Below are 57,671 nucleotides of genomic sequence, written 5' to 3'. Positions count from 1 at the left end.
CTAGAATGCCAATTCGTCTGTACGTTATGAAAATCATGTTTAAGAAGTATAAGGTTCTCCGGCCTATTCTGTACACAGTTCATAAATTCATGAAATTCGATTCCATAGGAGCAAAAATAATTCTTCTCATGCTCACCGCTCACATAAATTAAATCCCTAATTTTCTTACTTTTCTTCATTAAATTTACCCCTCAAAAGGAAAGAATGGTTCCTATTTCTATAGTACTACATCCTGCATAGGCGTTACTCAAAACAATGCAAAAACCCCGACCTCTTTTAAGGTCGGGGTTTCACATCACTTACTTTTACTCCTATGCCAATGCTATGAATTTAAAATATAATATCTCTTTATTTACTAGCCAAAAACTCATCCAACTGGCGCTGAATCTCAGCTACGTATTCATCAATCCCTGCTGCTTTTAGCTTCTTAATCGCTTTCGGATATTCCGTTTCAAAATCGACAAAGCCTGAACGTATAGCTGCTAAGTCCTTGCCTGCCACTTCTTTTAGGGCAGTCTCAATCAATTTTACTTTCTCATTATTAAATCGGAAGCCGAGTGAAGCGGAAGTTACTGCCTCGTCATCCCACGTCTTATAATGATCAATTGATTCTTGTGCTACGTCTGGTCCAAACAATTGATAATTCTGGTTTCTAAACATCCATTCATAGAAAAACTCATTTGCAGTCAGCTTTTTGATTCTTCCATCTACAATCTCGTAATCTTTGCCTTCAACGCCATAGAGCGCTAATTGATAATTTTCTTTGGATTTATAAATCCAATTCACGAATTTTATCGCACCCTCTGGATTAGGAGCCGTTACCGGAACGCCAAGAACTTCTCCTCCTGTTGCAGTAATATAACGAGGTTTCTCCGGTGCCAGAAGATAAGTTTTCACTCTAGCATCAGGTGCATTTGCTTTTATTGCATCTATAATTTCCAATTCTTTGCCTAGCGAGCCTTCAACCCATAAGTATAAACCTGTCTGCATGCGAGAATCCCGTTCATTGTATTTGATAGTCAGATCCTCTGAATAAAGCCCTGCATCATACATGCTGCGGTTAAATTTCGCTACTTTTTGGAAAGCTTCTGATTCATAATAGCTATGCGCTTTTTTGCTGTCTTCGCCAAATACGATTAAATCTTCTACTGCAATAAAGTTATACTGCTCTTCTGTAAAATATCTGGTGAGAGGTTTAAAGACAATATCAGCTGGCCCTTTCATTTCCGGAAACTGTTTTTTCGCTTTGGTAGCAAAATCTTTTAAATCTTCAGCTGTTTTTATTTCGTTCATACCAACAGCCTCTAGTATATCCTGACGAACAGCTACCAGTTGATACATGGCTGATGACGGAGCATACGCCGATGGAATACCATGAATTTTGCCGTCAATTACCGCACCCTGAAACTGTTCCATCGGCAGCACTTTGAGCATATCCTGGCCATACTGCTTAATTAGATCATCCAATGGCATGCTTTGCTTCTTATTCACAATGGTAGAAAGGTCGGGAAGGCCATCCCAATAAAGATCAATCGGTTCATTTGCAGCGAGCATAATATCTTTTTGCTCCCAGTACTGAGACCATGGCACAAAAATAACTTTCAACTTTAATCCAAGATCGGCTGCCATCTTCTCTGAAAACTCTTTTTCAAGAAATTCAGTCATACGATCACTTTCGTCCCCCGGGTACAAGATGGTAAGTGTTTCGAGCTTCCCCTTTCCTCCAACCTCTTCCTTGTTGCTACACGCTGCTAGTATTGAAGTAGTAACTAGCATTAAAACCAAAAAGATAAGCATTTTACTGGATTTCATTGATAACCCTCCCTATTTAATGGTTAATGTATGTTAGGCCTAGATAGGCTACAAACCATGTATCGCTTATTCCTTTACTGCGCCCGCCATAATGCCATGAACGAAATACTTTTGAATAAAAGGAAATAGGAAAATAATAGGACCAATTGTAATTACGGTAATTGCCATCTTTACGGTTTCTGCGGGCAGCGTTATGTTGCCGGAAGCCCCTGAGGGAATACGGCCAGAGCTGATCGCATTAACGTTGGACAGGATATTGTAGAGATAATATTGCAGTGGAAATAGATCTTTATCGTTGATGAAGATGAGTGCATTCCACCAATCATTCCAATAATTCAGCGCATACATTAATCCCACTGTGAGAAGAGCAGTCTTGCTTAAAGGAAGAGCTACTTTCAAATAAATGGTGAAATAATTAGCTCCATCCATCTCCGCCGCTTCGTATAAAGACGGTGAAATGCTAGAAAAATACGTTCGCAATAAAAACATATTCCATACGCTAAAAATAGAAGGAAGGATTAACGCTAAAATACTATTTTTCAAACCGTAATAATTCACGCTAACCATATACCACGGAATCAAGCCGGCCGAGAAAATAATCGTAAAGTTGCTAATGAATGCGATAATATTGCGGTATCTCAGCTTTTTTATAGAAATCGAGAATGCTATCATACTTGTAATCAGCAATGCGCTTACCGTACCAATTACAGTTACAAAGATGGTTACGCCATAAGATTTCAATATCTTCATGCCACTATTCACATAGATATATTTATACGTATCCAAACTTGGACTCAGCGGGATAATGGAATAACCATTTTTGACAATGGCCTGCTCAGATGAGAAGGAAACACTTAAAGTCAATACAAGCGGGTATAAACATACGAGTGCAAATAAGCCAATAAAACAGTACGCCAAGCTCTTTACGAGTCTATCTCCAAGCAATCGATTAGTTTCCATTATTAAAATAGACCCTCTCCATCGTTTATTTTCTTAGCCGATTTGTTAGCTGCAGAGATTAGAATTAATCCCATTAGAGACTGAAATAATCCGATTGCAGTCGAATAAGAAAAGCCCAACGTACGCATAGACTGGTAAACATAGGTATCTATTACGGTAACCTCGTCAATGAGTACCGGGTTATTACCGACAATGCCGTATATCATACCAAAGTCACCATAAAAGATCCGTCCAACACTTAGTAATGTCAAGACAATGATCGTTGGTTTTAGCATAGGAATCGTTAAGAAAACAATGCGCTGAAGCTTATTCGCGCCATCTACTTTCGCTGCTTCATACAAGCTCCCATCAAAGTTAGCCATTGCAGCCATGTAAAGAATAGAGCTATACCCGCTCCACTTCCAAACACTTGATAGAATAATGATCCATTTCCAATACTTCGGTTCTGAATACCATCTAATCGGATCTGCCCCAAAAAATTCCAAAATATTGTTGGCAACACCTACATCCGTTGAGAAGATTCCATAAAGAATAGCGCCCACTACAACCCACGATATAAAATAGGGAAAAAACATCATGCTTTGAGCAATCCGTTTAAACGATTTATTCCGTATCTCGTTTAAGAAAACAGCGATACTGACTGGAACAATAATGCCTAATATGAGGCTGAAAAAGTTAATGTATAAGGTGTTATAGGTAACCTTCCAGCCCATGCTATTTTTAGAGAAAAAGTAAGTGAAATTATCAAGACCAACAAATTTACTGCCAAATATGCCGTCAACTACATTAAAGTCGGTAAATGCCATCCATATTCCTGCAAAAGGGATGTAGCTGAACATCATTAATACAACAAGCGCAGGCACGCACATGAGATACAATATTCTGTTTTTCTTTATCTCATATAAGAAACCTTTCACAACTGAACTCATTACATCACTACCTTTGCATCGTTATCGAGCGGCTATCGCGTAATGTTTCATGCAGCTCTTCCTTTAAATGATCGATATCAATTACCGTACCTGTAACCCTTGCTCTCTCAGCTGCATAGGCCATAATGTGACTTTCTACTGATCTATCAATGGAAGATCTGCTGTTGCTGTCCTCATTTTCTAAATTGTCCAAGAAATCAATCATCAGTCCTGTATCCCCGCCATTATGTCCGCCATTCATGGCAGCTGGCCGGATCACGGTGTGCTCATATTGTTCAGACATATTGGATGTGAACCGCGTTACTTCAATGATATTTAAGCTGTCATCACCTCTAATTTCTCCATGCTCGCACATAATTTTAAGCGTACGATACATCTTATTGGTAAAACCACTTAAATTAAAGGTGACCGTTATGCCGTTTTTGAACTCAATAATGGATGCTTGATGGTCACAAACATTATTATCAGACCGATAAACACAGCGTCCATAAGGGCTTGTTTCCAAAGCTTTCAATAATCCCTCTTCGGTCTGATCCACCGAAATCGTTGTAGCCGGCCATTGGCCTCTGATTGGAAGATAAGCTTTCCTGGCATCGAAGCGGCAATCTGCGGCAACTTTACAGTCTAGGCATCGATCAGCGCTATTAGCTGGTGCATTCTCTTCTTTAAAATAAGTCAGGTCCCCATAGGAAGAAATCCGCTTCGCATCGCTGTCCACAAGCCACGCCAATATATCCATATCATGACAGGATTTCTGCATAATAATTGGACTCGCTAGGTCGCTGTTTCTCCAATTCCCCCTTACAAAAGAATGAGCCATATGATAATTTCCGACGTTTTCATTATGCTGAATGGTTATGATCTTTCCCAGTTCATTGCTATCAATGATTTTTTTTATTTCTGCGAAGAAATTTGTATATCGGAGCACATGACAAACGATAACTTTGCGACCTTTTTCATTCGCTTTTTGTTGTATTCTTAAACATTCCTCCGGACTTGGCGAAATTGGTTTTTCCAACAGAATGTCATAACCAAGATCAAGCGCTTCCATCGTTTGCGTATAATGGTCTCTGTCCATCGAAGAAATAATAAGAGCGTCGCAAATTTTTCCCAATCGATAAAATTCATCTACAGATTGAAATTGATTCTCCAGCGGGATGCCAAACTGATCAGCTGCAACCTTTCTTCTATTCTCATTTGGTTCAACTACCGCAACAATTTCTACTGTTTTGCTTGCGTATTCTGAATAAATCATGCCTCTTTGCCCTGCTCCGATTAATGCAAGTTTCAAATCAACTACCTCCAGCGTATGAGTTTTTATCCAAGATGCTCTCTATTACTATTCCGGCAATTTAGGATCTTCCAATGGATAATATCCTTCGGGATAATAGGTATCCCATATATTCAAAAGAGGATCTTCACTTGTGATTTCAACGTTCACAGTACCTGCCTCGTAATAACCGTCCTGCACGTTGCTTTGTATATTCAGATCGATGAATGTTCGGTCTTTGAAAAATAAGCCAAAGCTTAATGTATAATTTCCAGGCGGCATATCCGGCAATTGTATAATCTCGTTATGGACAAGATCCCCCGTTAACCATGACTCCGTTGCAGCATGGATGGGAATTTCATACGATACATCCCCTTGCACTAATTTCACCCACAAACGAAATTCACGGTAAATTTTTGAAGTCCCTGTGTTAACAAACCAGAATCGAAGCGGCAAGCTGCCCCCACTAGAAACGTTCTCTGGATATGTCAATCTTCGTAGAGTAAGGTTATATCCAAGCTCTATTTCCAGATTAGAAAGGCTTGCATGCCAGCGATGCGCCTCACGCCTACTATTAGGACCGCATACATTATCGGTAAAATGAATGACAACCGGATAACTCTTCCATACCTGCTGCAGCTTCTGTTTGGCAAATGCTTCACAGCATGTTATCCAGTTAATTTCACAACACTTTACGATCAAGCCAAACCCGCGGCCACGTCCCCTTAAGTATTGAATCAGTTTTGCATTGTGCAGATCAGCAAGAAGCGTCGTGGCTTCAAATGAATCCGTATAGGCATTCCATTCTTCCTTACCGTCAGCGAGTGTCGATATTACGACTCCTGCAAGTCGACTATCTGAATCTATATAACTGCCAACTTTTCTTATAAAAGCCGCAAAACAATCATCAGCATGGCCTTTCACCCATAAAGGTAAGTCCGGTTTGATCCTAAGTATTGGATTTGTTGCTGTGTTAAGTGCTGCCTTCAACTGTTCGAGTTTGTATTCCCCTCTAGTCGGCTCTAGTTCATTCCATGAATAAGAAACATATTGAAAAGCACCATTTCTTGATTGAGCGTCATTACTCGGTAATGGATAAGGCCGGAATTTTACGGTTTTATACTTCTCGTAGTTTTCAAGCGAATATTTACCCATCCCATTACCTCCTCTGTAAATGGCAGTCAACGGTATTAAAGAATTGATCAATATCCGCATCTGAAATATAGGGCTTGTTTCCAATCTGTTCAATTTCTTCCTTCAAAACAATCATACTTAAAGTGTTAAATCGCGCTCCCGTCTTCATATAAGCTGCAGCAGCTCTTTGCAACGAGGTTTTGTATTGGACATCGTTCTGGACAGGATCTGCCTCCCGATCTCCAAAGGCTTCATAACGCAGCATGCTGTCCCCTTCAAATGTGGGATAATTATAAAACTGCCTTTGAACCAATACGATATTGCTTTTTTCATTGTCCAATATCAGCGATAATCTCGTATCATAAAGCCAGCTTGCGCTCCAGAAGCCTTTTATAGCTAACTCCGGAAAATAGTTACCATATAATTCAATTGCGAGTGACATCGAATGTTTCAGCCTTTCGGGTGTATAGCCAGGTCCAGATGGAATATGCAGCGCTAATAGGGTATCTCCTCTCTGAAGAACCGGTTCCCATTCCTTCTTTACTATCGAAGTTGGTTCTCTTTCAACGTAGCCCATTGGATTAATCCGATTAGCGATAATGTGATCAGCATTTTCCTCCCATTTCGATGTGAAATGTCCCCCAGGATCAAATACACCATTGATTCCATTCCTTTGCCCATCGCTGCGAAACTCTTCTCCCGCATGACGAAGTGCAATAACCTCTTGCGTGTGAACATGACGATACATGGTAAAAGGATCTTCAAATCGATAAGGTATAAAGAGAAATCGATCTAATCGAAATATTGAACAAGTATAAAAATTCAAATCCCACGGAAAGTCACTGACTTTAGAATCACCGTATGCCACTAATTTTTCCAACTGAGCTTTAAGTGGCTGATGAGGAATATTCTCGTAATATGGTTTAGGAATTCCGCGCTTTTCCACCATTTCCATAGAAGGGACAACACAAGCAAGCAGCAAAAGAAAGGAATATAGATCACTATATTGCTTCATACATCCCGGAGTCATATTCGTATAAAAATCTTCATCACAGCGATTGCGCAACGAGCACATGTCATCTACTAAAAAGGCCGTGAATAGAAATAATATTTCATCCTTTTCTATCGCTTCAATTCCGCCAACCAGCCACTGTTTGGTATGCTCGGGAAGTTGATATTGCTCAAAAATTTCATTTAAAAACTTACGTGGAATGAGTATAGTCTTGTTACTCGGTTCGTAGCTTTTATATTTGCCTTCTAAACCTTCTGGAAGATAATCAAATTTGCAGTACGCAGCAGCCGTTTTAAAATCCAACCGTATCGACATTCGTTACTGATCCCCTTTTATCAAAAGTTTTCCCATCTCGTAATAGCCGTCCGTATTTCCTTCAATCGCCAGCTTAACATTTCCAATCTCTTGCACACCTGTTTCTATACCAATTTCTAAACGATACTCTCCTGCTGGCACATCGCTCGGAATCGAAAAACTCTCTTCCCAAGCAATATCTTCGTCCGGCAGCCATTCTCTTATATCTTCTTTGCTATAAAGTGTATAAGTCTGATTATTGCTTGTTAGCTTCAATACAAGCGGATAGCGATTATAAATAGGTGCGACCCCAACATTAGCCCACAAAGCAGCAACATCTAGATTCCCGCCTGCCTCAACTTCAGCATCATAAGTGAACTTTCTTAATTCAAAGCGGTAGCCCATCTTGTTTAGCCACTGCTTCACATGATCTTTCCAAGGCTCCGGTACGATTGTCCCTTTGTTGTTGAAGGAAGAAATATGCCATTTGAGCGTTTCTTGAATAATGTAATCAATATCCCAGCCCTGAATATACCAGTCATTCATATGCCAGCATGCTTCAAATAAAATCGGAGCTTTCTCCCATGCATTTTCCATTTTAAAGTTCTGTATATTCTGAGGGTAAAAGTCGGTCATATGTGACCATCGTTTGCCATGAAAACCGCCCATATCGCCTAGACAATCGACACGAAAGCCTACTTTGGCTTTGCGATCCGTTATGATCTTCATTGAAAGTGGATCATGTAAAAGCGCTTGCAAAGGTGTAATTTTAAAACCATCCAAATAAGCATCTGTAATACATTGAATGGCCTCTGGCTCTAAAAACTCCGTGCCTCCGCCTTCCCCCCATGCTCCTACAATCGTCAAATCTATAGAGCTTATAACGGGATGCCCGTCATACTTCTTTGCAAAAGCTTTTATAAAATCAGACCAATACTCCACATACCTCGTTGTCTCAGGATCTACTCTCCAAAAAGGAAAATCGGGCTCCTCCGGACTTTCCGCTCGAAACCATTCCGGTATATCATCTTCTTCACTTAGTGCATATGGCGAACAACGTACCACCGCAGTACATCCCATGGATTTGGCATACTCTAGCTTCTCCTCAAGCACTTCCCACCTGAAAACACCTTTTGCAATTTCTATATCCCTCCAGCGAGCACTGCAGAAATAGACTTTGCTATCCGGATGATTGTATGTCCTGCTGTCTTGCGTAAATTTATATTTCTCTTTCTTTTCCCCTCTATTGTCAAACACATCGCCGATGTCATCCATTAAACCAGGTGCTGAAGTAAAACCAATGCCAGGATTGCTTAGTAAGCTATCCACGATTATCGGATACACGGTCATCGCTTTATTCATGTCTCATCATCTCCTCACTAGGTATTCTCTTTAAATAAACAACATTTGCTTTTTTGTTACGTTGTGTGTTACGTTATATATGCAGTTTGTTTAGTAATCTTATTGTGCAATTATAACATTTCTAACCAATCCTGCAAGAGGAAATTACATCGTTCTCAAATAAAATTTAATGTGAGACTACGCATCATTCGTATGTTACTATATAGTTTAGTAGGCATACATACTGATAAATCGGTATGAACGTAATTTTCACGCAACAAAACATAAAAGCGCTAATGACGAATCACAACGTAACGTAACGATCATTAGCATTTTCAAAAGGAGACTATGCATAGCTATGAGTACGATTAGGGATGTTGCTAAATTAGCGAATGTGTCCACGGCTACCGTATCTAGAGTTTTAAATAATGATACGAAGTATAAAATCACAGATGAAACACGAGAAAGAGTCTGGCAGGCCGTTACACAGCTTAACTATAAAATTACTGATAGCCCCAAGCATCAAGCAGCAACGAAGGATCATTCAGCAAACAAAGCTCAAGTCAAAATAGGGTGCGTATTAAGTGTGACAAAAAACAAGTATAACGATCCGTATTTCATGTCTATATTATCCGGTGTAGAAAAGAGATTGCTTCAATCAGGTTACAATATTGCCTTTATTCGAACGGGTCCTGAATTAGATGACAAGAAGATTTTGTTTAACACGTTTAGTGAATCGATTACAGGGCTTATCCTAATGGAATCCTTAAATAGCGAAACATATGAATATGTTCGCAAGCAGGTACCTCATATTGTTGGCATCGATACAGAACGCTGGGATATTGATAATGTAGGTTATGACCATTACAATGTTGCTTCTCTAGCCGTCAGCCATCTTATTGAAAAAGGACATACGAATATTGGCTATATAGGTGGAAGCGGCTTAAAAAGCAACTTAAAAGAAAGCCGGCGCTATCAAGGTTACTATTCCACCATGCATGCTGCTGGAATGAGTGTTAATCCCGAATGGCTTATTGATTGCATGTGGGATGAGGCTGTCTGTATCGATAAAGTCAATCATTTATGCCAAACAAACAACTTGCCTACTGCCTTCTTTGCTGCCAGTGATTTGATGGCTATGGCAACCCTTAACAGCTTATATAACAACGGGATCTCTGTGCCTGATGAAGTGGCTGTTATCGGCCTATCCAACATTGAAGTATCCAAATACTCCAATCCGCCTCTATCAACCATTGATGTGCCGACCGAGGAAATTGGGATGGTCGCCGTTGACTTATTATTAGAACGAATGAATGGGAATAGCTTGCTGCCGAAGAAGGTTATTTTACCTACACATTTGGTCGTTCGCAGCTCTACTTAATTCACATTAGAAAGAACAAAAGCAGCCCCTCCTCTAACGAGGAAGAGCTGCTTTTTGGCGTTTTCACAATTGCTGCATCAATACTAAAAAAGTCTAATACGATGCATACCAATATGGCTGTATTTATTTAAATGCTCATTAATTGGACGGAATGATCCGAATATCCTTATCCAAATTGGCTAGCATCATGTAATTGTGATTGAAAGTAAAGATACGTTTTACCTGATAATAGGACATAGTCACAGCGGTTAATGCTTCGCTGAGAGAGAATCGGAGCTCAGGCCTGTCGATAAGCAATCTGCGCGATTCCCCCTCAAATTCAGGGCCGCTGGAGATGACCGCCAGCTTGCCTTTACTGACTGCCTTATCAATTGCATTTAGAAAATATTCTGCCTGCTGATAGCTGTATTCATTACGAAGCCATTCGTGAAGATCAAATAAAATAGAGTTGGTCGTTACATAATTACGTTCAAGATCATGCAAATCCAAAAACAGGGAACGAGCTTTCACATAATGAGGGTCCTCCGGGTTCATCAATGCAGCAAAAGCTGTTTCATCCAAAAATATTGTATCTTGTACATTTAAGTGGTTATCCATCTGTCAGCACTCCTTAATCCTCTAATTTGCAAATACCATCCAAATACAAAAGCGGGTTATCTTCCTTCTGGCCCGTCGTGATCGGGGCTATTTCGTATGGAGCGCTTGCCAAGTATTGGACTAAGATTCCATCGATAATCGCTTGCACGGTCGTATGCTGCTTATCGGCGATTGCTTTCAGCTCAACATAATTTTGTGGATTGAGTTCTATGATAGCTTTTTCTTCTTCTTCATTTCTTGAAGAAATAAGCTCGGAAGCGGTAGACTTCGCTTTTTCGAATTGATTTTGAATGAAGCGTTTGTAATTATTCACCATCGTTATTCACTCCTTATGTATTGCTTTTATAAGGTTTCGTCGCGTTTTATTGATTTCAGGGGGGCGTGTAAATGAGAAAATCTTAACAAGATTATCCTATTCATGCTGTGCTAGAATAAACGCTCAATGCCATCCAATCATTACCTATCATTCGCATCAGGAGGGATTTATTCATCATGAACAGATTTTTGACTCTATTTGTCCTACTCGTACTAGTTACCGCAGCCGTATCAAATCACAAAGTTGATGCTTCACCCGTGTTGAAACTTGGCAGCAAGGGACAGGACATTACAGATCTGCAATTTCGGCTTCAAACAATGGGTTATTACAATTTGCCCATCGATAACAGTTTTGGAAAGGCTACCCGCACTGCGGTTCAATCCTTTCAAAAAAAGAGCGGTCTCCAGGGTGACGGCGTTGTAGGTCCAAAAACATGGGCGAAGCTCAAAAAATTGTCGGTCAACAAAAAGGAACTTTCCATGCTCGCACGTGTCATCTATGCCGAGGCTAGAGGAGAAGAGTATAAAGGCCAAGTGGCGGTTGGGGCAGTTGTCATGAATCGGCTTCAGTCTTCAAAATTCCCGAACACAGTAAAAGAAGTCATTATGGAGCCCAATGCGTTCTCTGCCGTAAAGGACGGTCAGTACTGGCTTATTCCGAACCAAACGGCATTCAAAGCCGCTAAAGCTGCTGTAAAAGGGAATGATCCCACTGGCAATGCGCTGTTCTTCTTTAATCCGATAATTACCAATTCGGCTTGGTTCAAGACGCGTACAGCCACTAAGAAAATAGGCAGTCATCAGTTTACACTTTAGGTTTTGCCGATATTGAAGAACGCCTATCGAGAACAGGAGAATATAGGAATGCGCATGGATACGAAGGAAAGGCATCAGGCTAGGGTTGAATTGGTCATTGATATTATTAAAGGAATATTTGAAAAAGAGACGATTTCGGAAGCTCTCAAAGAGAAATTAAATCAAATGAGTTATGATGATTTAGGAGATTTTGTTTTGGATATCGCCAAAAACCGATCTCTTGATAAAATTGAGTAATGTAAGGCTACATCAATAAAAAGAGCAAACGCTGCAGCAGCGTTTGCTCTTTTTATCTTTACAACGCACAAAAAATGATGACTGTGGTTCCCCCATTATTTAGACTGCGAATTGTCACCATACCATTTCCTAAGCAAATTAATATGAGCTTGATGATAGCGGCTATGGTCAGCCATATGCCACAAACCCCAACGTATCGTTGCACGCTTTTCATTTTCATGTCCAAAAGTAACAATTTTATCTAGATCAGCCTCTGTTAATTGTGCACATGAATCATTTAACATTTTTAATACATCATCATATTTGGTCATTAGTGTATTCAAAGATATCCCTTTGACCATAGGAAGTCTATTATTTTCATCTATCATGGGGCCATATAATTCCTTTAATGACAGTGGAAGTGGTTGCCCCTTTAATCTATAAACCCAATTCAGATCAACATACATGATGTGTTTGATTAACTGAGCAGTACTATTAAAACTGTGATCAGGCCCCTTAAAATCCACTTCTTCTTGTGACATGCCGCCAGTAATTAATTGCAGCCGTTGATTATTCTCTTTTACAGCGGAAAATAACATTCCCACAATAGGTGTCATATTCGCTTCACCCTTTAAATCGTAAAGCATTCTAGTTCATCCTCCCTAGCTTAATAAGAACTGCGAACGGTTTGATGTGAAAATTAACATTGCCGATAAGCATAGAGTATAATAAAACTACTAAACAACTATGAAAACTAATAAGGCTCATCATCATGAACATCCGGCATTACACCCTGACATTCGGATAACGTACACGTTAGTCATAGCGAGAGGAGATTGTATGCCACAAATTAAGAGAGTTCTCAGAAGCAAATGGCTATTATGGACGACCGGCATTGTTTTAATTATGATTATTGCTTTCTCTACGGTGTCCTTTCTGTTGGTGAACTCCGTTTCTGCTGCTTTTGAGACGGGCAGCGTGGAAGAGAAATATGCATCATCTGGAGAATACGATGTAGAGACGAGCGAGATCTTAGACGAACATGGTGAAAAGCTGTATAAAGTCTACTCCCCAAAATCACAAGATTCGATGCATCCTCTCATTGCTTGGGGCAACGGAACAGGAGCGCTGCCTGAGCAATACGATGAACTTTTTAACCATTTAGCTAGTTGGGGATTTGTAGTTATTGATACTTTTAGTACAACAACTGGGACAGGAAAAGAAATTGTTGCCTCTATTGATTATATGTTAGCACAAAACGATATGCCCGGCAGCCCATTCTATCAACGAATTCAAAAAGATCAAATAGGTGCTGCAGGTCATTCTCAAGGCTCCACAGGTGTAATAAACGCCCACACCAACTTTGAACATGGCGCTCTCATCAAGACGGTTGTCTCAATTGCGCTCCCGAAGCTGAAATATTGTGATCCAGAGGATGTTTACGACACATCCGCAATAAAGGTACCTTTTTTTGTAATGAGTGGAACGCGTGATTTTATTATCTCCCCTTCATCCTCCAACAAAGTAGAGATTAGTAAGTCAAATCCACATATTCCGGCAATGATGGCGATGGCAAAAGGTGCGGCACATACGGCGATTGAACAAGATGGCGGTCAACATAGAGGATATCTGACCGCATGGATGAGATATCGGTTAATGGACGATTCACAGGCTATGGCCGCCTTTATGGGCAAAGACGCTGAGATTTTAAAGAACCAACGCTGGAAAGATGTTTATTCAGCAAACATGCAGCAATAATAGCTGTCATAGCGAATGAGCGTTCATACACCGTTCAAATAAAAAGGCTGCCTCAAATCGTAGTTAAACCTACTTGACTTGAGAGCAGCCTTTTTCTATTTATATGGGGACGTTTACTTAAGAAATAATTATGAACGGATCGCTTGAATATATACAGATTCTCCGTTAAATGAGGTAAGTCTGCCAGGTTCATCAGTTTGGATAGAGAAAAAATCTTTCATCTCCTTTGGGGTTTGCAGCATTTTTGTCTCAAGTAAAGCCTGCTCCGCTTCTGGAAGATCAGACCGTTCACACCAATCTTGGAATTTAAACGGTTTGGGAAAACAAACCATTATTTCAAGGCGAAACCCGCTATTCTCCAGCAGGTTAATCCATTCAGACTTTTTCCAGGCACGAACATGGCTAGGGTCCCTTTTCTTTTCAACCTGATTGTAAAATTCATCAAACTTATCATTCTCAGGAGCAACATTGTCAATTAGAAGCAGCTTGCCGCCCGGCTTAATGACGCGGAATGCTTCTGAAGCGAAAGCAGGCACATTTGGAAAATGATGCGCTGCAATACGGCAAGCTACCAAGTCAAAGGAAGCATCGGCAAATGGAAGCAGCTCGGCATCCCCCTGTACGAAGTCGACGTTAGAATGTCCATTACCATGAATAAATTCCGCTGCCTTCTCTAACATCTGTTCTGTCAGATCATAAGCAATCACATGGCGGACGAGCGGTGCAAGCGCATTGGCCACATGCCCGCCTCCTGTTGCAACGTCAAGTACCTCCATCTCCTTGTTGGCTTGGGATGACGAAACAAGAAAAGCCAAATCTTCGCCTTTGGCATGGCGGCTGCTTGTTACATATTTTGCAGCATTTTTTCCAAATTGCTTCTGTACTTGATCTTTTATTGATTCTCCCATTGCTGCTCCTCCTCTTATAAAAAGAGTATTTTGTTTCATTGTACGAAACACCATTTCATAATGTGAAACTACTTTCAATTTATCATAAGTTCCTGAGGTTGTAAATGCTGCTTTTCCCGTCCATAATGTCAGAAGAAAATAAAGTGTTAGACAGGGCTTGGCCATTATGAACGGATAGCATAGTTGTTAAATAACTATGGATAATTATTATATTAAGGAACGTCAAATAGCCCTCACATTATCATCAAGTTGAGGGCTGCTCTATGTACCTAAAGGAAGGATTCCTGACCTTTTTTTGTACTTGTTCCTGGCGGGAGCAAGTTTCCTTTCCATTTCTGACATTTATCTCATAAATAGCTTCATCGTCTTAACATAAAACGGATTAACCATGTAGCCGGTCGGGTTTACTGAATGCCTTTTGCCCGTGTTTAATTGATTGATTTTTTCCATTTCTTCCACGGTTAATTCAAAGTCGAATATCTCGCTGTTTTCTTTTATCCTTATGGGGTTTGAAGATTTAGGGATCACAATAATCCCCCGCTGCAGATGCCAGCGCAAAATGACTTGCGCCGTCGACTTTTTGTGATGTTGGGCGATTTCGACTAACTCCGGACGCTCCAGTAGTGCTTTATTGCCTTGCCCCAACGGTCCCCAGGCCTCATGCGAAATTCGATTCTGGACAAGATAATCGTGCAAATCGTTTTGTGAAAATTCCGGATGGGTTTCGATTTGGTTAATCATTGGCGAAATGCTGGAATGCTTCATGAGATATTCAAGATGATTGATCTCAAAATTCGCAACGCCAATAACTTTGATTTTGCCTTCGGAGTATAATTCCTCCATCGCCTTCCATGCTTCCACATAATGAGGACCGGCAAAATGAATCAGGTACATATCAAGATACGCCACATTCAGTTTTTTGCAGGTTTGTTCAAATGCTATTTTCGTCGCTTTATAACCGAGATCCGTCGTCCACACTTTTGAGGTGATAAAAAATTGTTCCCGGGGGATTCCACTTTTTTGAATCTCTAGGCCGAGTGCTTCTTCGTTCCCATAAATTTTAGCCGTATCAAAATGACGATAGCCGGCACGGATCGCCTCACGAATAGCCCTTTCAAATTGTTCCCCTTTTTTTATTTTATACACTCCAAAACCCAATTGGGGAATTTTGATACCGTTCACTGCTTCGATTACCATGTTCATTCTGGGGTTCGCCCTCCTTGCTTTATAAAAAGTAATCCTCATGTGTCATTCGCATTGCGAAAGCAGCATCTCGATTTCATCCACAAGATTTTTCAGCAGCTTGAGCTTGCTTGTGACGTTCAGACGATAATAATTCATGGTCCCTTCTTTACGAACACTAATAATTTGCGCATCCTTCAATAATCTTAAATGATGGGACACAGCCGGACGGGATAGATGGGTTTTCTCCTTAATCTCTCCCACACGCATGCCAGGATCTTGTTGTCCTTGAATCAGGGTCATAAGAATGGCTTGTCTGGTTTCATCTCCGATTGCGGTCAGTACCTTTTGATTATTTTTAAATTCGTTTGCGAGATTAGCTGTGATTTCTTGGTTCACATCCACCCCCCCTTTCGAGATTCAAATGTTTAATTCTTTGAACAGATAAAGAGTATCACACCTTCCTTTTCCGACGCTACATCGGGAAAGAAAATCGAGACGCTTGATTCAACAAATTCAGTCCAAGACTTTATTTTCTTCGAACACATAAAGCAGCTCTATTTTCTGCCATGTACTCGTAGAAAAAACAAATGCCAACCAAGAACATCTGGTTGGCATTTGTTTCCCTTATAATCCCGTATTTGACTTCTACAATCTACATACTAGAGAGCTTATACGAGTTAAGTCCGCTTCTTATATCTGTTTCTAACGAGAAAGATCACCAAAATGGCTAACAAACAAATAATGATCACATTTCTCACTAAACCTGAGTAATCAGTATTCTCTCCTTTGAATTTACCATCCCTGTTTGCTTTTATAAACTTCCCATCTTTATGTTGAACTGCGATCGCTTCATCTGTACTAATACCTTTAATTGAATAATATTTAGTCCCCTTCTTATATGAGTTAGAGTAATTGCCAGTATAGGTTGCCATATCTGAATATACAGTGACATGCCCAATCTTTTTATGTATATCCGTTACATACTCATCACTTATTACATAAACATAACCATGCCAAACAACAAATTCATTTGCCCATGAAGTTGCTGATAAATTGCCTGGAAATAATAATGAAGTGATCAAAATAAAGAAAATTAAATGATTTCTCCTCATACAATACCTCCCTTTTAAAAAATCAATCGTTTCAAATTGATTACTTTAATTTCACGGCTGTCCTCCAAAAAGGGCAGCAATTAAGTATCCAATAAACATAAAAATAAAAACACTGATGGTCATTAGTGCATTGGAGATCATTCCCCATTTACTTCTTCCAAGCAGCCCAAATAAAAATCCTATAGGATTTATTAGAAAGGTGAGCAACCACAATTTGTACATATGCTCAAATAAAATATCAGTCAACCAAGCTGACAGTCCTAAAAGTACACAGATAAATGATAAGACAATCCAATTTTTCTTCTTGATAATTGCTCCCCTCCAATACTCCCACTACGAATGAATTGACAACAAAGTTGTTTTGTACCATATTATACCTTATCTTAGACAATTACTTCCTCCTATTTCTATATTCCCGTTGAAACATGAAAAAAAAGCGTAAGCACATTTGTGCCTACGCTCTTGCTCGTGTCATTTATTTTAGTTTATTAAACACTGGTTTTCCAATTAATAAATATATTTCATTTCTGTTTTGATAACCCTGAATATCCCGAGTGCGAATAAGCTATTTTCATGTTAGGCTTTATACTAGCGCCAAAAAGTCGAACAGTCTGCCTTATCCAAAATATTAAACTCGATTATTTTCTCAAGTAATAAGAAATCGACCGGACTAGCCCATGGGATACGTATCAACTCCTTGGTGTTGTCATAACCTGATTGCACAATCTCCTCAGAAAAATGATTAATGCCTGCTTTTTCAGGAGCAACAGCCATATGTTGTTTGGCTACGCTAAAGCCAATAATAAATGTGTCGTGATCGGTAAACATAGGCTGCTTCCAGGCGATTTTTGGCTTTAAATTTGGAAATTTCTTAGTTACCCAAGTTAAAACTTCTTCCGCTCGGCTCCGATGTTGTGGATTTACGATAGTTGCTAAATACTCTTCAAAAACTTCCATGTTGTGCCCTCCTAAAAATAATAAGTTATCTTTCAGAGAAGTCTTTCAACCCCATTCGTCGATAAAACTCCTCATAGAACCTCTTGACTTATTGAACAAGAAACTGTCTATCTCTTACATTCTGGTCCATGATAAGGTCGATTTTTTCACCTTACTTAGATAAATGGCCAATTGCTTTTAGATTCCATAATGATTAATTAATTGATTTTAGTCTGAGACTTACAATAAGCTAGTTATGTTTATTCTTCTACAATTGTATATGTATAATCGGAAAATATTTTTTTGAGGTCTTTCAGGTTTTTCATTTTATGCTCCTTGCCTACAGATTTCTGATTGCGCTAATAATTTCGTATATTTTCCATACTTGAAATATTCGCGAAGAAGTTAAACTATCCTGCATATTCGTTTTATGCAGTCGTCAGAACTCCATTACTGGACTTTGTCCATCTGTAGGGTTTCAAGCAATCGGACAATATCATTATCCTGTCATGTACTCTCTATAAATGCTTAAAGAGGATGCATTTTTGCATCCTCCCTATTGACCATCAATATTTTAAACCTTATTTTTCAAGAAAACCTGTAGAAGGGTTCGTTATGAAGAAACCTTCTTCCGGCACATAAAAATATTGAACCCAAACCCCGTCCAATAGCGGTTCACGTTTATCTAATACAATTTCAATGTCTTTGTCTGTTTTTACAATTTCATCATGTTCAGTAGGTGTATCCAGCTTAATATCATAATGACCATGATCTCCATGATTCTGAGTTATAAAAACACGAATCATCTTCCCTTCTGCTTCATTACTGCTCAACATCTTTTTTAAAACATTTGCTGCATTTCGATTAATTTTGCATTTCATGCTTTATGTCCTCTATTCTTTTTTGACTTACTGTAATAATATTAGTTACAGAATGGGATGTCAAGTTTTGAGTAATCGAAAATTGAAAGAGAGCAATGCCATCATTACAAATGGCATTGCTCTCTTTCTAATGTAGCATTTTAATCCTCGTTATATATCTTATCGTGGCTTCGGCATCAGCCAAGCGTGATCCGGATCGTTATAAAACTTCCAAATACGAACTGGCCCCGCCATTACGTTCAAATAATATACATCATAACCTGGAGGAGCAGATACAGGATGGTAGCCCTTAGGTACAAGGACAACTTCACCGTTGCCTACAGTCAACGTCTCGTCCAGTGAACGGTCGTCGGTATAGACACGCTGTACTGCAAATCCTTGCTCTGGCTGAACTTGATAAAAATAGGTTTCTTCCAGAAGTGATTCCTCAGGCAAAAAATCACGGTCATGCTTATGCGGAGGAAAACTGGACCAATGACCGGCAGGCGTAAACACTTCTACGACAAGCAGACTGTCTGCATCTGCGGTTTCTGGCAAAATATTATGAACGAGCCTCTGCGTACTGCCCTCGCCACGATTTTCAACCCCAACATGACCAGGTTCGATCAATCTTGCTGCGTGCGTACCGATGCCGGGTGCCCAGCATACAGCAATTTGCAGGTCAGTTAATGCGGTAATCGTGAACTTATCATCAAATGGAACATACACGGAATAAGGAGGAATTTTCTCAAAAACATTCATCCGGCGACCAATGCTCTTCCAGTCTGACTTCTCTGTGGAAACGTCAGCCTTTCCTCTAAGCAGGACAACGCAAGCTTCCCGCTCCTCTGTCAGACGGCTAAGTGATTGTCCGGCACCTAACGTAAACACTTCAAAACCAACATATTTCCACCTTGCAGATTCTGGAGTAATCCGAAGCGTATTACCTTCCTGATCCGGAGTTTGGTTCGGTTTTACAATTAGTTCACTCATTTTCAAATGCCTCCCTTCGGGTATTTTGATCCATTGTCCATACATTTTAACAGGAGGATCAGAATCAACCGATCCTCCTGCTAACGAGCCGCTTACCAGCGGGAAGTGACCATTTTCTTCCTCGTAAAAAACTCGACACCGTCTGAACCGTTAGCATGCAAGTCACCGTAGAACGATTTCTTCCAGCCAGAGAAAGGGAAAAATGCCATTGGGGCAGGTACGCCCAAATTCACACCCAGCATACCAGCGTCGATCGTTTCACGGAATTGACGAACATGACTGCCATTTTGAGTGAAAATGCACGCTCCATTTGCTAGTTCTGAACGATTGGCAAGTTCAATCGCCTCTTCCAGCGTATCCACGCGGACAATCGACAGAACGGGAGCAAATATTTCGTCCTTCCAAATTTTCATCTCACTCGTCACATGATCAAAAATTGTCGGGCCGACGAAATACCCTTCGCCATTTGATGCCGCATCCGTACGTCCATCACGGAGCAGTACCGCTCCCTCTTCTGTACCTGTCGCAATATAGCCCAGCGTACGTTCCTTGTGCGGACCGCGGATGACCGGCCCTAGAAAAACATCTTTATCCATGCCATTACCAATGATTAGCTTATCAGCTGCCGCGACCAATTTATCAATCAACGTTTCGGACGCTTTCCCAACGGAAACGACGACAGCGCATGCCATACAGCGCTCGCCCGCAGAGCCAAATGCCGCGTTGATGATTTGAGTCACCGCTCCGTCCATATCGGCATCCGGCATGACGATGGTATGGTTCTTAGCGCCGGCAAGCGCCTGAACCCGTTTCCCTTGCGCCGTTGCGGTTTTATACACATATTCCGCGACGGGCTGGGAGCCAACAAACGAAATCGCAATGACGTCCGGGTGCTCAATCAGACCATTTACGACATCATGTGAGCCATGTACAAGATTCAGCACGCCATCCGGCAAACCCGCTTCCTTAAACAGCTCCACCAGACGATTCGCAAGAAGCGGCGTCCGCTCGGAGGGCTTCAGGACAAACGTATTGCCGCAAGCAATTGCAAGCGGGAACATCCAGCAGGGTACCATCATTGGGAAGTTAAACGGTGTAATTCCGCCCACAACCCCAATCGGATATCGGAACATGCCCGACTCCACATTTGTAGCGATGTCTGGAAGTTGTTTTCCCATCATGAGCGTTGGCGCCCCTGCAGCGAATTCAACACATTCAATCCCGCGCATCACTTCCCCGTGAGCATCTTGATAGTTTTTCCCGTTCTCCAAGGTAATGATCTGCGCAAGCTCTTCCCAATGTTCAACTAACAGCTGTTGGTATTTGAAAAGAATTCGAGCACGGCGTGGTACCGGCGTTTTACTCCATGTTTTAAACGCTTCTTTCGCATTTCGGACAGCTTGATCAACTTCATCCTTAGACGACAGCGGAACGTAAGCCAAAATTTCTTCGGTTGCTGGATTAAACACAGCTTCTGTCTTGCCTGAAGTCGAGGCGATCCATTCGCCTCCAATAAAATTCGATAAAGGTATAAGTGCTTGCATTTGGGTCATCATTGTCGTTCTCCTCTCCAACTACGCTTGTTTGGAAGAAAGCATATATTGTTCAATCTGCCCCACTGTCGGCATGGCGTCCGAGCAGCTATGACTGGAAATAACAATGGAAGCTGACGCGCTGCCGAATGTCATACTGCGGCTGACATCCCATCCTTGCATAAGTCCATAGATGAAACCAGCTGCATACGAGTCGCCGGCTCCGAATGTCTTGATAACCTTAGCCGGGAAAATAGAACCCCGCTGTGAGCTGCCGTTTTTGCCATAAGTAATCGATCCTTCTTTGCCGTGCTTGATGACGACGATCTCGGCGTGGTAACCGAACCATTGCGCCGCAGTTACTTCGTCGCTGCGTTCGGTGTTGCCGTCGAACCGCTCCAGCATATCGAATTCCTCGCGTGTCCCAATAATAATATCGCTCTTTTCCGCTGCCAAATGATAATAAATGGCCGTTTCCTCGGGAGATGCCCACGAATATGGCCGATAATCGATATCGAATATCACCTTCGTTCCGTGTTTACGTGCGTAACGAAGTGCAAGAAGCACCGCCTCGCGGGATGGACTCTGTGCCAGCGCCGTACCGGATACGAGCAGCACCTTGCTTCGCTTGATCAACGATTCGTCAACTTCTTCAGGCGCGAGCAACAAATCTGCCACATTGCTGCGGTACATCAGTATGCTGCAATCCTCTGGGCTTTTGATCTCTGTAAAAGCAAGTCCGGTAACCGCTCCGGTCCGATCCGTTGTGACACCTGAAGTGTCTATGCCGTTATTACGCAGGTATTGATCAATAAATCGGCCCATCTGATCATCAGCAACCTTGCCGATAAACGCTGTTTTCATGCCTAATCGCGACATACCGATGCAGATGTTGGCCGGTGAACCGCCCACATATTTGGTGAAAGTCATCGTTTCTTCCATAGGACGATTGATTTCATTGGCATTCAAATCAATGCATATGCGGCCGATTGCTACAAAATCCAAATCCTTATCACCCGCAAAAATAATCGTATCCATCATATCCCTTCTTCCCAATTAATAAGGGCGCGCCGCACTGATGTTTTGCTGCATCTGCTCATGCGCCTTCCTCACTTTGTCGCTCACAGACACCTCAGGTACGCCGACATTCCACCATGAGTCATAACCATCCGTATTCGTTCCCGGAAGCACCTTAATTTCCACCAGCACAGGTCCTTGTTCCGCTTTCGCGTCGTGCAGCGCTTGCTCCAGTTCTTTCGCTGAGGTAGCTTTATATGAGGCAGCGCCTAAGCCGCGGGCAAGCAAAGAGAAATCAATAGGCATAAACGGTCCATCTAACCTTCCTGTCTCTTTGGATCGGAAGCGGAATTCATTGCCGAAGCCGTCGCTGCCGTGACCGCGCTGCAAGTTATGAATGCATTGAAACCCGTTGTTGTCGAATAGTAAAATGGTCAGCTTCACGCCTTCTTGGATTGCCGTAATCAGCTCAGAGTGAAGCATGAGGTAGCTCCCATCACCAACTAACGCATACACTTCACGATCCGGTTCCGCAAGCGCCACGCCAAAAGCACCGCTTATTTCATACCCCATGCAGGAAAAGCCATATTCCAAGTGATAAGTGTTCGGTTCAGTTATACGCCAGACACGGTGCAGATCGCCCGGAAGGCTTCCAGCGGCGCCAACGATAACGTCCTTCGATTCAATGAATCCATTAATAATACCGAGTGCTCTAGTCTGGGTTAATCCATCGGCGCTCTCCAAGGCGTAGAGACGATCAACTTCACTGTCCCACTCCGCTTTCAAATCATGGATATAACCGTCAGCATAACTGGATCTGAATCTGCGATTCGTTAATTCCATCTGCAGTGCGACAATCGCCAACTTTGCGTCTGCTGTGATCGAATCCGCTTCCATCTTAACCGCATCAAATGAACTAACATTCAAGTTCAGAAATGCAGCATCGGAGCTGCGAAAAGCGGATTTGGATGCCGTCGTGAAATCAGAAAATCGTGTACCTACTCCGATGATCAAGTCTGCTTCTGCAGCTACCCGATTCGCTGCCAGTGTGCCGGTTGTACCAACTCCGCCGAGGCCAAGCGGATGATTCCACGGCACCGCGCTTTTGCCCGACTGCGTCTCAGCTATCGGAATGCCGAATGCTTCTGCAAATGCGAGAAGCTCTTTCGTCGCATTCGCATAGTGAACGCCTCCCCCTGCGATGATCAAAGGTTTCTTCTTGCGCATGATCAAATCTGCGGCACGTAAAATGGCATCCTGTTCCGCTGGACGGCGCTGCAGGAAATGGATTCGCTTCTCAAAGAAGCGTACTGGATAATCATAAGCCTCTGTTTGAACGTCCTGCGGCAGCGCTAACGTAACCGCTCCGGTGTCAACTGGATCAGTCAGCACGCGCATCGCCTGTAGAAGTGACGACATCAGCTGTTCCGGGCGGACGATGCGATCCCAAAACTTGCTGACTGCCTTGAACGGATCGTTTGCAGATATGGAGTAGTCACTCGGAACCTCCAATTGCTGCAGTACGGGGTCAGGCTGTCGGGAAGCAAAGTTATCGCCTGGCAGAAGCAGCACAGGTATGCGGTTAACCGTTGCGGTTGCGGCGCCAGTCATCATATTAAGTGCTCCTGGGCCGATTGAAGTCGTGCAGGCAAAGATCTGACGGCGGTTCTTCTGTTTAGCGTAAGCTGTAGCCGCGTGAACCATACCTTGTTCGTTCTTGCCCTGCACGAACAATAACTCAGTAGTTTCTCGCTCTAGAGCTTCGCCGATACCTGTGACGTTACCATGTCCGAAGATACCCATAACACCACGAACGAACTTTATCTCTTCTCCGTCTACAGACAAATACTGTTGATCCAAAAATCGCAGCAAAGCCTGCGCCATAGTAAGGCGAATCGTTTTCATCAGCAAAACCTCGATTCATTATAGATTGGATAAGGAAAAGCCCGCTGTTCCGGTTATTCAGATGCGGGCTTCAAGGTTAAACGAGCGTTTTTTCCAATTTCAATAAGTATTCCAAGCTAGCAGCCAGACTGTCCAACGGACTTCCTGTGCAGTAATCCTGCTCTACCGCAAACCACTCAACGCCGCTTCGCAATCCCCATTGCAGGATTGGAGAAAAATCAATAACTCCTGATCCGATCTCAGCAAAAGTCTCTCTGCTGTCCGCAGTCATGTCCTTCAAATGAAGAATCGGCATACGATTGGCATAGTTCTGGATGAAGGACAAAGGATCTTGGCCAGCTTTGCGAACCCAGTACGTATCAATCTCAGCGTAAATGGCTGGATCATCAAGCAAGTACTCCAGTGCAAATTTACCATCTATGGATGTATGAAATTCAAAATCATGATTATGATAGCCAACGCGATATTTCGTGTCCCTAACTTTAGCAGCAACTTCAAGCAAGTCTTTCTTCACGCTTGCATACCCTTCTGGATTTTGCAGCCCATCCGGCAGGGAGTGACAGATAAAGTCTTTCGTATCGAATAAGCGTGCCTCTTCCAGCACAGCATCTAAATCAAACTTCATTCGTTCCAGCCCTACATGCATGCCAGCGGTACGTAATCCGAGTTCCTTCATCACCGCAGCAATTTCTCGTGCTTCATATCCGTGCAGCCCGTCGATTTGAACGGCCGCCCATCCCATTTCACTCAAATGCTTCAGCACCGCTGGAAAATCCTTCTTTACTTCGTTTCTTAAAGTGTAGAGCTGAGCCGCCAATTGGTGTTTGATCATTCCGCAATCTCCTCCTTTTTCAAATCCAGCCATTCGACTTCCCCAGCAGTTAATGGTAGATTCATAGCCATAACCGAATCATGAAGCTCATCAAGATTTCGAGGTCCGATGATTGCGCATGTTGGGAAAGGCTGATGAAGAACAAAAGATAATGAGATTTGAATCGGTGTTACCTGTTTCAGCTCCGCTAGCTTCACTGCACGTCGGTATCGCTCCCAGTTGTTGTCGTTGTAATACACTCTCACCATTTCCGAATCAGAGAGATTGTCTGGTGTAAAATGACCTGAGAAAAACCCGCCTGCCTGCGAAGACCAAGACAATAGCGGCAGTTGGTTACGCTCATGCCAATTGCAGGTTTCCTCATCAGCAGACACACAGCCCTCCCACCTCGGCTCCTTCGCTTTGGCAAGACTCAGGTTCGTACTGCTAAACGTAAAACCTACTAGCTGATGCGCCGCCGCGTATTCATTCGCTTCCTGTATGCGCTGATGCGACCAATTCGATGCGCCAATCGCACGAATCTTCTTCTTCTCAAGCTGCTCATTCAGCTCTTCTATGATCGGTCCAACCTCGACGTTCGGATCATCTCTATGAAGCGCATATAGATCGATATAATCTGTTCCCAGCCTCTCCAAGCTTTCATCTAGATCCTTTCGGATGGCTTGTGGATTCACCCGTGGGCCTGGACTCCCATCATCGTGGTGAGCGCCTTTGTTCATAATGACTACTTTTTCCCTGATCTTCTTCTCCGCCAGCCATTGTCCCAAAATCTTCTCTTTCCCTCTGTACTGATGGGCAGTATCAAACATATTGCCGCCTGCTTCAATGTAAGCATCAAGCATCAACCGTTTTGCATCGTCCAATACTCTCAGGTCTCCCGTTCCCATAATCAACCGGGACATCGGCTTGTTCACACCTTGCATCTCCATCATTTCCATATGAACACTCCTTTCATGCTGCACTTATTCTGTTCTTCCTCTTTCAATAGAGGCATCAATCGAAGTTCGAAAATGTCTCCAACAAAACGTTTTAAACAGCTCATCATTTTTGTTCAACAATCTGTATGGTAGCGATACCATAAAAGGACAATCACGTTTTCTGGAATCGCTACCATACGGTAATTGAAGTCAGTATAATAGATTCTACCCCGTTTTACAATAGCCTCTAAAAATTACTTTCCTCAACTAAACCGAAAATGTTGAAAACCCTTTCATTTAACATGAAGTACTGTGCATATTCAGTCATTGCAAAAAAGGAATAGCCGCCCTGTTGAGCTCGAGCGGCACTCCCCCATTCATTATTTATTGATCATGTTATACAAGATTACAGCCGATTCTGCTCTTGATAGTGGAGCCAGCGGAAGAATGGAATTCCCATTTCCTTTGACAATTCCATTTTCAATCAACGAAGTCAAGCTTTCCATCGCATAGCTCGCAACTTTTGCTTTGTCGTTAAAACGATCCAGCCCAGCTGACGTGCCTTCGTTTAGCTTCATACCAGCAGCCTTCATCGCTTTATGGAGTAGAGCGAACGCGTCCTGTCTCGTAATCGGTTGAAGCGGATTAAATTTATTGTCTCCGCTGCCATTAGTAATGCCAAGCTTTTTGGCGATCATCACTTCATTATAATAATAGGAAGAAAAACTGACGTCGTCGAAATTCGTATCGATTGGAGCTGTTAATTCAAGCGCCTTAACAAGCAGGACGATAAAGTCCGCCCTTGTTATTGTGGTTGAAGGAAAGTATTTTATTACAGACGTGCCATTAATAATTCCTTTGGATGCCAGCACTTCGATTTGCTTTTTAGCCCATTTCACGTTCTCGAGATCATCGAATGTTTTATGAACAAACATGATCGCATATTTGCTGAAATGAGTTGTCGTAAAAGCAACCGTTTTTGTAGATGGCTCATATTTGCTATTCGGTACTGTGCTCGGTTTACCAATATTATTAATGTACCCTGCTACAATATGCTCCGAATCGGCTAACTCGGCATCCGATGCTGTATATGGAACTGAAATTTTCACTCGAGCCTGTGGATTGCTCCAAGCAACCTTAGCTCCATCGATATACACATCAACCTCAATAATAGGTCTATCGCCAATCTGTTCCTGTAAAGCTGGATCAAGCGATGTTTTATCTACGCTCGCAATAACTAGCGCAACCGTCTTCGCTCCGGACAAATCCTGCCCGCTTAGCATATTGGCAGGTACCGTTATTGTTCCAATTGCAGTCGTTATCTCGATCAAATGCGTCGCTTGATCAGAATGAAGTGCTGCTTTCGGAAGCTCAACGACATACGCTTTTGCTTTATCCGCTTTCTGTACCTCGACTTTAACCGTTTTCACACCATCGTCATCAGCTGAAGATGTGCTAAGCGCTTTGTTCCAGTCTCGCTCTTCAACCACGGCCTTTGCTTCTCCCGTTCTAGCATCAACTTTAGGCACTAAGTTAATTAAACCTTTGTCGTTTGTCACGTCGGGAGTGACGACATCAACGACATCATTTTTTGCAAAACGAAATCTGCTGCTGAAATCAAATGGAATGTTGTACATATCTCCGGGACCAATCAAGAATTTCGTGTCCAGGTATGAACGCTCCCCTACCGGAATGCTATCAACATATGGCGAGAACGTCTTCACACGAATCTCCTTTGACTTTTCATCAAATTCAAAAAAAGATGTCCAACCGTTGCCGCCAGCGATATCCGATTGATAGTCAGTTAACACTTGCAAGACTTCATTTCCATTAGCCTTCTTCTTCACATTCAGACCAGCACCGCTATTATGTCCGCCTACCATCATGAATACTTGATCATAATTCTCGACAAGGTCTCTCCAAAATAAGCTGCCCTGACCGCCTTCGCTCACTTGACCATTGTCATCGATTTTCATAATATTATGCGAGAAAATGACGGTTGGCATTTTCGGGTTCTCATTAAGCACCGTTTTTGCCCAGTCTCTTTCTTTTGTATTACTCGAATTGTTCCCCACTGAGTCTACCGCAAGGAACATATACTTGTAGCTGCCGGCTGTTATGATCGAGTATGTGCTTAATCCCGAAGGCGAAGCGCCCTTGAAATGTTCCGTACCAGCAAATCTATTGGGACCCATAGTGTCCAGATAGCCAGAGCCATTCAAATCGTGATTGCCGCGAGTAACAATATAAGGCACATTAGCTTGATCTAAAATCTTATAGGCCTTATCGGCAGAAGCCCATTCCTTGGCTGCGCTGCTTTGCGTCGTGTCGCCAACATTTACCGTCATCGCGATATTCTTGCTAACATAATTGTCTGCAATAAACTGTAGCTGCTTCTCAAGAATTTCCGGTTTGGATTGCACCACATACTGTGGATCTGGAATGATCGCAAACGTATACGTATCTTGTGCAAACATCGGAAGATCATTATTAGTCCCATAATTTACCTTGTATTTGAACTCCGTTTTAATGAATTGGTCCTTCTCCAATGCTTTACTGGATACTCGGATATGTTTGATTTTTCCTAAAAAGAGGCTGTCTGGCGCTCTATCCCATTCATAAGCTCCGACATTCCACCCCATGCCCGCTTCGGCTGCGATTCCATTAATGATTTCGTCCGTTTGAGGATTGCGAATGGATTCTACACCATTTACGAATAAAATTGTCTTCGAGCCATCATTCACAATCGCAACGTGTGTGTATTCATCTGACTGAGCCCATGCTTTAATAGCTGAAAGTGAGTTCGACCAGTTCGATTGGAGTTCGTTCGAGCTCGAGTTCCCATGCGTACTCGCCCATTGAACTTCGCGAATGCTTGAAATGGATAGCGTTGATAGCGGCTCCTGTTCCCCTGGATCAAATGTGTTATTCCCTTGGCGAGTCAATATCCCCATCCAGTCATTAATATTGGTGCCAAGCTTAAATTCTGCTTCAATCGTAAAACCTTTATCGAAAGTTTTCGTATTGATTGGGGCGCCTTCTACTGTAGTCAAATATTGGCCATTTATTTTCTCATTTGCAAAATCAAGAGCACCGTCTTCAGTAAATGACAGCCTATTGTCTCCCGGAGTTCCAGCAACGGCCATTTTAAGATCATTGCCCATGCCGCTCCTATCTTTTATAACCAAATTGCCTGCTTCGATAGATGTTCCGGGCTGCACATTTGCTTGGGAAAATACCCAATCAGCAATTACGGAATTCTCAGGATCAGTGCCAGGTATTTCGCCTAAAGTCAGTTCAACAGGCTCTGCTGCATCCTGCTCATTGTAAAGCTCAAACTCGCTGATCGCATATTTATGATCGGCATTTAAATTCGCTGCCCATAGCAGCAAATAAATGCCTTTCAACCCCTTATAACCTTCACCGTAATATTCCTTATAATTGGGAAGATCAATGGTTACACTCTCGTAAATGTCTGGACTATCTGTCTGCCATGTCGGTTTATAGGCTTTAGCATTAAGCTCCTGCCATGTGGTGCCATTTACAGAAGTTTCAGTATCGATGACGGTTATACCTTGCTGCTGTGCATTATTGACGACAAGAACTAGTTTATTAAAATCTTGAAGATTGTCGTCGTCCCATTGCAGCATAATCCGATGCGCAGGATTAAACTCTCCTTTTGGGTTCAGGTTTGTAATAGCAGCACTTTGGAAATACGTCTCCTCATCCCCGTCAGCAAACTTGAGCGGAGAATGCTCACTTGAGTTATCGTAATCATTTCTAATTAAGTTAACTGGCTCTCCATCTTTATTCAAATATGTCGCACTTACAACCGTAGCTTCAAGCGCTACATTTTTGTTTCGTTTTACCGTTAGCGTATAGGTCTTTGTTGTCATGCCATCCGCTGCTTTGGTAACGAATACGATCTTACTATTGCCCATCGGCAGCTTCGCTGTAATCTTCTGTCCGCTGACGACAGGAATATCGTTAACTGTCATCGTGCCTTTTTTGTTTTTCAGCCGTGGCTGAATCGTAATGGCATCTACTTTTGTATTAACCCTTGTTGTATATTCGTATATTTCGCTATTAAAAACAATGTTCTCTTTTCCTCCACTAACGACTAACTCCGACAATGACGCTTCGCTGTTTGCGTCCAACACCGTTATTGTACTTTTAGCGTCAAATCGTCCATCCAATGTTCTGGCCGAAATCTCAGCCGAGCCCGGTAATTTCGCAAATACCTTACCGCTCTGATCCACGGCAGCTACATCAGCGTTGCTGCTGAACCATTCATATGCTTTGTTCGTTGCATTGCTTGGTAAGATCTCAGCAGTCAACTTCATCGTTTCATTCGTATAGAGCATTCCGGTTGAGGGGGAAACCTTAATGCCAGTTATAGGAACAACGTCACTAGTAACCGTGATGCTAGTGGTTGCCTTTTTGTTGCCATCAACACTAATTGCCGTAATAACTGCTTTCCCTCCAGCTATCGCAGTTACTTTTCCATTGCTGTCTACGGTCGCGATCTGCTCATTCGATGTGTACCAATCTACACTCTTCTCGGTCGCTCCTGCTGGTAAAACAACCGCTTCTATTGCTTCCGTTTCTCCTGCATCCATTGTAAGTGTATCTGGAAGGCTTAAAGCATTCACAGCAATGTAGTCAAGATTTACTTTTGTTTTATCCAATTGGAATAAATCCGCTACTCCACCGTTAAGGACGACTTCTAGTTGATAGAGGTTTCCGCCAATTGGCGTCAATACAACAGGCTCCAGATCTCCTGTAAGTCTACTTACTTTCTTAATCGCATCCTTATTGTATTTTGCTAGATTTAATTGCACCGTAATCGTCTGTTCCGTCTCTGCACCCTCTCCATGCTGCTCCACCGTTTTACCGTTCCCTGAGGTCAGTCCGTTCATGACCATAAAATATTCCATGTCTGTGGAGTTGAAAAACGACTCTGTATCTGGCAGAGGTTCAAAAAAACCAAGCATTACATCGCCATTAAGTCCTCCTTGAACGCTGGAGTTTTTCGAAACTACGCTCCTTAAATAAGGATGCTTTAGCTGAGTATTCTTATCGAATATTGGTGTTTCTCTAGGCGTTAGGTTTTTAACGATTCTTCCGTTTGAATCCTTATGTTGCCCCGGCAAAATAGAGACATCTGTGCTATTGAGCCGTACGAGATGTGGTCCAAGGTTGTTTATTTGCCTTGCCATTTCGGCATATTGCTCATATTGCTTTGTAGGTTTACCGTCCTTGTCAAAAAACAAGAAAGTGTTGCTGTCATACTCCCAGCGGAACATGCTGAGCCATTTGCCGCCCATCGTCAATGTGGCGAACGGAACGCCAAATATTTGAGATTCAGTTATAATATATGGACCTACATCTGCAGGAATCTCACCTGTCTTGAAGCCAAGCAAATATTGCCCGAAAGCGATCGGACTTTGCCCGGTTCCGTCATAGCCCTTAAGTGCAATCGTTCTTTGGTCATTAATGTTATTGACGATTGTTGTAAATAGATTGTTGTCCGAGCCTCTCGTTGAGAATAAATAATCGTCGAAAGTGAGCAGGTCAGGTTCGGCCGTACGAATGTACGTTTCATAATCGTCCCTTTGCCATTGACGCGATTGTTGGTTGCTGTGAGCGAGGACATCCGGATAAAGTTTGTGGCTTAGCTTGAACCACTCCGTAAAGGTTTTCAAGATCCCTTCGTTGTAGTTTTCTTCATCTCCAAATGATATCGTAATCAGCTTATCTACATTAGTTTTTTGCGCATCACTCAAAAATCCCGTCATATCTTTTTCTTTCGGACCGCCTCCCAAGCCATCTCCGAATGCCCCTTTTACAAACGACCATTGTGCTTCTGGCACCTGGTTATGGAACATTTGGTTATAGCCCGGATATTCGTAATAGGTAGCCGTAGTAAAATGACTGTTTTTCCATTCCTCTGCACTAGCGTATTTCCGACCTGATTGATCCGTTGTCATCCACGTCTGCATTTGCAGCCCTTTATCAATCAAAACTCTGCTCGCGCGAGATAACGTTTTTGGTGGAATAACAGTTACAGTCCTCACTTTGGTAACCGAATCTCCTGCTTGGTTAGATACCGTATAGTTCACTTTGTAGATGCCGCCTTTACTCGTATCGACAAGACCAGTCGTTTGAATATCGGCCGTAATATCTCCGTCCTTTGAATCGGATGCTTGTGCTCCGTTCTCCACATAGGTATCGTTCAAAGATAAACTCAATTCCGAATGACCGTTTAACGAAATAATAGGCCAATTAAAACCCGGAACCTGTTTCATTTCCTCATCTGTCAGAGCTTTGTCATAAATTTTGAGTTCGTCGATGAGCCCCGGCCACGCATTTGTCACTTCCGGCTCTCGGTCAGCTCCAATCCGAAAGTCACCACTATTCGATACTAATAACGTATCGTCCGTAGCAGCTTCGAACGCACCATTGACATAAAGCTTAACCTGGTCACCCTCTCTGCTAAGGGCAACATGGTACCACTTTTTAGGCTCAATTAATGTTGCTCCGATAGTCGTTTTTCCGCCAAGTGAGGATTGTAATCTACCATCTGCTCTGCGTGATAACAGCGTTTCTCCGCCCTCACCTTGCTGCTGAACAATGACAACGTCTCTGTTTGTATAGTTTGAATTGAAATGGACAAGCAAGCTCATGGAGAAATCGCTGCCTGTATTTATTAAATTCTGATTCGGCACAGTGGCGTAACTAAGATAACCATTTAACAATAAGGCTTTTCCTACCTTGCCGCTTCCTATTGCAGCATCGGTAAGGATAGCATTATTCCGCTTCAACGTGTCCGGAGATATGCCATCCTTCGACACTTCATCAAATTTCCATTCACCAACTAAACCGGAAATCGTCGTAGGTTGACTGCTATCATCAGCATAAGCAATAGCATGAGGAAAACCGATACTGATACAGCTAATCCATAAACTCATAACCAAAATCATGCTAACCAATCTCTTATTTCTCATAAGCAACATAAATAACCTCCTACATTAATTGGATAGAATAATAAATTCAACGCTCACCCACTTGTTGTTTAATGTTATATATGTATTTGTTTGCGTTTACAAAAAAAATAAATAAAGAGGAGGATTACCCTCCTTTTTATCTCGACATCACAAACGAAGCCAACATTCTCGCGCCGAAGCCGGTCGCACCGATAGCCAGCTGGCCACTTGCGGAGGATGAATCTTTGGGACCATTCATGTCGATATGTGCCCATTTCAATGAAGGATGGACAAACTTGCGTAAGAACAGTGCCGCTGAAATCGCACCTCCGCCATCACCGCTGCTAATGTTGCAGACATCGGCATATGTGCTATCCAAATACGATTCGTATTCATCTACCAATGGCAGCTGCCATACTTTCTCGCCAAACGGCTCACCTGCATTTTTACACAACCCCACCAACTCGTCGTCGCCGAGGATACCTGCAATCTTCGTTCCTAGTGCGCCGACGACAGCGTAAGTTAACGTCGCCATATCGATCGCTTCCACTGCCCCTATTCGATGAGCATGGATCAACGCATCAGCCAGTATGAGTCGGCCTTCCGAATCGGTATTGCCTACTTGAACGGTTAGGCCATTCGCATATCGGATTACATCACTCGGTAGTAAGCTGTTCCCTGATATAACATTCTCTGCAGTCGGCACCAACACCGCTATGTTGGCGGACGCACCGCACTTAACGACGATATCCAGCGCCCCAAGCACACCTGCCGCACCGGCCATATCCATCCTCATACTGCTAATATCGTAATCTTTTTTAAGGCTGATTCCCCCGGTGTCGAACGTAATTCCTTTGCCAATTAGAGCTGTAAGCGGCTTTGACTCATCCGTACAATAGCGAAGTTCGATAAAAGCAGGCGCATATACGCTTCCTTTACCAACCGCTATTACGCCGGCAAAACCTTGCCTCTCCAACTCCTCGCCAGTGTAGACATTAATCTCCACACCAGTTCCGGCAAAACGCTCCATCACTTTGTCCGTTAGTACTAACGGGCGCAAATAGTTGGCTGGCTCATTCGCAAGATCGCGCGCCCAGATCGTACCTTCAGCATGAATTTCGCCTTGGCGAATAGCCTCCTGGATCTGCAAACCGGTCTGATCATCGAAAGAAAGGATCGGGATTTCCAGCTTATCTGACTTCGTCTTATATTTATCGAAGGAATACGTACCCAGTTTCCAACCTTCCACCCATGCCGAGATAGCTTCTGCTTCTTGATCGGATGCTATATTGGCATCCCACAGCGCTTGAAAAGAAACATGCACACTGCCACATTTCTCTTTGGCTGCTGCTCTTCCCGTGTTGCCGGCTGCTTCCCTAATCCGAACAGGGTGAATTAGCGAGGCATCACCCATACCTACGATAACAACATCCGGTTGTCCTAGACGACCATAGAACCACGTTATTGCATCTTTGGCGCCCATATGTGGTCTCAATACTGACACATCGAACAGATGCCGGACTCGCGGCAGATCCAGAATCCGTTCTACATTTTGTTCATAAACCGGATAAATTAAGGTTTGTGTAGTCTTTTCTGCTTGCTGATCGATACTCACCGGACAACCCTCCTATTGTTCAAATTCAATACATAGGCTCGCGACGCCAAAAGCCATAACCTCAAAACCTATTTGTGATTCATTAATGAATACTTCCCCCTCAACTAGAGGACATTCTAACGTATCGACAAAATAAGCTTTGCTCACTTTGCGGCATAACTCCAGCTTTACCGAGGATGTGTTTCCTTCGGTTTCATACACGCGAATAATCCATCGATTAACAGCTTGATTGTCCTCAGGCATCTTGATCGCAGAGATTGCAATCGTTCCTTCAATTAATTGCAAGAAGCTTTGTGTTGTCGGCCAATCTCCATTACTCGCAGCCGCTGAGATGTATTGGAGCGGAAGATGATAATGGGAGGATTGTTCAATCAATTGCTGGTTATTAGAAGCATCAACTACACAAATACTTAAACGAATGCGATGAACCCCTGTATTCGGATAAGCATCCGGGCCATAAGAGCCCCGCAGCAGTGTGACGGAAAGGGCTCGATCCATACCTCGGAATCCATATTTACAATCCGATAGAAGCATAATTGCTCTACCCTTCTCATGGTTCGAAGGAACACCGAGTGCCCAACTGTTCGCAGGTACGTCTAAGTCGAGGGAAGGACGTTCAATCGTACCGAAAGCCATATTGTATCGATAGGATTCGCTTTCATAACCAAAAGGCGCATAAAACTGTAACTGCGGTGTAAATTCCTTTTCATTGCCGTATTCATGCCAATCACATTCCACATTGTAATCGATCCTGCTGCTGCCCTGATCCAGAGATACCGTAACTTGCAATTTCGATCTTCGAAACGGGACGCTGAACGTAATGGATTGCCTCAGCAGCTTGCTGCCTAATTCACTGCTTTCGATTTTGATGCCTTCAGTGAGTTCTTCAATTTTGCGGTATCGGCCTACCAGCCATGCATTGCCACCTCCTTTAAAAGTATCCTCCTCGATAAATCGGAATACGCCTACGGGTCGGCTGCTATCGATGAGCTGCTGTCCGTTCTCTTTATTGATTAATGAAATAATCGTAAGCTTTCGCACATCTAGGACTGCCTTTAAAAGCTCGTTCTCCAACACAAACGTATACAGTTCCACAGGCGGAAGGTTTTGACCCGTGAGATAGAAATCATTTGCCGTAAGCTCTGCCATATCCCCTGCTTTTTCCGTCATGATATAGGTGCTGTATCCTAATGCTGGAACATTTACGGGCAGTAATACACGCAAGAAAAAGTGCCCCCAATGCTCGGCAAATCCACGATCCACAAATTGAAAATCAAGTGGATTTCCCTCGTCGTCTTCGAAACCGATGCTTTGGATATTTCCATCCCAATCCCAAATCGTAATCTCGGCTAATTCTTTACGTGCGGTAGTAGCACTGTTGAACACATTAAATATCCGTGTTTTCCCGCGTCCGCGGTCACTTTCGCCCGTTCGAAATTGATGCTTTATGCTGACACCAACTCCAGCGCCTGCTCCTTCGGAAAAGCTTTCTTTCAGGTCCTCGCCCTCAACAAGAAAACGTGAGGTATCGATGCGCGCAGCAAGACTACGCATAGAAGCACTTCGTTTGCTATTAGCCATGGCGGATATTTCTTGGAACGCTCCAAGTGCATGATCACGCGTTTCTGGAATGCCTGTTCCCGGCAAAATATCATGAAATTGATTAAATAAAGTTTTTCTCCAAGCTTCTTCTAATTGCTTGCCATAATACTTGGACGAAGTCCACAACGCGGACACACTAGACAATGCTTCCGCTTCATACAGCAGGTTTTCCGAAACTCGGTTCGCTTGTTTCAAACGTGCTTCCGAGCTGTAGCACCCTGTAAAAATAAAGTTCAGCTCGTTTTGCACAATCGGGAGTTGATCGGCTATTTGCTCTGTTAACGCGAAGTATTCTGCATACTTTCCGAAGCGAATGGTCGGAAAAATCGGCCATTCCTTCATATCAAGTATGCGCTCTATGTCACGCCGCGTCGGACCGCCGCCATGATCACCTACCCCATATACTTTCATCATCGTGTTCAAGCCTGTTTTCTGGCAAAACTCCGGCACCGTAAGCACCATTTCACCTTCAATGCGGGAATCGTACCAATGCGGCTCTTTATATGCGATAACCGATCTCCCTGAGGGCGCCATCCAGCGATAGAGGTGATGTCCCTCATGGTTATGACCACGGCAATAGTAATAATATTTGATGCCCGCGTGATGCAATGTTTCCGGCACATTAAGCGCATGACCGAAAGTGTCCGGCTCAAAATCGATTTGCAAATCATCCAACTGCAATCCGAACAAATGTGTAAGATAGTTTTTGGCATATAAGAACTGCCGAGTCATACTTTCACCGTTTGGCATGTTCTTATCCGCTTCAACCCAAGTTGATGCCGTTACTTCCCATCGTCCTTCTTGTACACGAAGTTTGATTTCTTCTAGCATTTCAGGATCATAGGTTTCAACAATATGATAGGCAGCTGCTTGAGAATGGGAAAAGCAAAAATCAGGATACTCCTGCAGCAGATCCAGCATTGTCCGGAACGTGTTAAGAGTCGCAGATACCGTCTCATCCCAGCCCCAAAGAAAATTCATATCTAAGTGGGCATGAGCAGCACAAATCAAATGGTACGACTTCGCTGCTGCTGCCATTTCAGACAACCGCTGCTCTGCACTCCGAACCGGTTGCTCCCCGATGATGCCTTCTTGATCTAATGTATTCAGCAGATCAATAACAACGGGATCGATCAGATCATCATACTGACCTCCCATCACCTTTGAAACCCGATTAGCATATTCCAATTCCGCAACGATGCGTTTGCCCCATTGCCCTTCCGACACACGAGTTTTCAGCTTTACGAGATTTGCGTTCAGTTTCTCGACTTGTATGATGTCCACTCTCCTAAAACCCGCTTATAGTCTCGTACATAAACCATCACTATGAATCCTTAGATTCATAGTGTGGTTTCCAGCGTTTCTTTTGTTTCACCAATTCGATCTGCGATAAATTTCTCTAGCAGCTGTATGTTTGTCGTCCCTGTATTTCCACCGTATTCGCTTACAGACATTGCGCCGCAAGCATTTCCATATATCAAGCATTCCTCTGGATTTTTCCCTGCCAAATAACCATAAATATAACCGGCATTAAAAGAATCACCCGCTCCAGTCGTATCGACGACTCGCACGGAGAAGCTCGAACGATAGGACTGCTGCCCGCCTACCGATGTCACCGCACCTTTCGAACCCAATTTGAGCACGATATGGCTGCTGTGTTTAGAAAGAACTTCAAGACTTTCCTCTACCGTTGTACAACCGGTATAGTGTATAGCTTCGGTTTCGTTCATTAAGAAAACGTCGATATGCTTCATTAATTCAAAAATGCCAGGATACCATTCCCCTGTGTCATCCCACCCCATATCAATAGAGGTCGTTACGCCTAGTGCTTTAAGTTTTTTTACGGTTTCCAAAAATTCAGCATGATTGCGGCTTCCCTTATAACAAGTCAAATGAACATGACGTCCTAATAAAACACTATTCATGTCAAGCTGCTGCAAGCTTAGCTCGGCGTTTGAACCAGCATACGTAATAAAAGAACGATCATTTTCCGGATTAATTGCAATGGATATTCCTGTATTGCTGCTGCTCTTTTTAATATATCTGGTATCGATTCCATACCGAGAAAATTGATCTTTTATAAGCTGACCAAATCCGTCATCACCTAGAACTCCGTTAAAGGCAACCTTCAAACCTAGCTTGGCTGTTGCCAAACTAAACAAAGCTGCCCCTCCGCCGACGTGGATGGTCATATTTTGAACAAATACCTCTTGTCCGGGTGCTGGCAGCTCGTTGCAGCCCTCAACAACTAAATCAATATTCGCGTCTCCAATCACGATGACATCGTAATTTTTCAATGGTGCCTCATCTCCATCTATTTCCGATATGCACTGATGTGCTGTGCTCTCTAATCCTTATGAATCTCTTCTTATACAGCTTTCACGGACAACTAGTTTATGCTCCAAGATAATATCCTCGGTTGACGTTTCCTTATTCGTAATCTGTTTCAACAGCGCTGCCATCGTCACTTTGCCCATGTCTTGAATAGGCTGCTCCATTGAGGTTAACCTCGGACGGGCAAGCTCGGTCAGTTGACTTCCGTCAAAGCCCATAATGGAAATATCCTCTGGAACTCGAAGGTTATGATCCCAAATGCAGTTCATCGCTCCAACAGCCATATCATCACTTACGGCAAATACAGCCGTAGGCGTTTGTTTATTGCGAAGAATATCCTTCATTTGCTCGTATCCGCTTTTCACTTTATAATCACCGAACCGGATATTTTCATATATGATTTTAATGGAATGGTCTGACAATGCATTTCGATATCCGCTATACCGGTTTTGTCCCGATGTAATATCACGCATGTCGCCGCCGATAAACCCGATTTCCTCATGGCCAAGCTCAATCAAATATTTTGTCGCATCGTAAGCAGCTTTGTAGTCATCAATAATTACAGAAGCGAACTCCTGGTCCATCGGTTTAACACTAGAAAAAATAACGGGAATGTTCATCTTATGAATCAAAGCACGAATTTCCTCATTAATTTTCTCATGCATAATAATGATGCCTTCTACTCGCATTTCCTGAAACACATTGATATACTTTAATTCTTTATCTATATCCTCGATGATATTGCATACCAAAAGGTTATAATCATTAGTGCTAGCCGCTTCTTCGATGCTGCTTAAAATTGTCGAATAGAAGCTTGAGGTAAGATCTGGCACAATTACCCCAATGAGATTCGTTTTGTTGCGTACCAAGCTTCGGGCGATATGGCTCGGAGCGTATCCCAATTGATCGATGGCTTGATTCACCTTTTCCTTGAGATCGTCTTTCACATACCTCTCGCCATTTAGCACTCTGGACACAGTCGTAACCGAAACTCCTGCTACCCGGGCCACATCTTTGATTTTTGGTTGCACATTATTCACCCTTCGTGGAAGTATATTTCGTTCATATATTAGAATTATATAAGATATACTTCGACTTCGACAAACTTTCTCATCATTTATTCTTTAATATCATTCAGCCGCGAGACTAATCCTTATCAGCTTAGTTCAATTTCGCTATTTCTATCCGTGTATCGAACTCCCGTTTTCCTTCGAATAACGTAATGATTCTTGCTCCGCGCTCAAGCTCTCCGTATGTGTTGAAGCCCGTGGCACGTCCATAACACAATCGGATGCCATGAAGCTCTCCTACGTAATCATTATCATGATCATGTCCGGCAAAAGTCCCCATGACATCACCCTGCTCCAGCATTGCCGTGAATAAACCGCTGTTCAACTTCGGACAGCAGACCTCCTCGCCTTTATTGCCTATACTTTTGCCTTCCTGCCAGACTTGCTCATATTCCGGTATTGGAATATGGAAAAAAGCGAGTCCAGGCAATGCGCTGCCATTCTTCTGAGCAAGCTTTTTCGATTCGCTGCAGTACCAGTGAACCTGATCTGGATGTATCCATTCATATCCACCAACGGACTCAGGTGCTGAATCTCCGGAATCAAAAAAGTACAGAACAGCCGTATCTTCTTCACTCGCAGAACCCGCTACAGTAAAAGCATAATTCCCAACTCCATGGATGTCCTTAGGACCATCCTCAGATAAGTTATTACTATATTCCTTTAAAACTTCATTCAATCGCTGACGAGTAATACCTGTCTCTGAATCATGATTGCCATAAATGACAGCGAACGGAATGGCAGACTGGACAACATCCGCAATCGCACGGCGAAATGCTGCTTCTTGATCCTCTGTATCATAGCTGGATATGACATCGCCAGTAAGGACGATCAAATCGGGCTTCTGCGACGCAATCAGCTGCTGAATAACAGCTAACGTTTGAACATCCTTTTCAGGTTCAATTCCATTCTTGATATGCATATCGGTAAATTGAATGATCGTAAATGTCCCGTCTGATCGGAATCTTAACTTGTTGTGCTCCACCATAACTCCTCCTTGACCTAAAACCTGATTAATCTTCAATAAATAATGGCTGAGAAAAAGCGGAATACCCGCCTTCCAAATAAACGGCTATACGGACGTATTTTTCGTCTCCATTACACTCATATTCAGCTTGCTTGATTCGTCCTGTTGTTTCTTTAAGCACCTGTCCGTCTTTACCGAAAAACGTGACATATTTGTACATTTTATCAAGCAAATCATTAGAGCGAAGATCAACAACAACCTTGTTGCCTTCTACACTGATCGCATCAAACCCATACCCCGTTGATACATAAAAGTTACCTTCTTTAATCGCATCAATGATAGCATCGTTCGTATTTGCCTTAGCTCTAACCACGTTCCAAGCGCGTTTTTCTTGTCCATATACGTGCGAGTCGTCATTTCCGAAGCCCCACACTTTACGACCGGCGGATAAAAGAGCATCCCACTTGTCAAACGCGATATCATACTCTGGATTGCCGTCCCCGTTATAGACTTCAACCCCAAGATAACGTTCCATCTTAAACATATCTTCTAGTTCCCAAAAATTCGAGAAATACCGATTCGGATGCACAAGCACTGCAAATCCATCGTTCGTCGTTGTTAGATCCACAAAGCGTTGATAGTTCTCAATCGTAAATGCATTGCTGTAGTTTTCCATAATCATTTGCGGCGGTTTCACGAGCAGCATATGTGTTTGCCGACTGCTGACTTCTATGGCTTCGAAAACAGTCGGTATCTCTCTTTTGCCTTCGTGTTTTGTAATTTTATCGTGGTCAGAAATACCGAGAAAATCGTATCCACCGTACATTTTGTAAACCGTTTCGAGCGAAAACCAACCATCGCTGTTCGTCGTGTGGTTATGAAAGCTTCCTTTAAACCAAGTTCCCGACTCTACGTATGGATTCACTATTTTCATTTTGTTCCCATCCTCTCCTAGGCTGATTTACTCTTTAATAGATCCGATCATAATGCCCTTGGTAAAATAGCGCTGAACAAATGGATAGATAAGAATAATCGGCGTGACGACGATAATGATCGTTGCCATTTTAAGCGAGTTCCCTGTAACCTGCATTTTTTCGATCAAATCGTATCTAAGTCCGGCAGCCTGATTGAGCGTATCCCGCATCGCTTCCGCACTCATCAACATTTCTTGTAGAAGCGTGGACAGCGGGCGCAAAGACGATTTTCGAATATAAAATGCACCAGTGAACCAATCGTTCCAATGACCAACGGCGTTAAACAAACCAATAACCGCTATAACCGGCCGACTGAGCGGCATAATGACGCGCAAGAAGATCGAAAAATCGTTATACCCATCAATTCGTGCCGATTCTTCCAAACTCGGATGAATTTGTTGAAAAAATGTTCGCATTATGATGATGTTCCACACGCTATATAAGCTTGGAATGACGTAAACCCAAATATTATTCGTCAAATGAATGGACTTAAGCAGCATGTAATAGGGAATGATTCCCCCTCCAAACAACATGGTGAAGAAAATGATCATCATGATGTATTTCCCGCCAGGCAACGTTTTGCTCTTTAATGCATAAGCTGCTGCTGCAGTCAGAAAAACACTTGAGATCGTTCCTACGACCGTTCGGAAGACTGAAATCCCAAAAGCAGTTGTAATATTGGACGTTTCAAACGCTTTTTGGAAGTTTTCCATGGACCAAATCCTCGGCCAGAAGTAAATGCCGCCTCTTTCCGCGTCTTTACCGGGATTAAAAGCGAGTGCAAAAATATTAAAAAAAGGTAGAATGATCGATAAACACAGCGCGATTAGAAGCAAGTAGTTAATGACTCTGAAAATTCTTTCACCCGTGCTGAGCTTATAAAATTCGTTTCCCACTTTCTCCCTCCTCCGTTGAAGGAAAGGCGTTTTTATCCAGCTGCGGATAAAATCGCCTTACCTCTTCCACTAATTTTCTGCTTCTAAATGTTGAACATAGTCTCTAATCGTTCAGGTTTACGTCCGTTTTTGGATCGGCATCTTTTTCTGCGAGAAGCTTCAAATAATCGTCCAATCCTGCTGATTTCAATTGTTTCAAGTTGCTTTCCAACATTTTCTTAGCTTCATCAAGACTCTTGCCGTAATAAGCACGGATCAAAGTTTCATTGTAAGCGTCCAAAGCCGCTTTAAGTTCTGAAGATCTGTCGAATTCACCGAGGAACGCGGTAGGTACGTAGCTGTCAACGATCTTCGCATTTTTGTACTTTTCCTCAAAGTTCCAATATTCGATTAGTTTTAGAGCACCGTTATTGTCTTCTTTTTTCAATTTGTCGCCATATTGCATTTCCCCGAAATCAGCCAAGTTATCGGTGTCCGTGCCGCCTAGAATATCGCCCCATGAGTTGCCGACGCCTTGGAAGCCGAGCTTTTTCGCTTCGTTCGGATCTGTTGCTTTCAGATCCAGCACTTCTTGTTTCACAAGTGGAAAACCGTCTGCGCCGAGCGTATAATCGCGGCCCTCCAAACCGTATTTCCAAATAAGTTTTCCTTCCTTACTAGCTAAGTAGTCCGCAAATTTAACAATCTCTTGCGGGTTTTTTGTAGTAGTCGGGATCGCCCATGCACTGTACCCCGACTTAAAGCTAACTTGCATTTGGTAAGGTCCGTCTACGTTGTTAATTGGTCCAAGCGGTAAGTAATGCATATCTTGGTTGAACTCTTGATAGTTGTGGGCATCACCGATAATCGCCCATGAGCCATTCAAAGCGCCCTCTGTTGCGCGGCTTTCGTCAATCGTAAAGTACTCGGGATGAATAAGCTTTTCTTTAAGCAGCTTTTGGAAATACTCTACTTTTTTCATCGGATATTCGGTTTCTGCTTCATGAAGGATTTGACCGTCTTTCGATTTTTTGATTCGCTGGTCGTCTTCGCCCCACTGCAGATCCTTGAAAGCAGCTGAAACATCTTTACCACCCCAAAAAGATGGACCGATTGGAATCACTGGACTACCATTGTTGTCTTTGAAGTTGCCGGCTTTAATTTTCTTAGCTAGCTCATACACTTCATCCGACGTCTTGATTGTGCGCGGGTCGATTCCTAGTGAGTCAGCAATATCTTTACGGATATAAGCGCCGCCTACGTATTTGTTAGATAGATAACCGCCTTGTCGATTGATATTCATATGAACGAAGTAAGAAGAGCCGTTAAACTCAGGACGGAACATAACGCCGTATTTCGTATCAAGCGGCAAATAATCATCTTGCAAATATTTGCTGTACACTTTCGTATCTTTCATAAGCGGAGTCAAATCAGTGAACATACCTTCGCGTGCCGCTTTCAAAACAACGGGCATTTCCGGTCTACCACTGTTATTGAGGTAGAAAGCAACGAAATCCGGCAAGTCGTTTGCAGCGATGCCTGCAATCAAGCCATCGATGGATTTTTCGGCTTTCATGATTTCAATTTCAAAATCGATCCCCGTTTGCTCCTTTATTTTCGCTTTAATTTCCGGGTTCATATCTTCTGTGTAATCGTCGGTTCCCATGAATACAAGACCTTTGATTTTACGATCAGCAATCCATGTAGCCGGTTTCCCTTCCGTTGTAGGTGAAACCCCATCTGTCCCGCCAGGAGCAGGTGTTTCATTATTGTTCTTGTTGCCATTCGAGCAGCCGGCGATCAGCATCGCTGTCACCAAAGGTATTGCGAAATACTTTACCCATTTCTTACTCATGCGATTGTTCCCCTTTTCTAAAATGATTTTATGAAACACGCCAGAAGACGTCTCCCACCAAGTGGATGGTCATGCAAACCTTTTCGCATAGCAACTATGGTAACGTTATCAGAATGAAGCTACCATAAGGATGTTTCAGAAACCTTTCGGGAAACTCGGTTCGCGAATACAACCAAGATCAATCCAATTAATCCTTGCAGCATGCCTACGGCTGTCGCGTATCCGTACTGACCGCCTTGCAAGCCAACTCGGATAATGTAAGTGTCCAAAATATCAGAGAGCGGTGCATTACCCGGTGTTTTGAGCAAATAAATCTGGTCGAACCCGGCGGATAATATACTGCCCAGAGACAATATAAAGAGGATTACAATTGTCGGTGTGATGGACGGCAGCGTAATATTCCAAACCTCTCGGAATTTGCTTGCCCCATCAATTTTAGCCGCTTCGTACATTTCGGGATTAATTCCTGAGATCGCTGCGACATAGATGATCGAATCCCAGCCAATAGACTTCCATACATGGCTTCCGAACATAATCTGGTAGAAGTAATCCGAATCCATCATAAAGAATGTACTTCCGTCGCCGCCCATATTCGTTATTACCTGATTCAACAAGCCAGTATCAGGAGCGAGTATACGTTGAACTAAACCGATGACGACAACCCACGAGAGGAAATGCGGCAAATACAGTAAGCTCTGAGAAACATTTTTGAACCATTTTGAGCGAACTTCATTAAACATAAGTGCAAGAATAATCGGAAACGGCAAGTATAGAAACAATTTCATACAACTTATGATGAGTGTGTTTTTAATCAACTCTCCGCTTTGATAGGAATTAAAAAATTGCTTGAAATAATCAAGGCCAACCCATGGGCTTCCTAAGATGCCCTCATTGAACTTGTATTCCTTGAAGGCTAACAACAAGCCGGCCATCGGAATATAGTTGAAAATGATGAAGAAAACAACACATGGCAACAACATGAAATATAAATATTTGTGAGCCAACATTTTTCTCCATAAAACGATACCACTGTTTTTTCGCTTCATTGGTACGGTCATTTGCTTCATAAGTTGAAAGTCACCTTCTTTCTGATTACTGTCTGGAAGCGATACCATATAAAATTTCAATTACATAAATTTTAACCAATCACCCTCTTATCCGAGTAACAGTTTTTCATCCTAGACCGATTGTATTAACAAAAACTTGTTTCTTAAACCATTATTTGTTATCTATAGGTAAATATTTTGTTAAGATTCATTCACTCATTGGTATCAAGAGCTGCAACAAAATTCACCTTCTTCCATGTTGACTATGAGCGTCTTAGTCTGAAACTGCTTTTTCTGGAAGCGATACCATGAAGATTAAAATAAAGTGCGCCTCTTAAAGTAAGCGCTTACCATGAACGGATTATACCAAACTTTTTTTCAATTGGCTACAGTTAATTTCATTCTTTTTTAAGTGCGATTAGATCCATCGGTGAACGTGTAGTAATGGCGTCAACTTTCATCCTCAGAAACCATTCCATTGCTGACCGAAAGTTCACAGTATAAACCCATACCTTCAAACCTAAAGCGTGCGCTCGAATTACGATTGGCGGAAGACAAGTAAAGCCATTCATATTGAGCCCTGCGTATCCAGCTTGCTTAGCTTCCCTGCATACGGCCTCCGCGAAGTCGCCATATCGCTCCATTTGTTCCAAAGTCAAATCGTCCGGCGTATTCAGCATGACTTGAATATCCGGGTATCTTACCGTAATGTTATCGGAACATCCTGTAATGAAAACCCGTTTTTGCGCTTCAAACTGGTGAATAAGCCTTACCGTCGGATCAATAGCATCTACCGTTTTTATATCCAAATTCAATTTGATTCCTAGCGAAGCCGAAAGCTGAAGCACTTGTTCCAGCGTCGCAATTTCATGATCTTTATAAATCGGATCGAGCAGCGGCCGTATATCCGGATTATTCAACTGTTCGAAGGTGTGTGAGTGAAGATAAGGTGAATCATCATGCAGAAGGATAGCAATACCATCTTGGGTTATGCGTACATCGACTTCTACGATATCTGCGCCGAATTTAATGCCTTCTTCAAATGATGCCATTGTGTTATCCGGATAAACACCACATCCCGTATGGGCTGCTACCATCGTGTTATGCATGCCATGCCTCCTCTTTCTAAAATTAAAATGATTCCGCTTTCAAATTAGGCGGAGACGCCTTCCGTTTCCAAGCTTAGTACCCCATCCATATGAGCTAACGCTGCGATAGATACCTCATAGTTTTTTATTTTCTTTAATTTCAACTGAATGCGAATCGTTAAATGCCGATCACTTAGCCGCTCCTCTTCTTCGTCGTTGTTTATCGTAAGCTTGCTGATTTGTAATCCGCTTTGATTCAAATGCATCAAAACAAGATTAAGACCAGCTGATGTTTTATCCATTTTTATTAACAACTCGCGTACTTTTTTCGTTCGGGAGAAAAGTTTCTCAACCTTGTTCAATAAAAACAAACTCACCACCACCAAGAAGGTCGCTATGACAGCGCCGTAGTAAAATCCTGCACCAGCAGAAAGTCCAATTGCTGCCGATACCCACAATGAGGCTGCCGTAGTCAATCCGGAAACACCAAACCCATTTCGCATAATGGTACCCGCGCCGAGAAAACCGACGCCACTGATTACTTGAGCTGCCAACCGAGCTGGATCTAAACGAACATTCGGTTCTGCGGCGAAATCAGAAAATCCATACATGGATAACAATACAATGACTGCCGAACCAAGACAAACCAAAATGTGCGTCCGGAAACCCGCGGAATGTCCGCCAAGCTCACGTTCTAGACCAATCAAACCGCCAAGTACTAAAGCCAATAATAGTCGTAGCGTCATCTCAAATAAACTAATTTGCCATACAGTCGGATCATATTGGAGATCCATCGTGTTCCACTTCACCTCCTATGCGCTGGTATCGATATTAGTTTTGAATAACCACTCATTATTTGGTAGCTGGATAAATGGTATTATTTACACTACAAGATTTCCATCTTTTTCTCAACAGATTTTTCTCAAGCTTACCGAAGCGTTTGATAAGTGCCCTAAAATAACTTAATGACGAATCATCAATCTTCAACTTGAATTTTCACATCTCAAAATGTCAGCAAATGTAACACCACCTATCAAATTGGACCAGTCTTCTATTTCAACTGATGATTTCCTAGCGAGCGATATAAAAAAAGAATGGATTTTGGCAGTTTCCTGTCCATCCACTCTTTTATTGTTCGTATGTTATACCTGCAGAGTAGCAATAATTGGATAATGATCTGATGGGTATTTGCCATCGTACTTGCCCTTATCGACATTCGCTGACACGATCCGAATATTCGGCGTAACGAATATATAATCGATCGGCTCACCTTCTTCGCCGCCCTCAAAACCATGATAAGTGCAGCCCGGATGTACATCAGGATTGGTGTATGTATGACGCAGCCCTGCTTGGATCAGAGTTTGAATCGTTTTGGTTTCCGGTTCACAATTGAAATCACCTGTTAGAATCGCCGATGCTCCACTGGTAATATTCATCTTATCCAAGATGAGCATAGCTCCATTTATTCTTGCTTCCTCGCTTATGTGATCCAGATGTGTATTCAGAATCAGATATTCCTGCCCGTCGATTTGCCCCAGCCTCACCCAAGTGCAAATGCGCGGACAAGCGGTGTTCCAGCTTTGAAAGCCAAGCTGCTCCGGCCGTTCAGACAATCCGAATGTGCCGCTTTCGACTGGCTTCAGCCTATCTTTCTGGAAGAAAATCGCGCAAAACTCCCCCTCTTCGCCGCCGAGTCTGCCCTCTCCGATCCATTCATATTCGGGAAGCAGCGCATTCAAGCTCTCCAGCATGGGCAAGCTTCCTTCTTGCGTGCATAAAACGGCAGCTCCAGACGCTTTAATCGCTGCTGCAGCTGCTTCGACACGGTTAGGCCAAGCATTTTCCCCATCCTCCGCAACATGGATACGAAGATTAAATGACATAATTGATAATTCCATAATGATCCCTCCTAACATGAATGTAAGATAAGCATATGGCGAGTTGACGGGATAATCAACCCATAGACAATGAAGCATCATGTCCATAATAAACTCATTTCCCAAAAGCAATTTGCAATAAAGCTTTCATGACGCCGCTTTACAGGTTTATCTTTTTACTAATATAGAGCCATTTATTATAGTCTTCCTTTATTTGTTCTTGTGATTTCCCAAGTATACTGCTTCTATTGTAGGGTCTATTTAATTCTAATATTTTTAGTGAATCATTTATTGAATAGTCATTACTATAAAGTGGATCACTTATAATGGGATAAATTTTTGAGAGTAATTCGTCAGCATATTGCCTTAATATTTCCGCTGCTGAACCATACCTATTTTCTTGAATGCCTGATTCCATCATTAAATGCCATAGCTGTTCAAAGTCGCATTCAGGCAATCTAACAAACCCCGTCTCATCTCCCCAACCGAAATCATATAGATCTCGTTGAACCCATAAAGAATTATCCTTTGGACAAATATAGAAGCCGTTTTCAGCACTCCTTTTTAATCCAAACTCTTCTGGTGTTGATTTATCGAATCTAAAACTCATCAAAAAATATCGCTGTAGAGGGTCTGCTTTCACTATGTTTTTCCTCCGTTTAACAGCATTTTTTTAAACAAATCGTGCTTTCTTTCAGCTTAATCTTATTCTCAATCCAATTAATAATATATTGCTATTAAAGGACTAGGAATGCAAGATAGCTATTGAAATAAATATGCTGGCGGCTTTTTTAGGCTGTACATGAGCTGGAATGGCTCAGCTTAGAATAACTCCTTAAATAACAGAATTGACAAAAAGCTTCTTCCGGAATAGAATAAACACATAGTTCATGTTAAGTAATCTAACATGAACTTCTCTTGTATAAGCTCATAAATTGGTGTGAGCGTCTCGACCAGGCAACCGTAAATTGCCCCAGGCTACAAGAGGCCGTTAGTGAAGATACTCTAATTTTGTCATTTCAGAAAAATTAGATCTATTTCACTACGCGCCTCTTAAGCCTGGGGTTTTATTGCGTTCAGCCTAATCATTCATTCTAAAGGAGCGATTGCGTATGAATAAGCCAAACTCGCATGTTGAATCCGCATTGCAATACCCTCGTGATTGTACATTTACACTAAATGATTGGAATGTACTTTCTCAGTTCTGGTATCCTGTGGCGACAGCTGAAGAAGTAACAAATAAACCAGTTGCTGTGAAGCTGCTTGATGTAAAGCTCGTTTGTTACCGCAGCAGCCACGGCAAAGTTGTGATTGCTCGTGATCTCTGCTTTCACCGTGGAGCACCTCTGAGCAAGGGGTGGATTGAAAACGATGAAATCGTATGTCCTTACCATGGGTTTCGATATAACTGCGAAGGGGTGTGCACTGCCGTTCCAGCCCATTCTGACTCCAAAATATCACCCAAACTAAAATTAATCATGTATTCGGTTATTGAGCGGTATGGACTGATCTGGACATCTTTAGCCGCTGTAGACGAACAAATTCCGCCGTTCTCTGGGTGGGACGATCCGGATTTTATTAATATATTACCTCCAAGCTTTGATATTGCCGGTTCGGCAGGACGCCAAATGGAAGGATTTTTAGATGTTTCTCATTTTGCATACGTGCATACGGAGACGTTCGGAGACCGCAATAACACAGAAGTTCCACAATACAAAGTAACGCGCGACGGGAATCAGCTTCAGGCAGACTATTGGAGCACCGTCAGCAATTACGGTAAAGGACAGGAAAATCCCGCTCCTGAAGGATTCATGTGGCTTCGCGCGTTTCGTGTATTTGCACCTTTCGCGGCCTCACTAACTGTACATTTCCCAAATGACGGCAAGCTCATGATTTTGAACTGCGCATCTCCAGTCTCAGCACGTTACACTCGTTTATTTTGTCCAATCTCACGGAATTTTGATAAAGATCTTCCGATTGAAGATACGATAAAATTTAATTTGCAAGTCTTTCAGGAAGATCGAGAAATGGTTGAATCCCAAACACCAGAGGATCTCCCCCTCGATTTGATGGCCGAAGCCCATATTCCAGCTGATCGTACTTCAATTGCCTATAGGCAGTTGCTTACACAGCTTGGCCTTGGAAGAACCTACACATCTTAAGATTTAAGATTATAGCTGATTTCTAAACAAATCCTTGAAAAGAAAATTCACCAAGTTACCAACAAAGGCTGCCGATAAGCTCGGCAGCCTTTTGTAGTTACTCTGTAATTCAACTATATTTTCCATACCTACAGTTAATCAACGGTTAATAATTGCTCTATAAAACCGCCAATTTCCAGCTTCCTGTCCACAAAATGAATTTCCAAAATCCAATCGCGAGGCTTACCATTCGAATCCGGATCTCTCATTGGAATATGATTATCGGGATGAATATAGTTTTCAACGGATTCTCCCTGAATTACTTCATGAGGGAATTCACCAATAAGGTGACCCGCATGCGGACCTCCAAACTCCCATCCGTATTTTAAAGCTAAATGACTCACATAGGTATAAAGTTCACTACCTGTAATCGCAGATTGAGACTGAAAATAGGCCTTCCCTTCATCCCAAGCCTCAACAATATCATTTTTCAGTTTTATTTTTGCTGGATCATCTCCTAGGACGAAGGTTCTTCCGAAATCAGCTTCCCAATCTTCAAAAATTGGACCGAAATCCAGAAATATAATATCATCTTTGGAAACAATCAGATCAGGCGGGTTTTCTCTATATGGGAACAACGTGTTTTTTCCAGCTCGCACGATTCGTTTATGCCAGTATTTCTTAATACCAAACATCTCGAATGCCAATTGATAGATTTCACGATTTATTTGCTTTTCAGTCACATCAGGACGAATAATTCCTTGATCTTCGATCGCCTTGAATAGTTGTTCCGCCTTGCTTTCAGCCTCTCGTAGCGAGGCATGCCGTTTACTAATAGATAAATCCATTTCCCATTCTCCTCTCAATTCTATGAATCTTCTGAAGAAAGAGTACTTACCATATCTTCTCAAAATAATTCTAACGTTTTATTGCATCAATTCCAAATGAAACGAGAATCAATCATTCAAATCGTAAACCTATTAAAAAATAGTCGGTACCATTCCCCCATCCATACGGATTGGAGAGCCTTTAAATGCGGATGCATAAGGACTGCATACAAATGCAGCTAGTCTACCTATTTCAATAGGCTTGATAAATCGTTGTATTTCAGATTGAGGCAGGTTTGTTGTCATAAAATTTTTCTCTTTTTCTGAAAAAGTCATATCTTCATTTGAGTATATGCCCTCAATGATTTGATGCACATTTTCAGAGAGTGTTGGTCCTGGCAGGATCGTATTCACTGTAACTTCTGTTCCAACTGTTAATTTGGATAAGCTTTTGGACAATGATAATAGCATTGATTTTGTCATACAATACTGAGGCATTTGTCCTGAAGGCATAACTGCTTCTTCACTCGCAATAAAGATAATGCGGCCATAATCATTTTTCAACATTTTAGGTAAATAAAATTTAGATAATCCATTTGCCGCAAGTACGTTCGTACGGAAGTATTTTTCCCAAATCTCATCGTCAACGTCTTCATATTTCATCATTTCATAGATGCCCATACTATTTACTAATATATCAATATTGGGGTATTTTTCGAATAAAGCTTCTCTTTGCGCAATATCCACAATATCGGCTGTAGCATTTTGAGGTGAGGTAGCCGGGAAATCTGATTTGATTTCATTTACAGTTCGTTCCACCTCTTCGTAATTTCGACCATTAATGAGTACATGGACACCTTCTTTAGCAAGTTCAATAGCAATTGCTTTACCTATACCCTTCGTTGATCCTGTAACTAAAGCTGTTTTATTTTTTAATCCCATATCCATATTAAATTTCTCCCTTTTCATTTACTTATTCATTCACGACAAGCTGATTAATAGTCATGATTAAAACAGTCTTGTAATGAGGATAGTGATAATATTACCTTGTCTGAATGGGATAGTAACTAGCATCTCGCGCCAATGTACTCGTTTAACACGCCAAATAAAAAAAACGCAATAAAGACTAGCTCTCTATAAATTTATATGGTTGGGAATTCTATATAATCGGCAATTCTAGCCGTCCTTCGGCTAATGGGTTTGTACCCAAATATTCCGTACGCCAATTTGTAGGGGTCTCACCTTCCCAAAGACGGAAGGCGCGGTAGAATGAATTTTGGTCTTCATATCCAATCAAAAAAGCGATTTCCTTAATATCAAACGAGGGATTTGCCAAGTACTCTAGTGCCTGCTCATGTCTAGCTTTTGTTAAAACATGCTTGAAACTCGTATTTTCGTCGGTAAGCCGGCGTTGCAAGGTACGATCGCTCATACCGAGTTCCTTCGCGACAACCTGAATATCGGGGCGACCACCTGTAAGGCTGCGTTTTAGAATCCATTTGACCATTTCAGTTATAGAGCGGCTGCTTTGCTGTTCATTGAGCGATCGGTCTAAAACAGGAGTCAGAATCTCCAGCAACTCTTCGTTGTACGTGACAAAAGGACGATCCAGATCGCTTCGATGCAGCGTCAAACGGTTATATTTTGCATCCATTCGGATTGGGCAGCCAAAATAAGCTTCAAGAGCTTGTACATCGCCCATTGATTGTGAAAATTCGACTACCCGCGCTGTCAGCGGTTGACCTGTTCCCCGGCGCCCTAGCTCCAGCAGAAATGCCAAAGTGATGCCCACCAGAAGCGGCGGACCTGATTGCTCCGTATGCAGCCATTCCAGTTCGATTGTACAATGCTCTCCTTCCTCAGTAATACGCAGGCTTTCGGGTGGGCACATTTGTTTGTACCGAGCCATTCGGTTTAAAGCGTCACGATAGTCACGAGCGTAGTAAGTAGCTAAGACGGTCGGTGGATATTGCGCTGTTTCATAGATGGTCGCAAGCTTGATAATTCCTTTTGCAGTGTCGCCAATGAGATCGGAATAAGCCTGCCAGATCGCAAAATAATGAGCGGTGGTAACTACTGATTCAGTAATAATGGTGAGCGGCAATCCTGCTTTACGAGCTACGTCATGAGGGGCAATTCCTAATTGACGTAATCCTATCCAAAATCCTGCCGGGATTTTAATACGGTCAGCGGTATGAGACTTCAACCATAAGGACCTCCTCTATCTATTTTTATATATTCATTAATATTGGTTGTGATTTGATGCCTGCCTTTTGCCAAATACAGCGAATCTTAGGTACTCATAAGAATAGTCTTAAGTTCGGTATGGTGTCAAAATTAACGTAATAAGCTGCACTAAACTGCCCATTAGTTTAACAAGAAAACAACCATAATAACCAGCAGCCATCAACAATGAGTTAGTTAGTCAATTTATCTTAAACATAGACATTTCCATAATCTTGTTTCACTTATCTTTTCTCATCTCAATCCAACAAACAAGTAATGTTAACTTAATTTAACATAATCGGACGAGGACAATTTTATAAACCATTCACTTCTTTGAAATTGATATGATTTCCACTATGCTATTCAGAATTTGCATAATGAAACTTTAACTGTGAGATCATAATCAACGTGTTCAGGTTGTTTAGAAACGATAAAGGAGTGATTGTTTTGTACTATTACAAAGAAAAACTAATCAACGTAATTAAACCAGATAAACCAGATCCAGCAGCTGCAAAAGTTCTTCAGGAAGCGTTAGGCGGCCAATTCGGTGAAATGCGAACGATGATGCAATATTTTTTCCAAAGCTCTAATTTCAGAGGAAAAGACAAACAATTTCGCGATCTACTGAGAGGGGTGTTTTTAGAAGAAATTGCTCATGTCGAGCTTGTTCAGAGTACGATCAATCAACTACTTAATGAATCTGGTCTAAATATTTCCGGAGATGCTGGGGTTGATTAAAGCTCCGATTGACGAGGCGGTTAAACACGGAAACCCCCACCACTATTTTATGGGAGCTATAACCCAGCATAAGGTAGCCGGGTCTTATTTATAAATTTCTCTATTTTATATCGTTTACTATCACTAACGCTTCGCGTAAATTTTCCACGGTCCCATCGTCATTATATTTCTCCACTAATTCTGCTACAAATAACATATCATTCGAAGCCCCGTAATCATTTACCATGTGTGCTAACGCTTCGTACACGACAGGATCAAGGGCGTGGCTATCGGAGCGGCTTATATACATTCCGTCATTCGAAATAATTCGCTCTAGGCGCTCGCTTGCCTCTTCAAGTGATAAAGTCGGTGCGGGCTTGCTTGTGAATGCGTCGGGCATATAGGTTTTAAGGGCGATTCCGCCAATAATGAACACGATTAGAGTAATAGCGATTATATCACGTCTTAAGTCCGTAATCATGGAAACCTACCTCCTAAAAGTTTGAAACGCTTACGCACCTCACTTACATATATCGCAGGAATTCCGACTTTTCGTGTAATATACAAGAATTTACTTTCCTCTTTTTGTTATCTGTGCAATCGTTCATCTTCATATTCATAAACTACTTAAATTACTTACCTGTAAATTTAAATCCATTACTTCCTGCCTTATTTTTTCAAGTTTATTGTACTGCTCTTCGAATTTTGGATCAGAGATTTCTAAGGAAAATGCATCCTTTTCTGCTTGCTTTAATTCCTTGTCTTTCTGCTCAATAGCTTTCAACAAAAAATCCATATTTAGTTTGGTCACATTTCATTTCTCCTTTAATAAACTCAAATTATAACTGTGTATGGATATATTCCAGTATCTTGAAAGAAATATCACTTGTTGAATCAAAAACGTAGAATTTCTATGTACAAGCACTTCCCAAATTATAATACCACATATTGGAATATACTAGGCTAATAATACAATTCTTATTACGCATGACTGTCTATTAACTTAATAAAATGAGCAGACCACCACAGGGCCTGCTCATCTATTGGTTCTATTCTACTAACATCCTCTTGTAGCATAATAAATTCATATCATCTACTTCATTCGTTTGGAAATTGGATGATCTTCTTTCATCTCTAATAAATCCCAAAGGTTCCCATACAAGTCCTTAAATACTGCTACCGTACCATATGATTGTTCTACTGGATCTCTAACAAATTCCACTCCTCTTGAAATCATTTCATTATAATCTCTCCAAAAATCATCTGTGTTTAAAAACAAAAAAACTCTACCGCCAGACTGGTTACCTACAAAGAGCTCTTGTTCAGGCTTTGATGCTCTTGCAAGTAATATTGTGGTACCCACTGAACCAGGCGGAGATACCACTACCCATCGTTTATCTTGCTCTTGCTGATATGTGTCTTCAACTAAAGTGAAATTTAACTTCTTTGTATAAAATTCAATTGCCTCGTCATAATCTTTTACAACAAGAGCGATATGTATTATAGATTGAACCATATCCCAAACTCCCCTACATTTCATAATTTCTTACTAATTTTTTTTTCAAATAACAATGCTTGACCTAAGTGCTCTCTAAAAATCATTCTGATTATTGCCCTTTTTCAAAACCGATAATAGTAGTTATTATAACATACTCAAGTAACCTGCCCGTTAGTTCAAGAAAAGCAGCCTATCCTTTTAGCCAACAATTGAGGTTTTAAAATATGAAACGATCACGACAGGTACATTTACTTTTAGTATTATTTTAGTAATTTAACTATTCTCTCGTAGTCGTAAATGTTATGTGTCTTAAACGCCAACTTATGATTATTATTTCCTTCAACAAAACTAAAAATAATATAGTCTTTATTTCTTACATAATTAGAAGAAAGATTGCTCTTAGTGATTACCTTAACAAGCTGAGCATCCGTATCCGTTTGAAACATAGATTTTTTCATTATTCTGAGGTTTGATTTTGTTATCCAAAATTCACCTTTAACCCGTTCATTATCAATAAGAATCGTCAAGTCTTTAATTTTTGTTTCAGATTCTTCTGTATCAATTTCACCAATGTTTGGGAATGCAATGGCATCGTTAACTACACTTTCCTCATGCTTACTGGATGATACGGACTGGATTGACTGGGTTTCGCCACTGTTTTTATCTAGCAATTTTTGCAATAGATTCACAATTTCGGCCAATCCAATAAAAAGAAATCCTGAAATAATAGCTGAAATCCACCAGTACAATGCAATTACGATCTGGAAATCTCCATATTCATCTGTAGATAAAGCAAATCCTAAAATAAAGCCAATGGCAATTAAAAGTATTCCTATAGCCAACAGGCAGGTTGAGATGGTATTTCTCATCATTTTCGACCCCTTATGTGTATTGGGAATAAGTTCCATAGTGAAAACATATCAAAATTCCGTAAGATATACTAGTAATTTCATTTCACATTCCAATAGCTAAACCTTCATTGGACTTACTTATTCTAAAAAATGAGTTAATTGCTACACTAGCACTCAATAAAAAAAACCACCTGAAAGGGTGGCTTAAACTTAAAGAGTTTACAAAAGTAGAGATAGGAATCGATAGTACGGTCCCACTCCATTCTCCAATCACGGTCTCCATATACGGCTCCACTAGTAAGGAGTCCTATTACGGGGTTCCATGTGGTTCTGCGTCGAACATACAGGAAGCGCCGATAAAGGTATGGTGCAGCGCATTGTCAAGGGCTTCGACTTTAATACCGAGTGGCAAGAGAATTCGAAAAAGGCCCTCTCCGAACAAATCCATGCTTCTGGCTATTTGGCCTCCAATCATGAGACGGTCAGCCTTAAAATCTATTAGGAATGGCAGTAGAAATTGTCCCAATTCATCCCCGAATGCCCTGAACAGCTCGCTCATGCGATTCTCGCCCTTCCGGGCAAGCTCCGCAAGATCCTTCACATCCATGCCATCATGCAGACAGCCGGCATCCCGGAATAAATTAAGAATACCTCTCCGCGAGAAGCATTCATCCGCAGCCACGCCTTGATGAGGCAAGTTATATAAGTAGCCATCTTGCGGTACGTGATCACCTTCGGTGACAAGAGTTCTGCAATCAATAAAAGCTGAACCAATGCCGGTCCCAAGCGTAATAGCCAGTATTCGCTCATTTGGATAGAGCTTGCCGGTTCCCAAACCAAACAATCTGCCATCATTCTGGAACCGGATGTCCAAGAAATCTGTATTCTCCCCAAAGCCGTTTGCACGCAATGCTTGCATGAGCTTTTCTTTCACGTTTACACCGTATAGCGATTCGAATTTATCCAGCTCACGAATCCAGCTCACGCCGTTTTCATAATCAAACGGTCCAGGAAAGGACATGCCGATGCCGATGGCTTCGGGTGAGAATGAATGTGGAAACCGATTATATTTCTCAAGCAAGTCTAATAG

Annotated in this window: 50 protein-coding genes, 1 pseudogene and 1 riboswitch (2 of these 52 cut by a window edge); of the genes and pseudogenes, 6 read left to right on the top strand and 45 right to left on the bottom strand. The window is 42.2% G+C overall.

Translation table 11 applies throughout. The annotated features are described in order from the left end of the window. The 8 genes from AB4Z50_RS01960 to AB4Z50_RS01925 form a co-directional block, all read right to left on the bottom strand. Positions 1 to 179: the start of a hypothetical protein gene (locus AB4Z50_RS01960; RefSeq protein WP_441875015.1), read on the bottom strand. It extends 544 nt beyond the left edge of the window; the window shows 179 of its 723 coding nt (coding positions 1–179); its start codon is at positions 177 to 179; its stop codon lies beyond the left edge, outside the window. Positions 180 to 348: 169 nt separating this feature from the next. Continuing rightward, a complete protein-coding gene (locus tag AB4Z50_RS01955) occupies positions 349 to 1,812 on the bottom strand; it encodes an ABC transporter substrate-binding protein (protein WP_441875012.1) in 1,464 nt (487 codons plus the stop codon). A gap of 66 nt (positions 1,813 to 1,878) precedes the next feature. After that, positions 1,879 to 2,772 carry a carbohydrate ABC transporter permease gene (locus AB4Z50_RS01950; RefSeq protein WP_441875010.1) on the bottom strand — a complete coding sequence of 298 codons (894 nt, stop codon included), beginning with the start codon at positions 2,770 to 2,772 and terminating at the stop codon, positions 1,879 to 1,881. Between the two features lie 2 nt (positions 2,773 to 2,774). After that, a complete protein-coding gene (locus AB4Z50_RS01945; RefSeq protein WP_441875008.1) occupies positions 2,775 to 3,701 on the bottom strand; it encodes an ABC transporter permease in 927 nt (308 codons plus the stop codon). 7 nt (positions 3,702 to 3,708) lie between these two features. Then, positions 3,709 to 4,992 (bottom strand): Gfo/Idh/MocA family protein, encoded by a 1,284-nt coding sequence (locus AB4Z50_RS01940; protein ID WP_441875006.1) that lies wholly within the window; start codon positions 4,990 to 4,992, stop codon positions 3,709 to 3,711. A gap of 48 nt (positions 4,993 to 5,040) precedes the next feature. After that, the gene (locus AB4Z50_RS01935) at positions 5,041 to 6,126 is read right to left on the bottom strand and encodes a DUF4832 domain-containing protein (RefSeq protein WP_441875004.1); all 1,086 of its coding nucleotides are present in this window, start codon (positions 6,124 to 6,126) and stop codon (positions 5,041 to 5,043) included. 4 nt (positions 6,127 to 6,130) lie between these two features. Next, positions 6,131 to 7,432: an acyltransferase domain-containing protein gene (locus tag AB4Z50_RS01930; protein ID WP_441875002.1), complete on the bottom strand. Its 1,302-nt coding sequence runs from the start codon at positions 7,430 to 7,432 to the stop codon at positions 6,131 to 6,133. Positions 7,433 to 7,435: 3 nt separating this feature from the next. Beyond that, complete coding sequence (locus AB4Z50_RS01925; protein WP_441875000.1) at positions 7,436 to 8,773, bottom strand: DUF4832 domain-containing protein; 1,338 nt, start codon at positions 8,771 to 8,773, stop codon at positions 7,436 to 7,438. 337 nt (positions 8,774 to 9,110) lie between these two features. Here AB4Z50_RS01925 and AB4Z50_RS01920 point away from each other — a divergent pair, with 337 nt between their 5' ends. Beyond that, positions 9,111 to 10,133: a LacI family DNA-binding transcriptional regulator gene (locus AB4Z50_RS01920; protein WP_441874998.1), complete on the top strand. Its 1,023-nt coding sequence runs from the start codon at positions 9,111 to 9,113 to the stop codon at positions 10,131 to 10,133. A 138-nt stretch (positions 10,134 to 10,271) separates the two neighbouring features. Here AB4Z50_RS01920 and AB4Z50_RS01915 read toward each other — a convergent pair whose 3' ends face one another. Both AB4Z50_RS01915 and AB4Z50_RS01910 read right to left on the bottom strand, forming a co-directional pair. Then, on the bottom strand, positions 10,272 to 10,730 hold the full coding sequence (locus AB4Z50_RS01915; RefSeq protein ID WP_339203021.1) for a hypothetical protein: 459 nt from the start codon (positions 10,728 to 10,730) through the stop codon (positions 10,272 to 10,274). A gap of 13 nt (positions 10,731 to 10,743) precedes the next feature. Continuing rightward, complete coding sequence (locus tag AB4Z50_RS01910; RefSeq protein WP_441874996.1) at positions 10,744 to 11,046, bottom strand: hypothetical protein; 303 nt, start codon at positions 11,044 to 11,046, stop codon at positions 10,744 to 10,746. A 176-nt stretch (positions 11,047 to 11,222) separates the two neighbouring features. Here AB4Z50_RS01910 and AB4Z50_RS01905 point away from each other — a divergent pair, with 176 nt between their 5' ends. Then, positions 11,223 to 11,861: a cell wall hydrolase gene (locus tag AB4Z50_RS01905; RefSeq protein WP_441874994.1), complete on the top strand. Its 639-nt coding sequence runs from the start codon at positions 11,223 to 11,225 to the stop codon at positions 11,859 to 11,861. 48 nt (positions 11,862 to 11,909) lie between these two features. After that, a complete protein-coding gene (locus AB4Z50_RS01900; protein ID WP_076265587.1) occupies positions 11,910 to 12,098 on the top strand; it encodes a hypothetical protein in 189 nt (62 codons plus the stop codon). Positions 12,099 to 12,193: 95 nt separating this feature from the next. Here AB4Z50_RS01900 and AB4Z50_RS01895 read toward each other — a convergent pair whose 3' ends face one another. Continuing rightward, positions 12,194 to 12,724, bottom strand: coding sequence for a DinB family protein (locus tag AB4Z50_RS01895; protein ID WP_441874992.1), 531 nt, complete (start codon positions 12,722 to 12,724; stop codon positions 12,194 to 12,196). Between the two features lie 193 nt (positions 12,725 to 12,917). Here AB4Z50_RS01895 and AB4Z50_RS01890 point away from each other — a divergent pair, with 193 nt between their 5' ends. Next, positions 12,918 to 13,835: a poly(ethylene terephthalate) hydrolase family protein gene (locus tag AB4Z50_RS01890; protein WP_441874990.1), complete on the top strand. Its 918-nt coding sequence runs from the start codon at positions 12,918 to 12,920 to the stop codon at positions 13,833 to 13,835. 128 nt (positions 13,836 to 13,963) lie between these two features. Here AB4Z50_RS01890 and AB4Z50_RS01885 read toward each other — a convergent pair whose 3' ends face one another. From AB4Z50_RS01885 to AB4Z50_RS01760, 26 genes are all read right to left on the bottom strand, one after another. After that, positions 13,964 to 14,743 carry a class I SAM-dependent methyltransferase gene (locus AB4Z50_RS01885; RefSeq protein ID WP_441874988.1) on the bottom strand — a complete coding sequence of 260 codons (780 nt, stop codon included), beginning with the start codon at positions 14,741 to 14,743 and terminating at the stop codon, positions 13,964 to 13,966. A gap of 342 nt (positions 14,744 to 15,085) precedes the next feature. Beyond that, positions 15,086 to 15,946 carry an aldo/keto reductase gene (locus AB4Z50_RS01880; protein ID WP_441874986.1) on the bottom strand — a complete coding sequence of 287 codons (861 nt, stop codon included), beginning with the start codon at positions 15,944 to 15,946 and terminating at the stop codon, positions 15,086 to 15,088. 45 nt (positions 15,947 to 15,991) lie between these two features. Beyond that, entirely contained in the window at positions 15,992 to 16,330 is a 339-nt protein-coding gene (locus AB4Z50_RS01875; protein WP_441874984.1) for an ArsR/SmtB family transcription factor, read from the bottom strand. Positions 16,331 to 16,605: 275 nt separating this feature from the next. Next, positions 16,606 to 17,040: a hypothetical protein gene (locus AB4Z50_RS01870; protein ID WP_441874982.1), complete on the bottom strand. Its 435-nt coding sequence runs from the start codon at positions 17,038 to 17,040 to the stop codon at positions 16,606 to 16,608. Between the two features lie 588 nt (positions 17,041 to 17,628). After that, a complete protein-coding gene (locus AB4Z50_RS01865) occupies positions 17,629 to 17,997 on the bottom strand; it encodes an iron chaperone (protein ID WP_441874980.1) in 369 nt (122 codons plus the stop codon). A gap of 560 nt (positions 17,998 to 18,557) precedes the next feature. Continuing rightward, positions 18,558 to 18,857, bottom strand: a complete 300-nt coding sequence (locus tag AB4Z50_RS01860) for an iron-sulfur cluster assembly accessory protein (protein ID WP_441874978.1) — start codon at positions 18,855 to 18,857, stop codon at positions 18,558 to 18,560. Between the two features lie 159 nt (positions 18,858 to 19,016). Continuing rightward, on the bottom strand, positions 19,017 to 19,829 hold the full coding sequence (gene iolB / locus AB4Z50_RS01855; protein WP_441874976.1) for a 5-deoxy-glucuronate isomerase: 813 nt from the start codon (positions 19,827 to 19,829) through the stop codon (positions 19,017 to 19,019). A gap of 92 nt (positions 19,830 to 19,921) precedes the next feature. Next, positions 19,922 to 21,385, bottom strand: coding sequence for a CoA-acylating methylmalonate-semialdehyde dehydrogenase (locus AB4Z50_RS01850; RefSeq protein WP_441874974.1), 1,464 nt, complete (start codon positions 21,383 to 21,385; stop codon positions 19,922 to 19,924). Positions 21,386 to 21,403: 18 nt separating this feature from the next. Next, a complete protein-coding gene (gene iolC, locus AB4Z50_RS01845) occupies positions 21,404 to 22,399 on the bottom strand; it encodes a 5-dehydro-2-deoxygluconokinase (RefSeq protein WP_441875550.1) in 996 nt (331 codons plus the stop codon). Positions 22,400 to 22,417: 18 nt separating this feature from the next. Next, positions 22,418 to 24,283: a 3D-(3,5/4)-trihydroxycyclohexane-1,2-dione acylhydrolase (decyclizing) gene (gene iolD, locus AB4Z50_RS01840; protein ID WP_441874972.1), complete on the bottom strand. Its 1,866-nt coding sequence runs from the start codon at positions 24,281 to 24,283 to the stop codon at positions 22,418 to 22,420. Positions 24,284 to 24,359: 76 nt separating this feature from the next. Next, positions 24,360 to 25,115 carry a sugar phosphate isomerase/epimerase family protein gene (locus tag AB4Z50_RS01835; protein WP_441874970.1) on the bottom strand — a complete coding sequence of 252 codons (756 nt, stop codon included), beginning with the start codon at positions 25,113 to 25,115 and terminating at the stop codon, positions 24,360 to 24,362. Then, positions 25,112 to 26,053, bottom strand: coding sequence for an aldo/keto reductase (locus AB4Z50_RS01830; protein ID WP_441874968.1), 942 nt, complete (start codon positions 26,051 to 26,053; stop codon positions 25,112 to 25,114). Before AB4Z50_RS01830 ends, AB4Z50_RS01835 begins: the two co-directional genes overlap by 4 nt. 359 nt (positions 26,054 to 26,412) lie before the next feature. Next, the gene (locus tag AB4Z50_RS01825; protein ID WP_441874966.1) at positions 26,413 to 33,048 is read right to left on the bottom strand and encodes a LamG-like jellyroll fold domain-containing protein; all 6,636 of its coding nucleotides are present in this window, start codon (positions 33,046 to 33,048) and stop codon (positions 26,413 to 26,415) included. Between the two features lie 127 nt (positions 33,049 to 33,175). Further along, positions 33,176 to 34,633 (bottom strand): leucyl aminopeptidase family protein, encoded by a 1,458-nt coding sequence (locus AB4Z50_RS01820; RefSeq protein WP_441874964.1) that lies wholly within the window; start codon positions 34,631 to 34,633, stop codon positions 33,176 to 33,178. Positions 34,634 to 34,645: 12 nt separating this feature from the next. Continuing rightward, positions 34,646 to 37,519, bottom strand: coding sequence for an alpha-mannosidase (locus tag AB4Z50_RS01815; protein ID WP_441874962.1), 2,874 nt, complete (start codon positions 37,517 to 37,519; stop codon positions 34,646 to 34,648). A gap of 56 nt (positions 37,520 to 37,575) precedes the next feature. Next, the gene (locus AB4Z50_RS01810; protein WP_441874960.1) at positions 37,576 to 38,532 is read right to left on the bottom strand and encodes a carbohydrate kinase family protein; all 957 of its coding nucleotides are present in this window, start codon (positions 38,530 to 38,532) and stop codon (positions 37,576 to 37,578) included. A gap of 57 nt (positions 38,533 to 38,589) precedes the next feature. Then, on the bottom strand, positions 38,590 to 39,600 hold the full coding sequence (locus AB4Z50_RS01805) for a LacI family DNA-binding transcriptional regulator (protein ID WP_339203046.1): 1,011 nt from the start codon (positions 39,598 to 39,600) through the stop codon (positions 38,590 to 38,592). A 130-nt stretch (positions 39,601 to 39,730) separates the two neighbouring features. Beyond that, positions 39,731 to 40,624 carry a metallophosphoesterase family protein gene (locus tag AB4Z50_RS01800; RefSeq protein WP_441874958.1) on the bottom strand — a complete coding sequence of 298 codons (894 nt, stop codon included), beginning with the start codon at positions 40,622 to 40,624 and terminating at the stop codon, positions 39,731 to 39,733. 28 nt (positions 40,625 to 40,652) lie between these two features. Next, on the bottom strand, positions 40,653 to 41,540 hold the full coding sequence (locus AB4Z50_RS01795) for a phosphoesterase (RefSeq protein ID WP_441874956.1): 888 nt from the start codon (positions 41,538 to 41,540) through the stop codon (positions 40,653 to 40,655). Between the two features lie 27 nt (positions 41,541 to 41,567). Then, positions 41,568 to 42,476, bottom strand: a complete 909-nt coding sequence (locus AB4Z50_RS01790) for a carbohydrate ABC transporter permease (RefSeq protein WP_441874954.1) — start codon at positions 42,474 to 42,476, stop codon at positions 41,568 to 41,570. A 103-nt stretch (positions 42,477 to 42,579) separates the two neighbouring features. Further along, complete coding sequence (locus AB4Z50_RS01785) at positions 42,580 to 44,310, bottom strand: extracellular solute-binding protein (protein ID WP_441874952.1); 1,731 nt, start codon at positions 44,308 to 44,310, stop codon at positions 42,580 to 42,582. A gap of 119 nt (positions 44,311 to 44,429) precedes the next feature. After that, a complete protein-coding gene (locus AB4Z50_RS01780; RefSeq protein ID WP_441875547.1) occupies positions 44,430 to 45,377 on the bottom strand; it encodes an ABC transporter permease in 948 nt (315 codons plus the stop codon). Positions 45,378 to 45,754: 377 nt separating this feature from the next. Next, positions 45,755 to 46,465, bottom strand: coding sequence for a glycerophosphodiester phosphodiesterase (locus AB4Z50_RS01775; protein WP_441874950.1), 711 nt, complete (start codon positions 46,463 to 46,465; stop codon positions 45,755 to 45,757). A gap of 44 nt (positions 46,466 to 46,509) precedes the next feature. Continuing rightward, positions 46,510 to 47,238 (bottom strand): MgtC/SapB family protein, encoded by a 729-nt coding sequence (locus AB4Z50_RS01770; RefSeq protein WP_441874948.1) that lies wholly within the window; start codon positions 47,236 to 47,238, stop codon positions 46,510 to 46,512. Positions 47,239 to 47,586: 348 nt separating this feature from the next. Further along, positions 47,587 to 48,342, bottom strand: a complete 756-nt coding sequence (locus AB4Z50_RS01765; RefSeq protein WP_441874946.1) for an endonuclease/exonuclease/phosphatase family protein — start codon at positions 48,340 to 48,342, stop codon at positions 47,587 to 47,589. 139 nt (positions 48,343 to 48,481) lie between these two features. Beyond that, on the bottom strand, positions 48,482 to 48,964 hold the full coding sequence (locus AB4Z50_RS01760) for a hypothetical protein (RefSeq protein ID WP_441874944.1): 483 nt from the start codon (positions 48,962 to 48,964) through the stop codon (positions 48,482 to 48,484). 255 nt (positions 48,965 to 49,219) lie between these two features. Further along, positions 49,220 to 49,322, top strand: a riboswitch (purine riboswitch). Positions 49,323 to 49,433: 111 nt separating this feature from the next. On the opposite strand from AB4Z50_RS01760, the gene AB4Z50_RS01755 reads away from it, so the two are divergent. Beyond that, complete coding sequence (locus tag AB4Z50_RS01755) at positions 49,434 to 50,483, top strand: Rieske 2Fe-2S domain-containing protein (RefSeq protein ID WP_441874942.1); 1,050 nt, start codon at positions 49,434 to 49,436, stop codon at positions 50,481 to 50,483. A gap of 134 nt (positions 50,484 to 50,617) precedes the next feature. Here AB4Z50_RS01755 and AB4Z50_RS01750 read toward each other — a convergent pair whose 3' ends face one another. From AB4Z50_RS01750 to AB4Z50_RS01740, 3 genes are all read right to left on the bottom strand, one after another. Further along, a complete protein-coding gene (locus tag AB4Z50_RS01750) occupies positions 50,618 to 51,310 on the bottom strand; it encodes a M24 family metallopeptidase (protein WP_441874940.1) in 693 nt (230 codons plus the stop codon). Positions 51,311 to 51,442: 132 nt separating this feature from the next. Then, on the bottom strand, positions 51,443 to 52,237 hold the full coding sequence (locus tag AB4Z50_RS01745) for an SDR family NAD(P)-dependent oxidoreductase (RefSeq protein WP_441874938.1): 795 nt from the start codon (positions 52,235 to 52,237) through the stop codon (positions 51,443 to 51,445). Between the two features lie 211 nt (positions 52,238 to 52,448). Next, the gene (locus AB4Z50_RS01740; RefSeq protein WP_441874936.1) at positions 52,449 to 53,495 is read right to left on the bottom strand and encodes a helix-turn-helix domain-containing protein; all 1,047 of its coding nucleotides are present in this window, start codon (positions 53,493 to 53,495) and stop codon (positions 52,449 to 52,451) included. 467 nt (positions 53,496 to 53,962) lie between these two features. Between AB4Z50_RS01740 and AB4Z50_RS01735 the strand changes: the two are divergent. After that, positions 53,963 to 54,311, top strand: a pseudogene (locus AB4Z50_RS01735) (manganese catalase family protein); the annotation flags it as partial. A 42-nt stretch (positions 54,312 to 54,353) separates the two neighbouring features. Here AB4Z50_RS01735 and AB4Z50_RS01730 read toward each other — a convergent pair. The 5 genes from AB4Z50_RS01730 to AB4Z50_RS01710 all read right to left on the bottom strand — a co-directional run. Beyond that, positions 54,354 to 54,713 (bottom strand): hypothetical protein, encoded by a 360-nt coding sequence (locus AB4Z50_RS01730; protein WP_441874934.1) that lies wholly within the window; start codon positions 54,711 to 54,713, stop codon positions 54,354 to 54,356. Positions 54,714 to 54,848: 135 nt separating this feature from the next. After that, positions 54,849 to 55,043, bottom strand: coding sequence for a hypothetical protein (locus AB4Z50_RS01725; RefSeq protein ID WP_441874932.1), 195 nt, complete (start codon positions 55,041 to 55,043; stop codon positions 54,849 to 54,851). A 282-nt stretch (positions 55,044 to 55,325) separates the two neighbouring features. Next, complete coding sequence (locus AB4Z50_RS01720; protein WP_441874930.1) at positions 55,326 to 55,748, bottom strand: VOC family protein; 423 nt, start codon at positions 55,746 to 55,748, stop codon at positions 55,326 to 55,328. A 242-nt stretch (positions 55,749 to 55,990) separates the two neighbouring features. Beyond that, positions 55,991 to 56,599 carry a hypothetical protein gene (locus tag AB4Z50_RS01715; RefSeq protein WP_441874928.1) on the bottom strand — a complete coding sequence of 203 codons (609 nt, stop codon included), beginning with the start codon at positions 56,597 to 56,599 and terminating at the stop codon, positions 55,991 to 55,993. A 292-nt stretch (positions 56,600 to 56,891) separates the two neighbouring features. Next, positions 56,892 to 57,671, bottom strand: the 3' portion of a protein-coding gene (locus AB4Z50_RS01710; protein WP_441874926.1) for an ROK family protein. 156 nt of this gene lie beyond the right edge of the window; 780 of the gene's 936 nt are visible here — the last part of the coding sequence; the start codon falls outside the window, past its right edge; its stop codon occupies positions 56,892 to 56,894.

Source organism: Paenibacillus sp. 2TAB26 (assembly GCF_052115145.1).
Classification (GTDB): domain Bacteria; phylum Bacillota; class Bacilli; order Paenibacillales; family Paenibacillaceae; genus Pristimantibacillus.
This window is presented reverse-complemented; position numbering and strand designations above follow the sequence as displayed.

Bases quoted from the DNA above. Each gene is read 5' to 3' on its own strand.
- iolD (WP_441874972.1), bottom strand. From the start codon at position 24,283: ATGAAAACGATTCGCCTTACTATGGCGCAGGCTTTGCTGCGATTTTTG.
- AB4Z50_RS01750 (WP_441874940.1), bottom strand. From the start codon at position 51,310: ATGGATTTATCTATTAGTAAACGGCATGCCTCGCTACGAGAGGCTGAA.
- AB4Z50_RS01730 (WP_441874934.1), bottom strand. From the start codon at position 54,713: ATGATTACGGACTTAAGACGTGATATAATCGCTATTACTCTAATCGTG.
- AB4Z50_RS01755 (WP_441874942.1), top strand. From the start codon at position 49,434: ATGAATAAGCCAAACTCGCATGTTGAATCCGCATTGCAATACCCTCGT.
- AB4Z50_RS01880 (WP_441874986.1), bottom strand. From the start codon at position 15,946: ATGAACATGGTAATCGAAGCAGTGAACGGTATCAAAATTCCCCAATTG.
- AB4Z50_RS01900 (WP_076265587.1), top strand. From the start codon at position 11,910: ATGCGCATGGATACGAAGGAAAGGCATCAGGCTAGGGTTGAATTGGTC.
- AB4Z50_RS01895 (WP_441874992.1), bottom strand. From the start codon at position 12,724: ATGCTTTACGATTTAAAGGGTGAAGCGAATATGACACCTATTGTGGGA.
- AB4Z50_RS01915 (WP_339203021.1), bottom strand. From the start codon at position 10,730: ATGGATAACCACTTAAATGTACAAGATACAATATTTTTGGATGAAACA.
- AB4Z50_RS01835 (WP_441874970.1), bottom strand. From the start codon at position 25,115: ATGATCAAACACCAATTGGCGGCTCAGCTCTACACTTTAAGAAACGAA.
- AB4Z50_RS01870 (WP_441874982.1), bottom strand. From the start codon at position 17,040: ATGAGGAGAAATCATTTAATTTTCTTTATTTTGATCACTTCATTATTA.
- AB4Z50_RS01935 (WP_441875004.1), bottom strand. From the start codon at position 6,126: ATGGGTAAATATTCGCTTGAAAACTACGAGAAGTATAAAACCGTAAAA.
- AB4Z50_RS01910 (WP_441874996.1), bottom strand. From the start codon at position 11,046: ATGGTGAATAATTACAAACGCTTCATTCAAAATCAATTCGAAAAAGCG.
- AB4Z50_RS01865 (WP_441874980.1), bottom strand. From the start codon at position 17,997: ATGGAAGTTTTTGAAGAGTATTTAGCAACTATCGTAAATCCACAACAT.
- iolC (WP_441875550.1), bottom strand. From the start codon at position 22,399: ATGGATACGATTATTTTTGCGGGTGATAAGGATTTGGATTTTGTAGCA.
- AB4Z50_RS01745 (WP_441874938.1), bottom strand. From the start codon at position 52,237: ATGGATATGGGATTAAAAAATAAAACAGCTTTAGTTACAGGATCAACG.
- AB4Z50_RS01770 (WP_441874948.1), bottom strand. From the start codon at position 47,238: ATGGATCTCCAATATGATCCGACTGTATGGCAAATTAGTTTATTTGAG.
- AB4Z50_RS01885 (WP_441874988.1), bottom strand. From the start codon at position 14,743: ATGGGAGAATCAATAAAAGATCAAGTACAGAAGCAATTTGGAAAAAAT.
- AB4Z50_RS01860 (WP_441874978.1), bottom strand. From the start codon at position 18,857: ATGAAATGCAAAATTAATCGAAATGCAGCAAATGTTTTAAAAAAGATG.
- AB4Z50_RS01795 (WP_441874956.1), bottom strand. From the start codon at position 41,540: ATGAAAATAGTGAATCCATACGTAGAGTCGGGAACTTGGTTTAAAGGA.
- AB4Z50_RS01905 (WP_441874994.1), top strand. From the start codon at position 11,223: ATGAACAGATTTTTGACTCTATTTGTCCTACTCGTACTAGTTACCGCA.
- AB4Z50_RS01945 (WP_441875008.1), bottom strand. From the start codon at position 3,701: ATGAGTTCAGTTGTGAAAGGTTTCTTATATGAGATAAAGAAAAACAGA.
- AB4Z50_RS01955 (WP_441875012.1), bottom strand. From the start codon at position 1,812: ATGAAATCCAGTAAAATGCTTATCTTTTTGGTTTTAATGCTAGTTACT.
- AB4Z50_RS01920 (WP_441874998.1), top strand. From the start codon at position 9,111: ATGAGTACGATTAGGGATGTTGCTAAATTAGCGAATGTGTCCACGGCT.
- AB4Z50_RS01765 (WP_441874946.1), bottom strand. From the start codon at position 48,342: ATGGAATTATCAATTATGTCATTTAATCTTCGTATCCATGTTGCGGAG.
- AB4Z50_RS01950 (WP_441875010.1), bottom strand. From the start codon at position 2,772: ATGGAAACTAATCGATTGCTTGGAGATAGACTCGTAAAGAGCTTGGCG.
- AB4Z50_RS01775 (WP_441874950.1), bottom strand. From the start codon at position 46,465: ATGCATAACACGATGGTAGCAGCCCATACGGGATGTGGTGTTTATCCG.
- AB4Z50_RS01930 (WP_441875002.1), bottom strand. From the start codon at position 7,432: ATGTCGATACGGTTGGATTTTAAAACGGCTGCTGCGTACTGCAAATTT.
- AB4Z50_RS01890 (WP_441874990.1), top strand. From the start codon at position 12,918: ATGCCACAAATTAAGAGAGTTCTCAGAAGCAAATGGCTATTATGGACG.
- AB4Z50_RS01720 (WP_441874930.1), bottom strand. From the start codon at position 55,748: ATGGTTCAATCTATAATACATATCGCTCTTGTTGTAAAAGATTATGAC.
- iolB (WP_441874976.1), bottom strand. From the start codon at position 19,829: ATGAGTGAACTAATTGTAAAACCGAACCAAACTCCGGATCAGGAAGGT.
- AB4Z50_RS01715 (WP_441874928.1), bottom strand. From the start codon at position 56,599: ATGAGAAATACCATCTCAACCTGCCTGTTGGCTATAGGAATACTTTTA.
- AB4Z50_RS01830 (WP_441874968.1), bottom strand. From the start codon at position 26,053: ATGGAAATGATGGAGATGCAAGGTGTGAACAAGCCGATGTCCCGGTTG.
- AB4Z50_RS01785 (WP_441874952.1), bottom strand. From the start codon at position 44,310: ATGAGTAAGAAATGGGTAAAGTATTTCGCAATACCTTTGGTGACAGCG.
- AB4Z50_RS01925 (WP_441875000.1), bottom strand. From the start codon at position 8,773: ATGAATAAAGCGATGACCGTGTATCCGATAATCGTGGATAGCTTACTA.
- AB4Z50_RS01825 (WP_441874966.1), bottom strand. From the start codon at position 33,048: ATGTTGCTTATGAGAAATAAGAGATTGGTTAGCATGATTTTGGTTATG.
- AB4Z50_RS01780 (WP_441875547.1), bottom strand. From the start codon at position 45,377: ATGAAGCAAATGACCGTACCAATGAAGCGAAAAAACAGTGGTATCGTT.
- AB4Z50_RS01850 (WP_441874974.1), bottom strand. From the start codon at position 21,385: ATGATGACCCAAATGCAAGCACTTATACCTTTATCGAATTTTATTGGA.